50 protein-coding genes (1 of these 50 running past the window's edge) are annotated in these 57,671 nt (G+C 43.2%); 5 read left to right on the top strand and 45 right to left on the bottom strand.

All coding sequences use genetic code 11. The annotated features are described in order from the left end of the window. The 5 genes in view from CVU62_15050 to CVU62_15030 are tightly spaced (at most 43 nt apart) and all read right to left on the bottom strand, a layout consistent with a single transcriptional unit that may run on beyond the window. Positions 1-652, bottom strand: the 5' portion of a protein-coding gene (locus tag CVU62_15050) for an ABC transporter ATP-binding protein (protein ID PKN36469.1). It extends 446 nt beyond the left edge of the window; only the first 652 of its 1,098 coding nucleotides appear in the window; its start codon is at positions 650-652; the stop codon falls past the left edge of the window. Then, positions 649-1,347: a tungstate transporter permease gene (locus tag CVU62_15045; GenBank protein PKN36468.1), complete on the bottom strand. Its 699-nt coding sequence runs from the start codon at positions 1,345-1,347 to the stop codon at positions 649-651. The genes CVU62_15050 and CVU62_15045 overlap by 4 nt, the downstream gene beginning before the upstream one ends. 30 nt (positions 1,348-1,377) lie before the next feature. Beyond that, positions 1,378-2,247 (bottom strand): tungsten ABC transporter substrate-binding protein, encoded by an 870-nt coding sequence (locus tag CVU62_15040; GenBank protein PKN36474.1) that lies wholly within the window; start codon positions 2,245-2,247, stop codon positions 1,378-1,380. Between the two features lie 37 nt (positions 2,248-2,284). Next, positions 2,285-3,139 carry a tungsten ABC transporter permease gene (locus CVU62_15035; GenBank protein PKN36467.1) on the bottom strand — a complete coding sequence of 285 codons (855 nt, stop codon included), beginning with the start codon at positions 3,137-3,139 and terminating at the stop codon, positions 2,285-2,287. A 43-nt stretch (positions 3,140-3,182) separates the two neighbouring features. Then, positions 3,183-4,094 (bottom strand): DNA-binding protein, encoded by a 912-nt coding sequence (locus tag CVU62_15030; protein ID PKN36466.1) that lies wholly within the window; start codon positions 4,092-4,094, stop codon positions 3,183-3,185. A 229-nt stretch (positions 4,095-4,323) separates the two neighbouring features. Between CVU62_15030 and CVU62_15025 the strand changes: the two genes are divergently transcribed. Beyond that, positions 4,324-4,539 carry an acetyl-CoA carboxylase biotin carboxyl carrier protein subunit gene (locus CVU62_15025; protein PKN36465.1) on the top strand — a complete coding sequence of 72 codons (216 nt, stop codon included), beginning with the start codon at positions 4,324-4,326 and terminating at the stop codon, positions 4,537-4,539. 60 nt (positions 4,540-4,599) lie between these two features. Here CVU62_15025 and CVU62_15020 read toward each other — a convergent pair whose 3' ends face one another. Genes CVU62_15020 through CVU62_15010 form a run of 3 tightly spaced genes read right to left on the bottom strand, consistent with a single transcriptional unit; the run spans position 4,600 to position 7,767 of the window. After that, complete coding sequence (locus CVU62_15020) at positions 4,600-4,884, bottom strand: hypothetical protein (protein PKN36464.1); 285 nt, start codon at positions 4,882-4,884, stop codon at positions 4,600-4,602. 12 nt (positions 4,885-4,896) lie between these two features. Next, positions 4,897-5,667: a cytoplasmic protein gene (locus CVU62_15015; protein ID PKN36463.1), complete on the bottom strand. Its 771-nt coding sequence runs from the start codon at positions 5,665-5,667 to the stop codon at positions 4,897-4,899. Between the two features lie 12 nt (positions 5,668-5,679). After that, a complete protein-coding gene (locus CVU62_15010; GenBank protein PKN36462.1) occupies positions 5,680-7,767 on the bottom strand; it encodes an elongation factor G in 2,088 nt (695 codons plus the stop codon). A gap of 616 nt (positions 7,768-8,383) precedes the next feature. Here CVU62_15010 and CVU62_15005 point away from each other — a divergent pair. After that, on the top strand, positions 8,384-10,516 hold the full coding sequence (locus CVU62_15005) for a hypothetical protein (GenBank protein PKN36461.1): 2,133 nt from the start codon (positions 8,384-8,386) through the stop codon (positions 10,514-10,516). A 159-nt stretch (positions 10,517-10,675) separates the two neighbouring features. Here the strand turns inward: CVU62_15005 and CVU62_15000 are convergent, their stop codons facing one another. The 10 genes from CVU62_15000 to CVU62_14955 form a co-directional block, all read right to left on the bottom strand. Beyond that, a complete protein-coding gene (locus CVU62_15000; GenBank protein PKN36460.1) occupies positions 10,676-10,876 on the bottom strand; it encodes a cold-shock protein in 201 nt (66 codons plus the stop codon). Between the two features lie 226 nt (positions 10,877-11,102). Then, positions 11,103-12,317: an SAM-dependent methyltransferase gene (locus CVU62_14995; protein PKN36459.1), complete on the bottom strand. Its 1,215-nt coding sequence runs from the start codon at positions 12,315-12,317 to the stop codon at positions 11,103-11,105. 203 nt (positions 12,318-12,520) lie between these two features. Beyond that, a complete protein-coding gene (locus tag CVU62_14990) occupies positions 12,521-13,450 on the bottom strand; it encodes an alpha/beta hydrolase (GenBank protein PKN36458.1) in 930 nt (309 codons plus the stop codon). 52 nt (positions 13,451-13,502) lie between these two features. After that, positions 13,503-15,308, bottom strand: coding sequence for a hypothetical protein (locus CVU62_14985; protein PKN36457.1), 1,806 nt, complete (start codon positions 15,306-15,308; stop codon positions 13,503-13,505). 166 nt (positions 15,309-15,474) lie between these two features. Further along, positions 15,475-16,203: a hypothetical protein gene (locus tag CVU62_14980; protein ID PKN36456.1), complete on the bottom strand. Its 729-nt coding sequence runs from the start codon at positions 16,201-16,203 to the stop codon at positions 15,475-15,477. A 774-nt stretch (positions 16,204-16,977) separates the two neighbouring features. Next, entirely contained in the window at positions 16,978-17,769 is a 792-nt protein-coding gene (locus CVU62_14975; GenBank protein ID PKN36455.1) for a hypothetical protein, read from the bottom strand. Between the two features lie 274 nt (positions 17,770-18,043). Beyond that, a complete protein-coding gene (locus CVU62_14970; protein ID PKN36454.1) occupies positions 18,044-19,624 on the bottom strand; it encodes an ATP-dependent acyl-CoA ligase in 1,581 nt (526 codons plus the stop codon). 219 nt (positions 19,625-19,843) lie between these two features. Continuing rightward, a complete protein-coding gene (locus CVU62_14965) occupies positions 19,844-21,088 on the bottom strand; it encodes a thiolase (protein PKN36453.1) in 1,245 nt (414 codons plus the stop codon). Positions 21,089-21,196: 108 nt separating this feature from the next. Continuing rightward, complete coding sequence (locus CVU62_14960; protein PKN36452.1) at positions 21,197-22,525, bottom strand: acyl-CoA dehydrogenase; 1,329 nt, start codon at positions 22,523-22,525, stop codon at positions 21,197-21,199. Beyond that, entirely contained in the window at positions 22,522-23,703 is a 1,182-nt protein-coding gene (locus CVU62_14955; protein ID PKN36451.1) for a hypothetical protein, read from the bottom strand. The genes CVU62_14960 and CVU62_14955 overlap by 4 nt, the downstream gene beginning before the upstream one ends. A gap of 302 nt (positions 23,704-24,005) precedes the next feature. On the opposite strand from CVU62_14955, the gene CVU62_14950 reads away from it, so the two are divergent. Then, positions 24,006-24,677 carry a hypothetical protein gene (locus CVU62_14950; protein ID PKN36450.1) on the top strand — a complete coding sequence of 224 codons (672 nt, stop codon included), beginning with the start codon at positions 24,006-24,008 and terminating at the stop codon, positions 24,675-24,677. 230 nt (positions 24,678-24,907) lie between these two features. On the opposite strand, the gene CVU62_14945 is transcribed toward CVU62_14950, so the two are convergent. Continuing rightward, positions 24,908-25,696 carry a hypothetical protein gene (locus tag CVU62_14945; protein ID PKN36449.1) on the bottom strand — a complete coding sequence of 263 codons (789 nt, stop codon included), beginning with the start codon at positions 25,694-25,696 and terminating at the stop codon, positions 24,908-24,910. A gap of 341 nt (positions 25,697-26,037) precedes the next feature. On the opposite strand from CVU62_14945, the gene CVU62_14940 reads away from it, so the two are divergent. After that, positions 26,038-26,673, top strand: a complete 636-nt coding sequence (locus tag CVU62_14940; GenBank protein PKN36448.1) for a hypothetical protein — start codon at positions 26,038-26,040, stop codon at positions 26,671-26,673. A 115-nt stretch (positions 26,674-26,788) separates the two neighbouring features. Here the strand turns inward: CVU62_14940 and CVU62_14935 are convergent, their stop codons facing one another. From CVU62_14935 to CVU62_14885, 11 genes are all read right to left on the bottom strand, one after another. After that, positions 26,789-28,285 carry an amidase gene (locus tag CVU62_14935; protein ID PKN36447.1) on the bottom strand — a complete coding sequence of 499 codons (1,497 nt, stop codon included), beginning with the start codon at positions 28,283-28,285 and terminating at the stop codon, positions 26,789-26,791. A 91-nt stretch (positions 28,286-28,376) separates the two neighbouring features. Then, a complete protein-coding gene (locus CVU62_14930; protein PKN36446.1) occupies positions 28,377-29,705 on the bottom strand; it encodes an FAD-dependent oxidoreductase in 1,329 nt (442 codons plus the stop codon). 78 nt (positions 29,706-29,783) lie between these two features. Continuing rightward, entirely contained in the window at positions 29,784-32,243 is a 2,460-nt protein-coding gene (gene lon, locus CVU62_14925) for an endopeptidase La (protein PKN36445.1), read from the bottom strand. Between the two features lie 47 nt (positions 32,244-32,290). Next, positions 32,291-32,731 (bottom strand): hypothetical protein, encoded by a 441-nt coding sequence (locus tag CVU62_14920; protein PKN36444.1) that lies wholly within the window; start codon positions 32,729-32,731, stop codon positions 32,291-32,293. A 147-nt stretch (positions 32,732-32,878) separates the two neighbouring features. Then, a complete protein-coding gene (locus CVU62_14915) occupies positions 32,879-36,190 on the bottom strand; it encodes a hypothetical protein (protein ID PKN36443.1) in 3,312 nt (1,103 codons plus the stop codon). Continuing rightward, positions 36,187-36,558, bottom strand: a complete 372-nt coding sequence (locus CVU62_14910) for a hypothetical protein (GenBank protein ID PKN36442.1) — start codon at positions 36,556-36,558, stop codon at positions 36,187-36,189. The genes CVU62_14915 and CVU62_14910 overlap by 4 nt, the downstream gene beginning before the upstream one ends. Further along, the gene (locus CVU62_14905; protein PKN36441.1) at positions 36,551-36,880 is read right to left on the bottom strand and encodes a hypothetical protein; all 330 of its coding nucleotides are present in this window, start codon (positions 36,878-36,880) and stop codon (positions 36,551-36,553) included. The genes CVU62_14910 and CVU62_14905 overlap by 8 nt, the downstream gene beginning before the upstream one ends. Positions 36,881-37,323: 443 nt before the next feature. Next, positions 37,324-38,520, bottom strand: a complete 1,197-nt coding sequence (locus CVU62_14900) for a hypothetical protein (protein PKN36440.1) — start codon at positions 38,518-38,520, stop codon at positions 37,324-37,326. Positions 38,521-38,632: 112 nt separating this feature from the next. Beyond that, positions 38,633-39,481: a MoxR family ATPase gene (locus CVU62_14895; protein PKN36439.1), complete on the bottom strand. Its 849-nt coding sequence runs from the start codon at positions 39,479-39,481 to the stop codon at positions 38,633-38,635. A 379-nt stretch (positions 39,482-39,860) separates the two neighbouring features. Next, positions 39,861-41,762, bottom strand: a complete 1,902-nt coding sequence (locus CVU62_14890; protein ID PKN36438.1) for a hypothetical protein — start codon at positions 41,760-41,762, stop codon at positions 39,861-39,863. Between the two features lie 60 nt (positions 41,763-41,822). Next, entirely contained in the window at positions 41,823-42,020 is a 198-nt protein-coding gene (locus tag CVU62_14885) for a hypothetical protein (GenBank protein PKN36437.1), read from the bottom strand. Positions 42,021-42,114: 94 nt separating this feature from the next. On the opposite strand from CVU62_14885, the gene CVU62_14880 reads away from it, so the two are divergent. Next, positions 42,115-42,846 carry a glycosyl transferase gene (locus CVU62_14880; GenBank protein PKN36436.1) on the top strand — a complete coding sequence of 244 codons (732 nt, stop codon included), beginning with the start codon at positions 42,115-42,117 and terminating at the stop codon, positions 42,844-42,846. 87 nt (positions 42,847-42,933) lie between these two features. Here the strand turns inward: CVU62_14880 and CVU62_14875 are convergent, their stop codons facing one another. The 15 genes from CVU62_14875 to CVU62_14805 form a co-directional block, all read right to left on the bottom strand. Beyond that, a complete protein-coding gene (locus CVU62_14875) occupies positions 42,934-43,461 on the bottom strand; it encodes a hypothetical protein (GenBank protein PKN36435.1) in 528 nt (175 codons plus the stop codon). A gap of 133 nt (positions 43,462-43,594) precedes the next feature. Next, positions 43,595-44,635, bottom strand: a complete 1,041-nt coding sequence (locus CVU62_14870; GenBank protein ID PKN36434.1) for a hypothetical protein — start codon at positions 44,633-44,635, stop codon at positions 43,595-43,597. 133 nt (positions 44,636-44,768) lie between these two features. Continuing rightward, positions 44,769-45,035, bottom strand: coding sequence for a hypothetical protein (locus tag CVU62_14865; protein ID PKN36433.1), 267 nt, complete (start codon positions 45,033-45,035; stop codon positions 44,769-44,771). Between the two features lie 227 nt (positions 45,036-45,262). Beyond that, a complete protein-coding gene (locus tag CVU62_14860; protein PKN36473.1) occupies positions 45,263-45,976 on the bottom strand; it encodes a hypothetical protein in 714 nt (237 codons plus the stop codon). An 11-nt stretch (positions 45,977-45,987) separates the two neighbouring features. Continuing rightward, positions 45,988-47,256, bottom strand: coding sequence for an acyl-CoA dehydrogenase (locus CVU62_14855; GenBank protein PKN36432.1), 1,269 nt, complete (start codon positions 47,254-47,256; stop codon positions 45,988-45,990). Positions 47,257-47,485: 229 nt separating this feature from the next. Then, the gene (locus CVU62_14850; GenBank protein PKN36431.1) at positions 47,486-47,935 is read right to left on the bottom strand and encodes a hypothetical protein; all 450 of its coding nucleotides are present in this window, start codon (positions 47,933-47,935) and stop codon (positions 47,486-47,488) included. Between the two features lie 367 nt (positions 47,936-48,302). Then, positions 48,303-48,830: a hypothetical protein gene (locus CVU62_14845; protein ID PKN36430.1), complete on the bottom strand. Its 528-nt coding sequence runs from the start codon at positions 48,828-48,830 to the stop codon at positions 48,303-48,305. A gap of 144 nt (positions 48,831-48,974) precedes the next feature. Beyond that, positions 48,975-49,586 carry a hypothetical protein gene (locus CVU62_14840; GenBank protein PKN36429.1) on the bottom strand — a complete coding sequence of 204 codons (612 nt, stop codon included), beginning with the start codon at positions 49,584-49,586 and terminating at the stop codon, positions 48,975-48,977. Further along, positions 49,583-50,425, bottom strand: a complete 843-nt coding sequence (locus CVU62_14835; GenBank protein ID PKN36428.1) for a hypothetical protein — start codon at positions 50,423-50,425, stop codon at positions 49,583-49,585. The genes CVU62_14840 and CVU62_14835 overlap by 4 nt, the downstream gene beginning before the upstream one ends. 39 nt (positions 50,426-50,464) lie before the next feature. Next, a complete protein-coding gene (locus CVU62_14830; protein ID PKN36427.1) occupies positions 50,465-51,496 on the bottom strand; it encodes an enoyl-CoA hydratase/isomerase family protein in 1,032 nt (343 codons plus the stop codon). Between the two features lie 74 nt (positions 51,497-51,570). Next, on the bottom strand, positions 51,571-52,761 hold the full coding sequence (locus tag CVU62_14825; GenBank protein ID PKN36426.1) for an NADH:flavin oxidoreductase: 1,191 nt from the start codon (positions 52,759-52,761) through the stop codon (positions 51,571-51,573). A 4-nt stretch (positions 52,762-52,765) separates the two neighbouring features. Beyond that, positions 52,766-54,079: a hypothetical protein gene (locus tag CVU62_14820; GenBank protein PKN36425.1), complete on the bottom strand. Its 1,314-nt coding sequence runs from the start codon at positions 54,077-54,079 to the stop codon at positions 52,766-52,768. Positions 54,080-54,095: 16 nt separating this feature from the next. Further along, on the bottom strand, positions 54,096-55,136 hold the full coding sequence (locus CVU62_14815; GenBank protein PKN36424.1) for a hypothetical protein: 1,041 nt from the start codon (positions 55,134-55,136) through the stop codon (positions 54,096-54,098). A 139-nt stretch (positions 55,137-55,275) separates the two neighbouring features. Further along, positions 55,276-56,043: a 2-hydroxyglutaryl-CoA dehydratase gene (locus CVU62_14810; protein ID PKN36423.1), complete on the bottom strand. Its 768-nt coding sequence runs from the start codon at positions 56,041-56,043 to the stop codon at positions 55,276-55,278. Between the two features lie 317 nt (positions 56,044-56,360). Beyond that, positions 56,361-57,398, bottom strand: coding sequence for a hypothetical protein (locus CVU62_14805; protein ID PKN36422.1), 1,038 nt, complete (start codon positions 57,396-57,398; stop codon positions 56,361-56,363). Positions 57,399-57,671 lie beyond the last annotated feature (273 nt).

Raw genomic sequence — 57,671 nt, 5'->3', positions numbered from 1 at the left:
CGATTTTACCGCTGTTCATGACACTGACATCCTGCGCCAGACGCAACGTTTCTTCCCTGTCGTGCAGAGCCAGCACCGCCGTGATTTTCGTTTCTTCCAATATCCGCTTTAAATCGTCAATAATGGTTTCTCTGGATGGCGGATCAAGCGAGTTGAATGCTTCGTCAAGCAATATGATTTGAGGTTTGATGGCAAACGCCCTGGCCAGCGAAACCCTTTTTGCTTCTCCTCCGGAAAGTGCCCGAGCCGATCTTTTTTCCAACTGGCTTATTCCGAAATAATCCAAAGCACTTTGAACCCTGGTTTTTATTTCCTCATTTTTTATTTTGCGAAACTTCAAGCCCAGCGCCACATTTTCAAAAACGGAATTATTCAAAAGCAATGGCTCCTGAAAAACGACAGACACATGACGGCGCAGCATTGCCAGATCCGCTCTCGTTTCCAGGGGCAAACCCTGAAAATAAATCTTCCCCTGCTGAGGTTTTAATAAACCGGCCATCATTAAAAGCAGTGTCGATTTCCCTGCGCCGTTGGGACCGATCAGCGCCAGAATCCTGCCCTGTCGCACATGCAATTCAGGAATATCCAACACGGTCACGCCGCCGCGCTTTAAAATTATATTTTCCGCCTTCATCAGAACTTCGGATTTCATCGGGGATGCTGCCTTTGCTGTAGTTGTGTAAGCAGAGCGTTGATAATAAAGGCGAGGATTAAAAGAATAATGCCCAACGCGATGGCAATATCAAAATTTCCCTTGCCGGTTTCCATAACCGTGGCTGTGGTAAGCACCCGCGAATATCCTTTAATGTTACCACCGACCATGATGGAAGCGCCGACTTCGGAAATAACGCCACCGAAACCCGCCATGACCGCCGCCAGAAGTGGCAGTTTCGCTTCTTTAATCAATATCCACACCATCTGCAAACGGCTTGCGCCCAGAGACAAAATTTGCAGACGCAGATTCGGCGGCAGGTTTTGAATGGAGGCCAGAGATATCCCCATGACAATCGGTGTGGCGATAATCGCCTGCGCAATAATCATGGCATAGGGAGTATAGAGGATTTCCAGAAATCCGAAAGGGCCACTGCGCCAGATCAGCATCGTAACGAAAAGACCGACAACCACCGGCGGCAGACCCATACCAGTATTGATTAGACTGATAACAAATCTTTTTCCGAAAAAATTGTTTAAAGCGACGGCCGTGCCAATGGAAACCCCGATAAAAAGGCTGATAAACGTGGCTGTCCCTGATATTTTCAAAGACAGCCACGTTATTCCCAATACTTCAGGATCAAAAGTAATAATTAACTCAAAAGCTTTTATGATTCCCTGAACAATTAAATCCACTTTATAAAACCTGCAATACTTTTACTAAAATTATTTACCCAAATCTTCAACTTTCTTTCCGGCATCGGAGAAGAATAACGGAGAGCCGTATTTATCAACACCGAAGGTCTTAATGATCTTCTGAGTATTTTGGGAAACCATGAAATCGGCAAATGCTTTGGCTCCGGCGGCATTGGCTTTGGGCCATTTGGCGCTGTTGACTTCAATCACATGATAAATGTTAAGAAGAGCAGCATCACCTTCTACCAGTATATCCAATCCCAGATTTTTCTTCAAAGACAAATAAGTTCCGCGATCAGTCAGCGTATAACCTTTTTTCTCCGCGGCAACATTTAAAGTCTGTCCCATTCCCAATCCGGTTTCCTGATACCATTTTTGTCCGGCAGGAGTTACTTCTGCTTTTTTCCATAAAACTTTTTCTTTGGCGTGTGTTCCCGAGTTATCTCCGCGCGATAAAAACAAACCTTCCGCTTTAGCGACCATTTTAAGAGCTTCAGCCGAAGACTTCACGCCCTTGATCTTGGCCGGATCTGTGCCTGGTCCGACGATAATGAAATCATTATGCATAACCAGTTGTCTGTTTATACCAAAACCATCAGCAACAAATTTCTTTTCAGCATCCGGTGAATGAACCAGCATTACATCCGCCTCGCCTTTTTCCCCCATCTTCATGGCCTGACCGGAGCCCACGGCAATCGTCTTTACAAAGTAACCTGTCTTCTTTTCAAAAATGGGAATCAAAACATCGAGCAGACCCGTGTCCTGAGTACTTGTTGTGGTCGCCAGAATGATATTCTTTTGTTTGGGCGCGGCTTTCGCTGCAAAAACGTTTGACGTTCCGAACGCGAAAAGCAACGCGGCTAACATCAACGTTATTATAACTTTACTACTTCTGAACATTTTCATTATTTTTCTCCTTTATATTAAATTTATTCTTTTATTTCTTTTGTACTTTCTGCCATTCTATAGAATTGGGAAAGAAAAGAGCCGCGCCGAACTTATCCTTGCCGAAATCACGGATAATCAGTTGGCCTTTCTTGGGAGAGGTCAGCCATTTTACAAATGTCTTTGTGTCTTTCATGTTGACCTTGGGACATTTTGCCTTATTGACTGGTATTAATGAAATAAAATTTAAAAGAGCCTCATCACCTTCGACCAATACTGCCAGCGTGATCTGGTCTTTTATGGATAGATAAGTCGCTCGATCAATCACCGTGTAAGCTTCTTTTTGATCGGTATATTTAAGCGTGGGAACATTGCCTTCAGCTCCCTTTGCGTAAACGGCATACCATGAACCTGAAGGTTTAATTCCGGCCTTTCCCCAGAGTTCCATTTCCGCGACATGTGTGCCTGATTTGTCACCGCGGCTGATAAACAGAGAGTTGCTATCCATAATTTTCTTTAATGCTTCCGCTGCTGTTTTCGTTCCCTTGATTGCCGCCGGATCGGAAACCGGTCCGACAATAACAAAATCATTATACATCAAGGGAATTCTTTCTGTGCCGAAACTATCAGCGATAAATTTTTCTTCCAAAGATTTGGCATGAACCATAACCAGATCAATTTCGCATTTGCGCGCAATATCCAAAGCAGCTCCCGTTCCCGCGCCCACATGACGCACACGGATGCCTGTGTCTTTTTCAAACTGATCTTCAAGAGCGCTGACAATTCCGGCATCAATCGGACCGATTGTGCTGGACAAAAATACAAATTTATCCCCATTGACGGCCAACGCCAGAGACGACCATACTAAAATAAGCAACACCGTCAATTTTCCGATAAATAATTTCATTCTTAATCCTCCTTACCTCAATTTATTTTCATTAATAATTTTTCTAAGAATGGAAAATACGCCCCGCATCTTTAAAATCATAATTACCGATACGTCCCACATGGTTTTTAAATTGTTCGGATTTGAGTGTCTCAATAAAAGTCTGAATGGCCGGTTGGAAAAAAGTATTCTTATCCAGAATCATATCGAAACGCTCACTGATTAATGGTTGAAAATTCAAGTCGAGTATTTTCGCCACAGCGGCAGAGGCAACGCCCACATCTGCTTCGCCTGAAATGAGCGCGAGGCCAACTTCAAAATGCGTATAAACTTCATTTTCATAACCTTTGATGCTGTCACCAGAGATGTCTCTTTCTCGCAGTTCATGATTCAGCAGAATTCTTATCCCTGATCCTTTCTGCCGATTCACAAAGCGAATCTTTTTGCTAGTCAGACTTTCCCATCCTTTAAATACATTGATTCTTGATTTTACGATGATAAATCCCACCTGACGATAAAACATATTCACGACAACCGGATGATTATCAGGACAGTACTGTTTTAAATAAGGAATATTGTAATCGCCTGTTTCGGGATCAAGAAGATGAGAAAACGCAATGTCCGTCAGACCCGTATTGAGCGCTTCCAGACCACCTACACTACCTGTGTTGGCTGAAAAAATATTAAAGTCAGGGTGATCCTTTTTGATTGCAGTCAGAAGCATATCCAGAACCGGATCATTGCTCCCCGCTGCCAGAAGCGCTCCTTCGATTTGATTTATTTTCTTTCTGGCCTGCTGGAGAGAATCCTGTGCGCTGTTTCTTATCCACTCATCAATAAGTCTGACGGGGAAAATCCACTTGCCGGTGACTCTTGTGCAGGGAATTTTTCCGGCTTTGATCAGCAGATAAACCTGCTTTTCGTGAATATCAAGATATCTGGCAACTTCTTTGGTGTTCATTAGTTCACCGGACATAATCCCTCCTTATAAAGACGATAAGACTGCATAAACAATATAACGCAATATTTCAAGAAAATTTTCCTAAAATATTACTAATTATTACTAATTATTCTAATTTAAAAAACATTTATAATTTTATTGACCTTACTTTGTAATTTGGGTATTGATACAAAATCAATTTATCAATAAAAGTATTAAACGTTTTCCCGATGAAAAGTAAGGGACTAAAAAGGAGATGTGCAAAATGAGTATGGAAATAAAAGCACCCATGACCGGAAAAGTCATCAGTATTGTTGTTAATGTAGGCGACAAGGTTAATACTGATGATGAGGTCGTTATTATGGATGCCATGAAAATGGAAATCCCTATATATGCTCCTGCTGATGGCACAGTTAAGAAAATAAATATTAAAGAAGGTGATTCCGTAAAAACGGATCAGGTTTTGGTGATACTTGATTAGCAGATATTCTGTGACTTCGACGGCGGGAACCGGCAGCAATTATTTTCCCCGGGGTAATAATTACCCGAGCTGCCACCAGGGTTTGGGTTTTTTTCGGTACACTGCAAAATATACTGTTTCGTAAATTAATTGTAATTTGTCCAGATCATTAGAGTCTATATTGATAGAATGACTCTTCTGTACACATTCAATGGACTCCAGGAACGTAGCCCAACCATCAGTTAACCCATTGATTGATTGAAATCCTCTCTTTAATTCCAAGGCTGACGAATTAAAACCACTTTTTTCCAAATTGGCAATTAATTCGTTCACTGCTTGAAAAAGTTCTTCATTGGACTCAAACATCGCGAACCTCTATTACTTAGCGTCCTTAATCAACATCGTAGCCGGATCAAGAACCAAATCGTTTTGCTTTGCTTCGACTGATCTTCCTTTAAGGGATTTAATATATACTTCATCGCCTTTTGCGGCCAGTTGAACGATAACGTCAAATAAATCTGCCACATGTAAAAAAGAAAGAGGCAAACCATTTTCCTGCGGCGGCTCATGGCGATGCGTATGCACAGTAAACCAGATACGCATTGAATATTTATGAGCCAGTTCTTTCAATTGCACAAGCTGTCCGCGACCCGCCTCATCAAATTTAAATCCGTCAATGATTACAGTATGCGGTTTGAAAATATTTTGCTGCATTAAGTCGGTTAAACGCTCTTCCAGCCTCGGCGCGCTGAAACCTTCTACTTTGAAAGTCATGATAAAACGGTAAGGCTGAATGTTGTCCCAGTAATCCTGAATTTCAGCAGCATCAAATTTCGCGGCAATATCATGAAACAACTCCTGATACCAGACATCAACTTTGCTCACCGCATCGTTCAGGCTTACGTGCAGTACAGGCTGTTCGCGTAACATCGCGTTTAAAGCAATCTGAACAAGCAAGGCTGTCTTGCCTACTCCGGCATGAGCAAGCACCGCTCCAAACCCTCCGCTCGGCAAAATATCTTCATTTTCATAACCAAGATTAATCAGCGGATTGCGGAAAATCATTTCTTTTTTTATCATGATAATATCCTTATAAGTTAAATGGATAACATTTTCTTCCCTTTTCAGGGCACTGTTGTTTGTCAACATCTTTTTAATTTATTAAGCGGCTGATTTTTTATTTTCAGCTGCTTCCAGTGTGATCTTCTCCGCGATTGACTGCGGCACTTGCCGGTAAATGGAAAATTCCATTGTGAACTGTGCTTTGCCCTGTGTGGCTGAACGCAGGATAGTCGAAAATCCAAACATTTCCGCCAGCGGCACTTGTGATTCAATCACGCACATGACATCTTCATCCTGAGATCCGATAATCATGCCGCGGCGTTGATTTAAAAGTCCCATGACGGCACCTTGAAATTCAGTTGGAGTTTCCACGACCACTTTCATTATCGGTTCATGAATGACCGGCTTTGCCCGCAGATATGCGTCCTTGAATGCTCCACGAGCACATGCCTGGAAAGCCATATCCGAAGAATCCACCGCATGGGAAGCGCCGTCATTGATGAGCACCTTCACGCCGGTAATCGGAAATTCCAATTTCGGCCCTTTGGCCATGCTTTGTTTAAATCCTTTTTCGCAAGCAGAAATAAATTGTGTGGGAATAGCGCCGCCGAAAATTTTATTTTCAAAAACAAACTCGGCATCGCTGATCGGTTCAATAAAACCGGCAATGCGAGCGAATTGGCCGGAGCCACCGGTTTGTTTTTTGTGGGTATAATTGAAATCGGCATGCTGTGTGATTGTCTCGCGGTAAGCAACGCGGGGATTACCTGTCGTGACGTCGGCGCCATATTCCCGCCTCATTCTTTCCACATAAATGTCCAGATGCAGTTCACCCATGCCTTCGATAATTGTTTCATTGGTTTCGGGATCAACAAAAGATTTAAAAGTCGGATCTTCCTTACAAAATCTATTCAGCGCCTTGGCCATAGCCATTTGCGATTTGTTATCTTTGGTCGTTATAGCCGCAGATATGACCGGTTTGGGCACATACATGGAAATCATCGTTACATTTGTTCCCGGGGAAGTAAAAGTATCGCCGGAAGAACATTCAATTCCGAATAACGCGCCGATGTACCCGGATTTCAGATATTCGACATCTTCCATTTGATCGGCATGCATCCGCACAACGCGGCCTACCTTCACCTTTTTTCCGTTGCGGATATTGACAATAATCGATCCCTTGGCCACTGTTCCCTGATAAACGCGAACATACGTTAATTGCCCATATTTGCCATCTTCCAATTTAAAGGCCAAAGCGACAATTGGTTTTTCTGGATCATTTTCCAGCACAACGAGTTCTTCATTATTATCCATATCCATCGCCACATTTTCCACATCGGAAGGGCAAGGCAAAAGATAACTAACACCATCAAGCATTGGCTGTATGGCTTTATTCTTATATGCTGATCCCATATAAACAGGGGTTATTTTTCTTTGCAATGTACCTATGCGCATAGCTGCATAAATCAATTCGGAAGATATTTCACTTTCATTCAGAATTGCTTCCGTCAATTCATCGGAAAACACCGAAGCGGCATCAATTAACTCTTCTCTTTTTGTCTTGGCTTCTTCCTGGAGATTCTGCGGAATTTCCGCCTCGCGGACAATCTCGCCGTTTTCGCCGTCAAAATAAAGCGCTTTCATACTGACTAAATCAACAACGCCTTCGGCTTCATTTTCCAGACCAATGGGAATCTGCATGGCTACGGCATTGTGGCCTAGCTTTGATTTTAACTGGCTGATTACACGGAAAGGATTAGCGCCGCTACGGTCGCATTTATTAATAAAGGCAATGCTCGGAACTTTATATCTTTTCATCTGCCGATCAACCGTAATGGATTGCGACTGAACGCCGCCGACCGCACACAGAACCAGAATGGCGCCATCCAAAACACGGAGCGATCTTTCCACTTCCATGGTAAAGTCGACATGTCCCGGTGTGTCTATAATATTTATCTCGTGGCCTTTCCATTCGCAATAAGTGGCTGCCGAAGCGATAGTGATGCCGCGTTCCTTTTCCAGTTCCATGGAATCCATCGTGGCGCCGACTCCGTCTTTTCCTTTGACATCATGGATGGCATGAATTCTTTTCGTATAATAAAGAATCCTCTCGGTAAGCGTGGTTTTTCCGGAATCAATATGTGCGCTTATACCGATATTACGAATTTTCTGATCTTCAATCTTCATTATTTTTGTACCTTTTACCTTTTTTTACCTTCTAAATTATTGCTAATGTGTAACTAATCCCATTCACTTCGTTCAGGGATATTTCGATTTACCAATTCCGATGCGCTTCGCTTTCGGAGAAAGGTGTCATCAATCCCACTCCGCTTCGCTGCGGGGATTGTTCGACTTACTCTTCAAACTTCACTTCGCTCGTCGGGATTCGTTTTCAGCGATCCTCAAATCCCTCGTCGCTAAGCTCCTGGGATAATTCGACTTACGCTTCAAACTTCGCTACGCTTGTTTTCAGCGAGTCTCATTAATAAAAAAACCCCACACTTGGAAGAGAGTTCTGCCAGATGGGGATCCGTCATAAACAAGCGTTTTTGTGAATGTGGGTAAATACATGTTGCGGCACAATATGTCAAGCTAATCTTTTTTATATGAAAAAACGCGAGAGAACTTGTTTCTTACAGTTAAACGTGTTAATCACATATTCACATTAAATGATTGAATTATAAGTTAATATTACCTTGACAATAAAAAACAGAGTTATATATTTAAGCCCTTCTAAAGACGTCTTATCAAAATTATAATTGTTTCATACACAACCAACCAATAAATATAAAAAGGAGGATTTATGCCGGAATATATTACGATTGGCGAACTTTTAAGCAGTGGAACACTGGTGGGAACAAGATATCAAGATCCTTTTGTTAGAGCCGATGCTCAAAACACCATAACCATCAATAGAGACAAAATTGCGGATGATATATATCTGGTAGTACCGGTCAGACACATAGAAGCTACCGCATTGCGAGATAATGCTTCTTTTTCAATGGTAGTATACGATAGTAACAACAATGTTTTGGATACAATTACACAGACATTTGATGATAGATGGGGTTGGGGAACCCGAAGTTGGAGTTCAATGGCTTACAGAATAAGCTCTAGTCTATTCCAAAACGGTCCCTTTCCGATGACTAAAACTTATCGCTGTCATATTGAAGTTAAGCTCGATGTATCATCCTGGTCAGGATCAGGCAGTTCGGCCGGTATTCATTATGTGCTACAGGATTCTAAAGATGTTAATATAATAATTACAGCGCAAAAGCCTAATATTTTATCAATATATATGCATTGCAACCCGAATGGCACAAGCATTAACTGGAAAGATAACTTTATATTAGTATTACAGTGTTCAAACGTAGGTAATAAAAGAATTACAAATATAGGCACCGATTTACGTGAAGATGATCTTTCCGTATCAGGCAATGAAAATAATAACATCGTGATAGAATCTTATACCGGAGGCGCTCTTGATCCTTCTGAATCAACGGAAATGTGCTCAATATCTATTTGTAAGGATTGGACATGGTGGACAGAAGCTTATTTAGAATTTTCCCGACAAGAGCCTTACGAAAAATCATTTAAATATTCAGCCGAAATAGAGGTTACATGTGCGGATGGATTCAATGATACATATGCCCGCGATTTAACCGTCAAGGTGACCGTTGAAGAAGAAAAAAAAGAGTATGCTGACTTGGCTCAGGATTTTTATTATGAAGTTATCGCAGGTTATGCCGTCTTAGCGATTTCGATAGGTTGTACTCTGGCATTTGGTGTTGGAGCTCCGGCGGCAGCAATTGCAGCTGCTGCTATCGGCATTGCTTATTATTCTGCGGGAGAATCAAAACGCTTGGCCAAGGATCCGCCCGAATACGATAGAAATTATAAGAAATTACATGATTATACAAAACTGGTAAAACCTTTAACAATTAATGTTCCAGTGCCCTATGAACTTAAAACTTTAGCCGGTTCTCTCAATAACATATATGCAATTAATCAGTCATCGGGAATATCGCTTTCCCGATATTTGAGCGCACAAAAGCACGGAAATACTACCGCAAAGAACCTGCAGAAAAAACATAGCAAGGAACTCCTAAAAAAAGCCCAGGAAGAAGCATTTATTTTACAGCAGAATTTTCCAACGGTGCAACGTATTATCAAACAGGAAAATATAGGAGTTATAAAACTTTCCGATCCCGAATATGCAGGTGAAGTTGAAAAGATAAAGAATAATGGATTCTCTGATAGTTACAAAACAATTTTGAATAATTTTGGATTTGAATCTGAAACAATAACAGAGGTTGAAGAATCCATAAAGAAAACAGACATCGCATCGATATCATTTGATCCGGAGAAAACCTTCAGCAATTTAAAAAACGTTGCTTTTAACTCATATTTAAATATTGCCAGAAATAAAAAGATTATCGATGAGTTCGAAACCAAGCCAAAGGACACATTGTACAGGGAATTGCTAAGAGATAAGATGATTTCTGTACGTGATTTTAGAAATAAGATGAAGACGGTAATTAAAGGAGATATAAGCCTGATTTCCGAAATTAAAACGATAGGAGAATATTTTGAGAAAAAACTGGCGCTTGTAAAAATTAAAACAACTTTTGATTTACTGCAGAAATGCAGTAAATCTGCCGGCCTTAAAAGAATTGCCTGCTCAACCGGCATCAGCGATAAGCTTCTTAAAGAGTGGGTGAGCATTGCAGACTTGATGCGTCTAAGAGGAATTGGCGATGATTATGCATATATTCTGGTCAAGCTTGGGGTTGATTCGGTTGTAAAACTTGCAAAAGCAAATGGCGAAGATCTTTGGGGTAAAATTAAAAAGTATGTAGCAGATAAACCGGAACTAAAAAATAAAGTCCCTTCAAAAACACAGATTAATAATTGGATAAATAAAGCAAAATCATAATAATCGGCATAATAAAAAGCACTCCATCATGATTTCTCACACACGAAGTGCTTATTTATTAGTTTCTCATTTCCTACGTCGCTACGCTCCTAGGATAATTCCACTTGCGCTTCGAATCCCGACTTGTCGGGACTCGTTATTAGCGAGTGTCATTAAAAACTAGACAGGTTTGACGTTTGTCGCTTCCAAGCCTTTTTTGCCCTGGACAACATCAAAACTTACAGATTGGCCCTCTTTTAACGTCTTAAAACCGCTGGCCTGAATTGCACTGAAATGTACAAACACATCTGCGCCATCTTCTTGCGAAATGAATCCAAAGCCTTTGCTTTCGTTAAACCACTTTACTTTACCTTCTGGCATAGTTCTAATCCTCCTTTCTTAATATTTCGAAAAGTCGAATCAACACGATGACAGAACTAAAAAGCCACCAAGACTCTAAAGTACCGGTGGCTAACCTATGTGCTTCAATACGTCTGAATTCAACTCTTTCCTTCAAATTTTTACTTATAAATACCTGAAGTTGGCGAGACATTATGGCAATTTCAAAGAATAGTCAAGCCTTATTTGTAAAAAAATAATAGGCCGATCACACCGGCTTGCGAAAGACAACCTGTATATCACCCAAAACGCGTTCGGCAAAGCCAGCCTCGCATATGGCCAGATAATATTCCCACTTTCTGCGGAAAACATTATTAAATCCCATTGCGGATATAGATTCAATATTGCTAAGATATTTTTCCCGCCAGTCTTTAAGTGTCACAGCATAGTGGGTACCTATATCCTTCAGATTCTCCATAATAAAACTTGAATATTTTGTCGCTGCCTGACTGAGAACCGTTACAGAGGGCAGAACTCCTCCCGGGAAAATATATTTCTTAATCCAATCCGTTTTCCAGCGATAGTCGTCATAGCGCTGATCGGGTATGGTGATTACCTGAATCACGAACAAGCCGCCCGGTTTAAGAAGACGGTCACAACACTGGAAAAATTTGCCGAAATACCGATGGCCGACTGCTTCGAGCATTTCGATGGAAACAATTTTATCATAGAGACCTTTAATTTCCCTGTAATCCTGAAGACGAATTTCAATATTTTTTTCCAACCCCTCTTTTTTTACACGATCCAACGCAAGCTCATATTGAGCCCGCGAGACGGTAATACCTGTAAGGCGGCATTGTGTTTGTTTAACGGCCTCTACAGCAAAACCGCACCAGCCACAGCCAATCTCCAGAACGTGATCGGTTGCCTTTATTTGAGCCTTTTCAATGATGCTGTTTATCTTGTTTTTTTGAGCTGCCTCGCAGGAATCTTTTTCCGAAGAATAAATTCCACAGGAATAGAGCATGGACGGGTCAAGAAATTTCTGGAAAAATTCATTGCTCAAATCGTAGTGTTGTTGAATATTTCCCCTGCTGCCGATCGGTGTATTTTTTCGTGGATTGTATAGCAAACGATTTTTCTGACTGCACAACCATTCTGCCGCGGGATATCCTTCTTGCAATGCCTGGCGGTTCTTAATGAACAAACGGAACAGACCGGGAATGTCTTTAGTGTCCCACGCACCCTGCATAAAAGATTCACCAAGGCCTACATCCCCACGCAAAACAACGTCAGAAAAAAACCGGTAATCGGAAATTGTCATATCCGCGGTCAGAGGTGAACCCCTGTCGCCGAAATGTTCTTCCCTTCCATCGGGAAGCAGCACTGTTAAATGACCAACATGGATTTTATGTAAAAGTCGAAGAACAATAGCCTTGCAAATATTTTGTGTAACAGTAGGTGATATTTCACGGATTGTCATAACAGCGCCCTCCTAAAAATTATCACAAAGTCAGGTCGTCGATGCTATGAAATTCTGCGTCATGAAAATTTGTAGTCAGCACAACATATGATCCTGTATTATTTTATTATACATGTAATTATGCCGTCAAGAAAAAGATAAGTGGGATATTTTTTTATAAAGTTATAGCATGTACTCAATATTTTTATCTCTGAGCACCAATATCAGATGTGTTTATTCAGCCAGGCGATTACGTCACTGAAGACTTCATCACGGTTAATCTCGTTGAGCATCTCATGGCGGCCGTCGGCATAAAATTTTAGAGTCACGTCATTTATGCCGATACCCCTTAGTGTATTATAAACCTGAATTACGCCTTTGGTATTAGCTCCGACGGGATCTTTCGCGCCGGAGAAAAGATAAATGGGCAGATGATTCGGAATCTTCGCTATATTTTCTTTTTTATTGATATAGCCAATGCCAACCAGCATGTCGCAAAAAAAACCCGCCGTAAAGACCGCACCGCACCAGGGATCATTTATATATTTGTCCACTTCTGTGTTATTTCTGGAGAGCCAGTCATAGTCCGTCCTGTTGGGCTTGAACGCACCGTTGAAAGCGCCAAAGGAAAGCTTGTTCATAATTTCGCTTTTTGCTTTTTTCCCGTGAATCCTCGCATCCATCTTAGCGATGAGCATCCCGATTTTGCCAATTATGCCGGGATCGCCGCCTGTGCCGGAAAGTACAAGGCCGGAAAGTTCATTGCCGTAAAGCATTGCGTAATGGCGGGAGAGGAACGAACCCATACTGTGGCCAAAGAGGAAAAACGATTTCTTCGGCCAATCATTTTTTATGATCCCGGTCAGAGTGTGCATGTCCTCCACGACCTTGTCCCAGCCATTTTCATCGGCAAAATAGCCGATCTCTTCCTGCGAACCGGCGGTCTTCCCGTGACCCCGATGATCGTTTGCGTACACGGCATATCCCGCTTTTGTCAGAGTTTCGGCAAAGCGTTCATAACGGGCCGCATGTTCTGCCATTCCGTGAGCTATCTGAACAGCGCCCTTAACAAATGAAGCTTCATCCGGCATCCATTTGTAAGTGAATATCTGCATTCCGTCCGATGTCTTAAAAGTAAAAGTGTCGCTTTTCATATATGCCCCCGTTATTAATTGTCCGATTTAATAAAAATTACTGCAAATCAATTTATCTTACGTCTTTGCTTAAATCTTTCCCGATAGTATTGCTGTTTAGCTTCAAACCTAGCAGAGCGGCCGCTGTGACACCAAGGTCCGCAATCCGAACAGGCTTATTGCTTATACCTTTTTTCCTGCCGGGAACTGAAATCGCCGCGACAATTGGCAACGTATCAACCGATCCATGGCCACCATTGTAAACACGCCAAGGTGGCGTCCATTTCGGCACATTGATACCAACATTGGGAATCTGTCCATTATAAACAGGAATCTGCCAGCCATTTTTTGCCAGAATAATGAGATCGGGCCATATTAATGTTTTCTCTTTATCAATATCGACATAATAGGAGTGATAAAGTTCACCCGGCTGACACACCCCTTCGATACCTTTCTTCATATCATTACGGTCAAGCACCCACCATGGACACTCCTTGATACCTGTCTGAGAATTCAATGCCCGGTGAGCCAGCAACAAACTCTTTGCTTCAGGTACTTTTTCCTTATTATCCCGCCAATACAAAACGCCGTAACTGCTCACGCTGAAGGCATAAATATTCCTTTGTTTAAATATCCCCCCTTTTTTCATTATACCAGCGTTCTCCAGAAGCCCCATGCAATCCGTGGACGAGAAATCTTCGGTATAAAGATGATTTGTTGCGGAGTGGTCACTCAAGAGAATGACATTGGCATTATCGATCACGTTTTGTTTTTGCAAACCCTCTATAAGACGTCCGAATTGAATATCAACATCTCGAATAACATCAAGTATCGCCTCTTTGAAAAGGAGTTTGTTCCTTTTACTGACCAGTTGATATTCGGGTTTATTTTCACATCCATCGGGCGGTTCATACGGCGGATCAACATTTATAAACTCCGATGGATCCCAGGCATTGCCGATAGCGTGCCCCGCGTCGTCGCACTGGGCAAGGAGAATGTAAGCCATGTCTGGTTTTTCGCGTTTAAAAATTTCCAGAGTTGAATCCACTATCCAACTATCATGCGGGAAATGATTAGCAAAGTGTTCCATTTGCCATGTCAGGAAACTACCCTGGCCTGTATAGAGCCGCGTCATGAAGTTGCTTGAAATAGATTTTCCGAAAAATCCGAGCCTTCCCGATTCGGGGTCACAAGCGGAATCTTTATCCGTATGAGGGTCCGCAAGACTTTCCTTTTGTGGTGGATTCAAATAAGCAGGATGATTAGGCCCCGTAACCAAAATATCGATACCGGATGATGTTCCCTCGGCTCCACGAAACATCTCACCCACCCATTCTTTACCTGTAATGAGCATCGTTTTGGATTCCGGCCAGCATCGCTTCCATGCATGAAAAAGCGTCTCCACCGGTCTGCCCTTGTCATCCCTGGCAAATGACATATTTGTGCTTTTGATAACAATTTCACCTTTCTTATTCCATCCGGTTGGTTGTGCCCACACACTGATAATACCGGTTTGCGCGGAAGATGTTCCGGCCAGAGCGTTCAAATGATTCATGTCCGTGGCCGCGGGCAGATAACACCGGGCGTTTTTGTACCACAACGATTTTTTCAAGAAGGCGCGAATATTGGGCATCAGCCAATTTCCTTCGCGCCCTCCCGGCATACCCTGGGCATCGAGCTCAAAATATTTAGGATGAAGACCATCTATGGCAATGAAGATGAGTTTTTCTTTATTACTTTTATTTGCTCCAAGTATTGAAGCCCATGCGCTTTTGAGGGGAGACAAGACCGCGTTCATCATGGTCATGCTGCCCAATAGCGCGGTACCTTTTTTTATAAACAATCTCCGGTTTATTTTTTCTATTTCACTCGTCATCATCTACCATCCACTATTTAGTGACACTCGTTGAAAACGAGCACAGCGAAGTTTGAAGCGTTAGTGAAACTATCCCCGAAGCGGAGTGGGATTTGACACTCGCTAAGAACAAGTTGTAGGGCGCATTTCCCAAACGCGCCGTTGTTTTTGTCGGTGCGTCACCAAAAGTTTAACTCTTCGCTCGGCGCTTGGGCTTTTCGAGCGCAAAGAGGCTGGTGTATTTCTGGTAGAGTTCAAATAAAAATGCTACACGCTGGGCTTCAGTTGTAAAATTGGTTTTACCGTAAGCGGCATCCACGGCTTTATTCAGTTGCTGATGAGCTTTGAGAAGAACGGGCGGCATCGTCAGCGGATCGTAAAGGTCGACCAGCGTTGATTCGGGAAATTGCGCGCGGGCATCGAGAACCGCTTGCGCGGCGGCTTTGATGTTGACGGGGTCCTGCTCCTGAATTTTGTGGGTCTGGTAACCGGCGATAAAACCGAACAGACGGACGTTTTTGTGCAAATCTTTGAGGTCGAATTCGTGCTCTTCTTTTTCTTCCAGATCACAAAGTCTTATGCGGGCGAAATCGGAAACGATTACATATTTAGGCAGGTCGCGATTGCTGAGACCCGGAAAATAATCCAGCGCCTGTGAGTAGGCCGAATCCAAACTTTTGCCGCGTGATTTGTGCTCAACAATCAGGACGCTTTTCCGATACAGATCAATATAGCCGTATTTTTCACTGAGTTTTTTGACCGGTTCTTCAAAAGTGGCGACTCGTCGGCGGGGAACGCCATGAATATTGAAAAAACCATCCCGGAAGGTTTTGGCCTCGGCATCCTCGGAAGTTTCGTCCTGCCATTCCTTGGAAAATGCGAGTGCGCGTGTTTTAATTTCGTTCCAGCTAAGCGGCATTGGTTCCCTTATTCTGCATCAGTTTAAAGTAAGGCTTCTTTTGAGGGTTGTTAATGCTGGCTAAGTAGATAACTCTTTTAGTTAAATTTGTAAATAATAAAAAAGTGTGGAATGGAGCCTCTGGAGTAAGCGGACTAATATTGATGCCTCTATTGACATTAAAAAAGGCATCCATATATTAAAGGTGTCAAGGTGCTGCAATGCGAAAGGCTTGAATTATTTCTCTGAGATATGAAAAAAGTTCAATCATTTCACCGGGAGGTAAGAAGAAAAGCGTTTCGACATATTTGTTGCAATCATGAACTGCCCGAAAGGACAGTATTTAATAGGCTGATTACAGCCTAAGAAGAAGCAAGCATTGCAGCGCTCTTTGATATTGTTCAATTTTTTTTGAAAGATATGCATATAAGAGATTATGCAATCGAGATTCTGCGATGTTCGTATTGAGTCTATTCTACTGGAAGTTAACGAAAATGAAAACACAGAGTCTTTGTGGTGATTATCACCCTTAAAAGACCAAGAATTCAAATGATGGACTCCAGTAAAAGACAAGACGGCATAGGCGGATCTCGTTAGCCCCTCGATAGAGATATACTTCTTCGGGGGGCTTTTAATGAGTCCCAAATTTCAGAAGTGGAGCGCACTGAAATTTGCTGGACGAATTATCCCGATAACGGAGTTTATCGGGATTAGTGACACCGATATCCGAAAGCGAAGTGTATCGGAATTGGCTAGCCGAACTATCCCCGAAGCGAAGCGGAAGTTCACCCATTTTTACGAACTCATCAATGATGAAAGAATATTTTTAAAAACATCAGGCCTGATACTGATATCTCCCGTAAACGGATAATCCATGGCGATAACTGTAAAAAGGGTAATGGCAATCATTGCCGCCAGTAAGGACACCATGATCAAATGCGGAATAATATTTTCCGTACCAAACAACATGGTAAAAGCGATGGTAATAAAACTGCCAGCGATAAGCGCAAAATAGAGTAGCGGATTAATTCCTGCGCTGGCATAGATAATACGCTGTCGTCTCATTTCAGCCGCCTGATTCATTTTATCCACGGATTCCGCAAAAAATATTTTCTGCGTTTCATTTTCCGGTTGATAACCGCTGTAGAGTTTCCATAATTCTTCCTGCATCTTCTGCGCGCTGGAACTCCTCTGGCCTTTGACCATCGTTTGCCACTCTTCATTGATAATAGCCTTGACATAATTGGTCAGATTATTTTTCAGTTCGGCGCGAAATTCGGCCGGAAATGGTGTCGCGTCCCGATACAACGCTGCGATGCAGTTGGCTTCACTAATCGTAATATTCTCTGCCTTGTCAAAATCCTGCCACACAATGATGACCGTAAAAGCAAGAAGAACAGCGTAAATAACGCCAAGAGTGGCAAATATAAAACCGGCAATATCGTTATGAAGCTTGCACTTATAATGTGGATAAATTTTCCGGATAATGAGCAGGCTTATTACCGATATGCCAACATAGAGAACAACCATAATAAAGCAGAGTAGCCACGCCGGTATGTTTACAAGTAATATCTGGACAAAGGGCATAATTTTCTCCTGATAACATTATGTGTTCAAGGTATAACCATCCATGATGAAAATGTTTTTTTGAAATTACGGGCAAATCTTAAATAACAATTCCCTCCGTTCTTTTATTGCCCCGATGACTGTAACCATAATGAATTCAATTGGTAAAACATTTATTCTTATTGTGGGAAGTATAGGAAAGAACGGCCTTGTGTGTCAAGAAAATATTGACTCAATTATGCCGCAGATTCCAAACGGTCTCGTCAGAAAAAAATGGAAATATTTTTTTACTATACTATTTGGATTTCCCGGATATCAATTTTTGAACATTCACAACATTGGGCGCGTCCGGCCGAAATTGCTCCCTAAGAATCCTGTCCAAAGCTTTTTCCGTAATCGTTTTCGGAATGTCATCGACTATCTGAAAATATGATGGAACGGAATTGCGTTCAAGTTTCTTCACGCAAAGAGCGCTCAATGAATCCACGTCAATCTTTTTACCGGAAAAAGGCGCAACTGCAGCCACCAGATCGCTCTCACCGGGCGCTCCCGATGATGCCGGAACTCCGTATACACAGACCTCGGAAACACTTTCATGCTCTCCGATTATTTTCTCGACATAATCAGGGAAATCGAAGAAAAGAAAACCTTTATCGTCTTTGTGACAAATGTCGCCGCTGCGCAGCCATCCGCCTTTTGTTTTCTCATCGGACTCTTTTTTCTTTCCGAAGTAATCCACTTTTGTCGGACGGAATGTCATTTTGCTGATGAGTTCTCCCTTGACGAACGATCCGACTTCCTTATCGTTTTCATCAACTATTTTCATACGATACATCAGGAAATTCGGCTTGCCGAATGAGCCCACAGGCCCCTTCCCCGGCGGATTATGCGCCAGGCCTCCTTCTACCGCCGCGTACCATTCGTGTATTTTAACATTAAAGCGTTTCTCAAAATCCTCCCAGATGGCCGCCGGTGTTCCCGCGCTTATAACTACGCGCACCGGATTATCCGCGTCATTGGGTTTGGGCGGCTCATTATAAATACCGGCCATCATGCCGCCAAGAGATGAAAAAGAAGTGCAACCGTATTTGCGGCAGATATCCCAGATTCGGCTTTTGGTAAATTTCTCTCCGATGACGGCGGTTATTCCTTTGGACAAGGCCGGAAACAGAGTGACGGATTGACAATTGCCATGCGTCATGGAAAGGCCGTTGTATAGAATGTCATCATTCTTGTATTTGTAAATTATCTTCCCCAACAAAGCGGAATCCCTCAAGCGCTGGCCCCGGAGCATAACGCCTTTGGGATCGCCGGTTGTGCCCGATGTATGAATGATCTGCACCGGACGCTTTAAATTCATCGGCAAGGCTTTGTCCGGCAATGAACCGCTTTCTTTCTCCAATATTTCATTCAATACCGGATACGCGGAATTCACGGGAATTCCATGATGCTTTTTATAGGCAACTCCGATGACGGGAACATCCCGAATATCGTTTTCAATTTCTTTGATACTGCCGATGAATTCATCGGAGACGATAATTCCCTTGCACTTGGTATTCTTTATCTGGAAAGAAAGCTTCGCACCCTTGGAACGAGGATCAATGGGCACAACCATCGCGCCCAGCGACAGCGCCGCGGAGAGACTGTAGAGAAATTCCGGATGATTTCTCATCACGATGGCAAACGTGTCGCCCTCACCGATTCCGGCTTTGATGAGAGATCGCGAAATCCTGTTGGTATTTTCAAAAAGCCCTGCATAGGTTATGCGCTCGTCGCTTCCATCGTCGTTGACAATAATCAATGCTGTCTTATCCGGTTCCTTAATCTTTAACCACAGTGATTTAAACAAAGGAAAATCTTTCAACTCATCTGACATGTTTCTCTCCTTTTTTTACCATTTCTAAATCAAAGATGATATCGAAGCGGCCAAGGATATTGGATTGTGTCACAACCAGAAAAAGTACCATCAACATCGTCATACAGGCGTAGGCCGGCGGTGTGCCCCTTAGGGTATATCCAGTACTATAAAGCATTCTCTGGATTCCGGCCTTCGCCGGAATGACAGATAGATAAGTTTTTCAAAGGCCTTATCCCTTCATTTTGCCGGTGCCTCCAGTATGTGAATGCACATAGCCGCTTCTTCAACTCCGATATTGCCTCCGCCATTTTCGGCCAATCCCATACGCGCACCTTGCACCTGTCTTTTTCCCGCATCACCCCGCAACTGGGTTACGATTTCATGGATTTGCGAAAGTCCGGAAGCTCCAATGGGATGGCCTTTACACTCCAAACCTCCGCTGGTGTTAATAGGTTTTTCACCTCCTAACTTTGTCGCTCCGGATTCAGCATAGGGGCCTCCCTCTCCCATCGGACAAAATCCCATGGATTCTGTCTGATGCAACTCTCCCCATGCCGTGGCATCATGAACCTCGGCCAGGCTGATGTCTTTCGGACCAACACCTGCCATATCATAAGCCTTTTTTGCCAGGCGTTCGCCGATATCCGGATCATCCATATCTCTGTCTCTGCCCGTTCCCATTACAGAGGCCAGGATTTTAACCGGCCTGGCGTTTTTTAATTTCTTCAAATAACTCTCCGAACAAACAATGACTGCTGCGGCACCATCTCCAACCGGGGCACACATCGCTCTGGTTAAAGGATAGGAAATCGGTCTGTCTGCTAAAACTTCTTCAACCGTCATGTTTGTCTGGTACTGGGCAAGAGGATTGAGAGACGCGTGCCAGTGGTTTTTAGCGCAAACCACGGCCATTTGACGCTGTGTAGAACCGAAACGGGTCATATGCCACCGGGCACCCATTGCATAGGCATCCATAAAGACGCTGTGTCCCTCCCCAGGCGCGGGCTGTCCTGCGGGTATTTCGATCTTCACGCGACGGGTAAGTTCTTCATACAACTTTATTTGATCTTCATATCCCTCCGTATCCATACAATACGCGTAAGCTCCCAGCGACAAGGCTTTATTCGGATTGGATATTTTTTCTGAACCAATAGCCAGCGCCACATCATACATTCCTGCACAAACACCGGTATACGCCAGATGCAGCGCAGTAGAGCCGCCGGCACATGCATTTTCAACATTGGTTACAGGAATGTTTCCAATTCCCATACTCCTTAAAGCTACTTCCCCTCTGATGGAGTGCTGGTTGGAAAAAAGTCCCCAGAAGGTATTGGAAAAATAAGCGGTTTCTAGATCTTCTTTGACTAACCCGGCATCTTTCAAAACCAGATCTATAGCTTCATGGGCCATGCCCCTGACTGTTTTATCAGGATATTTATTAAATCTGATCATTCCGACACCAATGACATATACGTTATCCATTTTTATGACTCCTAAATCATCTTTTTAATTTCAACTAATAACATGACGGATTTATTTCGCCATGTTAACGATTTAAAACGCAAGATGTAAGATTTTTTTCCAAAATAATTATATTCTAAAATCCGTGTCCAAATGATGCTCAAAAAGCGCCAGCCGGTTAATCTGGTTTGTGCCTTCGTATATCTGCGTCAGACGCGAGTCGCGCCAGGCGCGCTCGACCCCATTAACATGCAGATATCCCTGGTCACCCATCAGTTCCATCGCCTGATTACAGACTTTAAACGCCGTGTCGGAAGCAAACACCTTGGCGGAAGCTGATGCCGATTGATAAGCGCGAAACTGTCTACAGCTATGCCAGATCATGGAACGAGCCGCCCAGAGGCTTATCGCCATATCCGCCAGCTCCAATTGAACATCCTGATATTGGATGAGTCGCTTCGGACCCAGATTAGTTTTTCTGCAGAATTCCAGACAACGTTCAAAAGCGCCGCGTCCGTGTCCCAGGGCCATCGCTCCGACAACAGGTCGCGAATAATTAAGCACGTTGCGATTAATGGCCCAACCCGATCGAAGTTTTCCGACAACATTTTTCTTTGGAATAAACACATTATCAAAAATAAGCTCTGAAGCGTCCGACGCCCGTTGTCCCATTTTACGTTCACTTCTTCCTACAGAAAATCCCTTCATCCCTCTTTCCACCAGAAAGCATGTCCATGATTCGATGCCTTCATTCTCCAGTTTTGCGAATACGGTTGCCTTATCTGCTATCGCTCCATCTGAAATAAAGCATTTGCGGCCGTTGAGAATGTATCCACCCTGATCGGGCGCTAATTTCGCAGTAGTGACCAGTTTGGCTAATGCTCCACCTTCAGTTTCTTCAACATCGGAACCGGCGCCAGGTTCGGTTATGGCAAAGGCCATGCATTCCGGCCTGCCCAGTATGTAAGATTTCAGATAAAAAGGAATCATTTGCCCCAGTATGTTTCTTAGACTTCCGGAAAGTAGAAGCGGAGCGATACCCAGGTTATGCGCCAGAAGAAGAAGCGTCAATCCTCCACACTCAGTTGCAAATTCTTCGCCCACAATAGCTACCTGAAACACCGTATTTCTGTAATATGGAAGTGTGCTGGCTGTGCCTAAAGGCGGGACAAGAAGTAGTGTTTGAAATCCCTGTCGCGCAGCGGCAGATAATATCGGTTTGGGATCATAATCATGAGGATGAAGATCAGCCTCCGGGGCCAGTGGTCGAATATATTCGCGGGCGAATTTCAGTGCTTTTCGCCGCCATCTGCGCACACCCCAGCTAAGGGTCTTCGTATCATGTTCCCAGATAGACATTTCCCTGTTATCAACCAGAAGGCGTCCGAAAATGTTCATCTTCTGAGTGGCGTTTTTCAGTTTGAGTTGATCTATACGTTCTTCAAGAGAGTTGTTCATAGTACGCCCTCCTTCTCAATATCGAAAATTAATTGCTTAAGGTAAGCGGAAGAACCGGACGCTAACTTCAGAACAGTTACATCTCTTAGCCGTTTCTCCATACCATAATCTTCCATGTAACCATATCCGCCGAAGGTCTGAAGACAATCGGTCACGGCACGGGAACAGAGATCCATAATCGTTAGTTTGACGGCCGCTGATTTCTTCAGTCCGGGAAATGATGTAAGAACGGCATTCTGCAAGGAATAGAGCGCTGCCTCTGCCACGTCAATCGAGGCTTCCGCGCCGGCAATAAGCATTTTCACCGCCGGATGTTCTTCAATCTGCATTCCACCCTGATATCTTTCTGCGGCGTATCTTCGAGCCGCGACAGCCGCTCCTTTGGCAACACCGGCAGCAATTGCCGACATCCCCATCCAGTTCAGGATCATGGCCCGAATAACCAACGAACGGGCGTCGCCGTCGTCCACGCGCGCTTCGAGTGGAATTTCCACATTGTTGAATTTAACATGTTCAACACAACAAGCTCTAAGGCCTGTTCTTACTCCCATATCTGTTCTTTCAATACCCTTTTCTTTCGTGCTCACCAAAAAGCATCCCCATTTTTCGCTTACACGTGCAAAAACAACATAGGCGTCAACACCCCTTAGCGAGTAAACAAAAGATTTAGAACCGTTAATTATGTAATTATTCGCTTTCTGCTCAGCGGTCGTTATGCTTTTGGCGGGGTTGTCTTTATCCGGTGAGATTATTGTCCCCAAAAAAGGAGGACAAAATCCTTCCTGAAGGCCCACTGCCACTTTAACCGGTGTAAAATTCAATTTTCTTTTTGTCTGAAGAAGCAGATTGGAAGCCACACCCTGCGCATGAAGGCTCATGGCAACTCCACCACAGGTTTCGGCAATTACGGATAAAATAAGCAAAGAAGGGATTACTCCCGTCTCTTCTATGGCGCTGCCCCAAATTCCATATTGGCAGCCGGAAAGGGACTCATCGGGAGAGGCAGCAATTCCTATCTCAAAAGCGGTTTTCAGTTTTTCCGGCAAAAGCTCTAAATTACCGTCGGAATACTCTCCTTGAAAAATAGGCAACAGCGACTTTTTGGCATACTGACTGGCCAGGTCCTGATAATGTGCAATATCTTCGGCACAGAGTTCTGCGACAGGTTCTTTCTCCATTTTCCCCCTCCCTTTTTTTATAGTAAGAGTTCTTACATTATAAAACAGGCTTATGAAAAGCTTAAGCCTGGCGTATGCCGGGCCGAAACCAGTGAAGGTTTGCGGTGCTAGCGCAACTTAATAGAGCCGTCCTTAATATTTTCTGATGATGCGGAATTAAAAGCCTGATGAATTTATATCAGTCACTTTTAATATTGTCAACATAAATGTGACCTAAGGGTCATAATTTATCCGCCTGTAAAAAATCGTTGAACTTCAGCCCATTATTCATATATAAGAACAAAAACTGATACAACCATCTTATTCCGGAGGGTGTCATAAAAGTGAAAAAAGCTACTGTCTTTCTCCCCAATAAAGCCCGCATACCGAAACAAACACGGGGAATTGAAACAAAAGAGAAAATAGTCAAATCCGCAACAAAATTATTCACCGAAAAGGGATACCATCAAACCAACGCACGGCAAATTGCCGCCAGGGCCAAAGTTGCCAAAGGCACCTTCTACAGTTATTTCAACAATAAAAAGGAAGTCTTTGCAGAAATAATCGAATGTATTTTTCGAAATACTTCTGAAAAAATTTTACTCAATCTTGAACTCAAAACTTATAAAAACCCCGCGGACACATACAAAGAAGCAAAAAAGATGGCACATCTGATAATTAATCAGGTTCTTTCCGAATACAAAGTTAACCATAAACTTCTCAAACAAATACTGGCCATGGCGTTACTGGATAAGGAAATAGAGAAAATACGCTGCACAGAAGAAAAAAAAATAATAAACTTGCTGATTTTATATATGCGGACATATAAAGAAAATATTCGCGTATCCGATTTTGAGGCGGCGGCCATAATGTTACTTAAATGCGCTGAAGAAATGATGCATCAAATTAAATTTAACAGCACCGGCGTAGAAAAAGAAAGACTTATAAATGAGATGGAAGATATAGTTTTGAGATATCTGCTGCCCGAAAATTGATACCCTTTCCAGATACACCGCCTCTAAATCTCATCTAAGATAGACTTCCCTACTTGTGTCCAATTCTCTGTTTAATATCCAAGCGCCGGCTTTTCGTGGAACGTTGCCAATCCCGTGCGTGTAGTTATGGTGTTCGGAGATGAATAAACTACCGTTTTGTTATCCCTACTACAGCCTTTTCAGGGGTAATTGTGAAACATATCGTATATATTCTAACTACTTTTTATACATTATTTTTGCTGTTTTCTGCGAGGGAAGTGTGGACAAACCAGCAGACACTCCATACACCTGATTCCGTAGTTCTCAAACATGCTTGTCGTGAAATATTCCATAAAAGACTTCATCCAATCGACTTTTCCAGCCATCCATCTCAGTATCGACTGAATCGGGTAAGGAGGCAGAAGAGTGTGTCCGATACAATTGGTCATGCATTTGGTGATATTTATTTCTCCGTCACTAAGAGCTCCGACCGGGCAGGCCTTTTCACACAAATTACATGAGGGGGGACAGATATTTTTATATTCTTTTGGCCTGCCGGTCGGAAGTTCTGCAGTGGTGATAAAACCACCTAACCGGAGTATGTTTCCGTATTCAGGATGAACGAATATTGTGTTTTTGCCGAGTTTACCGATACCTGCTTCGGCAGCAGCATGTTTGAAGCTGATCATCCCACACGGCTCTCCCCGATAGAATTTAAGCGGGCTATAAGCCGGAACAGCCAGTGAGGGGAATCCTTCGCTTTCGAGCATTGTTGCCATGACGCAGGCAGCATCATTCATGCGCCGGTAATTGTCGGCAAATGCCCTGGTATAAAACATATAGTGAGGATCATTGTCGGACACAAAAACCGACTTTGGTAGTTGCCTGCCCAGGATAACAACGCTTCGCGCATCGGAAAGATAATCACCAGGTCTGAAACCGTCAGGTGCGGCAAGATTCAATCGCCCTGCATCAGCAACGGCAACGACCGGAATATCGAATTCACCGGCTTTTTTGATAATTTCGTCCATGTAATTCATAGACTTAATTGTACATCCTTAGAGGAATACATATCTTTTTTGAATAACAAACCGGACATCCATCCCCTCCAGCTACAAATATTTTGACTATTTCATATGACTACATGTATTAAGGTATCCGGTTAAAAATATATTTAAAAAGCATATCTCGCTTGCATTTAGACAATCTTTATGCTATTCATATGAAAGAACTTTCATATTGTCAAGCTCAATTTTTTTACTCACTTCATTTCTAATGAAGAAATGATAAAAATTAAGACATGGCAATAAATAATGTTTTTCTTTATTTTTTTATCGATTAATGTTATGAATAAATAATTTTTATTTTAAGGAAGAAAGTTTTGGCAAAATCACTCAAGGCACGCATACCTGTTCAGCAACGGGGAATTGAAACAAAAGAAAAAATTGTCACCGCTGCAATGGAGTTATTTGCTGAAAAGGGATATCATAAAACAAATGCTATGGAAATTGCCGCCAAAGCTGAAACCGCAACGGGCACATTCTACAGCTATTTCAATAATAAAAAAGAAGTTTTTATCGAAATAATAATACGGGTATTTAAAAGTATCGCTGAAAATGTGTTACTTAAAATCGAGCTCAAAACACACAAAAACCAGGCAGATAATTATAACGAGCTGAGAGATATATTGCATTTCATTGTAACAAATATTCTGCAGGCATACAGAATTAACAATCGACTTTTTAAAGAAATCCTTGCCATGGTATTACTGGACAATGAAATAGAAAAAATACGTGTCAAGGAAGAAAAAAAAGTAATCAATCTGATCGTCTTGGTACTGCAAACTTACAAAAATTCATTGCGTACATCCGATATTGAAGCAGCCGCAGTAATACTTCTTAAATTCATGGAAGAAATGGTGCACCTAATAAAATTTGGCAGTACCGATATTAAAGAAAAAAGGCTTCTAAAAGAAATAGAAGACCTGATGTGCAGGTACCTGCTGATCGAAAATTGACGCTGATTCCACAACTATCATAATTCCCTGTTTACAACCTAGACATTCCCGCAATATAAAATCTTGCCTGGCTGGAATAACCATTAGAAAACTTATTATGTTCTTCAGTCATAAATCAGACTTTCAACTCAGGACGTTTGTCAAACCACGGTTTTACTTTTTCCAGCTGAGAAGCTAACCTGAACAGTGTGGCTTCATCACCAAACGGCGCGATGAATTGGACACCGCAGGGCATGCCTTTTTTATCCCACTGCAAAGGCACATTCATCGCCGGCTGGCCGGTAAAATTGGCTAATTGGGTGAAAGGAGTTTTGGCGAGAGTTTGTATAGCTATTTGATTTACCATCCCGGAGGCCTTGGCCAGAAAGCCAAGATTAAGCACACTTAATATTTTCATGGCAACTTTTTCATAAGATTTCGGCAAAAGCTCTCCTATCTTTGCCGGCGGAGCAGCTACAGTCGGGGTTAGAAATAAATCATACTTGAGGTGGAACTGCCCCATTACCCTTGCAGCGATATCCCATTCTCTCATAGCTCGGACAAAATCAAACGCGGTGTAATGATGGCCGAGTTGGCCGAAAAACCATGTGGCTATTTCAAAATCACTTCGGCTAACTTTTTTCTTCAAAACTGATCGGGCAAGTTCGATGTCGGCGGCAATTTCCCCAAAATAAAGGGTAAAATAAGAATTGGCCAGTCTGATGCCATCGAGTTCCGGTCTCGCCTCTTCCACATTGTGGCCCAAATCCTGGAGCAATTTGGCAGTTTGTAGAACGGCCTCTTTGCAATACTCATGTGTTCCGGTACCTAAAGGAGATTCGGTATTAAAGGCTATTTTCAAGGAACCGGTCTCACAATTAATTTCATCGGTATACGGCCGTTCCGGCGGCTTGATTATATAAGGGGCACCAACATCCGCACCACAAATGGCATCCAACATAGCAGCGTTATCCCGCACCGACCGCGTCAGCACATGTTCTATCGCTGCGCCTTGCCATAACTCGCCATATTTAGGACCTGTTGGTGTACGGCCACGGGTAGGCTTTAATCCGAACAATGCGCAAAAAGCCGACGGGATGCGAATCGAACCTCCCCCATCTCCCCCGGAAGCCATCGGTACCATGCCGGAAGCCACCGCTGCAGCGGAACCTCCGCTTGATCCGCCGGGAGTGTGCTCAATATTCCACGGGTTACGTGTGGGTCCGTACAATTCCGGTTCGGTTATGCCCATCAAACCGAATTCAGGGGTGTTGGTTTTGCCCAGCGCAATCAACCCTGATTTTTTAAAACGCTTCACCAGTTCACTGTCGTAGTCGGGAATATAATCTTTATAAGCCCGGCAGCCGCTTGTCAATTTTACTCCCGAGTAGGCACTGATTAAATCCTTTAAGAGAAAAGGAACTCCGGTGAAAGGTCCGTCAGGAAGAGACTTTTTCACGGTTTCGCGCCCCATGTCAAACATGGGATTTATCACAGCGTTGAGTATGGGGTTCAACTTTTCAATGCGGTTTATCGCTTCTTCGCAAAGTTCGGCCGGAGAAATTTTCTTTTCACGGACAAGTTTCGCCAATCCCACCGCGTCATATTGATCGTACTCAACAAAACCGGCCATGTTTTATCCCTCCTCCCTGATAATTGATGAATCCCTTGTTTAATCTCAATATTTTGATATTTATTTTTTACTGCATAATCAAATCACTTTATCATTTTCCAGAAGAATTAATCTCCTTCCTGATACCTCGGATACAGGAAGAGCTTTGAGCCTTAGAAGGTATATTCGACGGAAATACATAACGCACGGCGCGTTCATAGAGAAGGTAATCCCATGCCCAGTTGATTAGAACCATAACCCTGTTGCGAAAACCAATTAGATTAAAAAGATGGATGACCAGCCACATTACCCAGGCAAAAAATCCGGTAAAAGTACGGGAGCCGATGGCAACCCCGGCAGCTTTACGGCCTATAGTGATCATCGACCCGCGATCTTTGTATACAAAAGGTTGCGGCGGCGAACCTCTGATTTGTCTTAAAATGTTTTGCGCAGATGTAACGCCGGATTGAATGGCTACCTGTGCAACCATCGGAAGTACACGATGACTTTCGCTGATCGACGCCAGATCGCCAATCACATAAATATTCTGCTGATCTTGAATCTGCAGTGTCTTGCTAACTGTTACACGACCATCGCGCGTAACCGGAATATTGGAAGCAGCGGCAAGTCCTTCTCCCTTAACGCCTGCCGTCCAGACAACAGTGTTCGTCTCAATATTATCCGCGCCTTTTAAAACGACTCTGTCCGGAAAGACTTCGGCGACCACGGACTTCAGGCGTACATCCACGCCCATTTCCCGCAGTTGTCTGGCCGCGTAGTCCCTGATGTTCGCAGGCATGGCCGAAACCAGTTGTTCTGCCGCTTCCAGCAGAATGATTCGTGTTTCGGAAAAATCAATGCCGTGATAATCTTTGATCAGCGGACCATGAATAAGTTCCGTGAGTGCTCCTGAATATTCCACGCCGGTTGCGCCGCCGCCGACAATAACGAACGTCAGCAAACTCTTTCTTCTTTCCGCGTCCGGTTCTCTCGCCGCCGTCTCAAAGCAGCAGATGATATGATTTTTCAACGCCACGGCTTCTTCCAGCGTTTTGAGAAAATACGCATTTTCTTCGACACCAGAAACACCAAAGGTTGAAGTGACGCTGCCACTGGCCAGAATCAGATAATCATAAGGTATGGATTCACCATCCGTTTCTATTTGACGATTTTGCAAATCAATCCGCCGCGCATGCGCCAGAATAAAATCGAGGTTCGGCGTTTTTGTAAATATGCTGCGCACAGGATAGGCAATATCTTCGGCAGTGAGTTCAGCTGCTGCCACCTGATAAAGAAGAGCTAGAAAGGTGTGATAATTGTTGTGGTCGATCAATAGCACATTCACAGGCTGGTCGGCCAGCGTACGCGCCGCCCACAAACCGCCAAAGCCCCCGCCGATAATGACGACTCGTGGTCTTTTACCTTCAGTTGAATTTCCCAATAACTCACCTTTGGAATGATTTAGTTATTCCCGTGAATAAATTGTTCCATTTAAAATAATGGTCGCGACCGTTATCTGTTATTTTTTTGCTTTTGCAACCTTTTTGCGAATGCTGGCTGATTTTTTCTTTTTTACCGACATCACCGGTTTACGCTTTTTAGCCGGCACGACGGGCAGTTTTTTCTCCTTTACAGGTTCCAGCGCCAGCTTTACCACGTCCATCATATCGTTGATAAAGTGAAATGAAATCTGTTTTTTCACATTGGCCGGGATATCTTCAAGATCTTTACGGTTCCATGCGGGCAGCAGGATGGTTTTAATGCCGGCACGGTAAGCCGCGAGCACTTTTTCCTTGATGCCGCCCACCGGCAGTACGGCACCGCGCAGTGTAATTTCACCGGTCATAGCCAAATGCTTTTTTACCTTGCGGTTGGTCAATAAAGATGTGAGCACTGTGAGCATCGTCACGCCCGCCGACGGACCGTCTTTGGGGATCGCTCCTGCCGGCACATGAATATGGATATCCATATTGTCAAAAAACTCTGAATCCACACCTAGTTCCTCGGCGTTCGTGCGGATAAAGCTTAATGCCGCCGACGCTGATTCTTTCATCACGTCACCCAATTGTCCGGTAAGCGCAAGGCCTTTCTTACCTCTCATGGCCGTGGCTTCAATAAATAATATATCGCCGCCCACCGGTGTCCAGGCCAGGCCGATGGCTATGCCAGGCCTGGTAATCCGCGAATCAACGTCCGTTGGTACCCGCACAGGTCCTAAATAATTGGGGATATCCTTATCCGTAACTGTTTTGGACGTAATGCTTCCTTCGGCTATCTGGGCCGCCACGCCGCGACAGGCGTTGGCAATTTCCCTCTCCAGATTACGCACGCCCGCTTCACGCGTATAACCGGTAATAATGAAATTAAGCGCTTTTTCATTTAATCGAAACTGATCAGCAGTCAGGCCGTTTTCCTTCAATTGCCGAGGAATTAAATACCGCTCGGCAATCTTTACTTTTTCTTCCTGCGTGTAGCCTGTCAGCTCAATAACTTCCAGCCTGTCGAGCAGCGCCGGAGGAATCGTGTCCAGCATATTGGCTGTCGTAATGAACATGACATGCGATAAATCGAATGCGACATCCAGATAGTGATCGGAAAACGAATTGTTCTGCTGCGGATCCAAAACCTCCAGCAGAGCCGATGAAGGATCACCGCGGAAATCGCTACCGACTTTATCTATTTCGTCGAGCATAAACACGGGGTTATTCGACTCCGCGCGTCTCAGTCCCTGAATAATACGTCCGGGTAAAGCGCCAATGTAAGTGCGGCGATGACCTCTAATTTCAGCTTCATCGCGCACACCGCCCAGTGATATACGCACAAACTTGCGCTCCAGCGCCCGGGCGATGGAATGTCCCAGCGATGTCTTGCCGGTTCCCGGAGGTCCCACAAAACAAAGAATGGGCCCCTTGGAATCCGGCTTGAGCTTGCGTACCGCCAGATATTCAATGATGCGCTTCTTGGGTTTAGCAAGACCGTAGTGATCTTCATCCAGAACCTGGCGAGCTTTCGCTATATCAAGATTATCGACTGTCGAATCGTTCCAGGGAAGTACCGTTATCCAATCAAGATAGGTCGAAGAAACTGTATATTCCGCTGATGACGGATGCATGCGGGACAAGCGTTCCAATTCCCTTAAAGCTTCTTTCTTTGCTTCTTCGGGAAGATTTTTTTCTTCAATTTTTTTACGGTATTCTTCCGTCTCTACCGTATTTTCATCTGTTTCACCCAATTCCTGCTTGATAGCCTTCATTTGCTGGCGCAGATAATATTCTCTCTGGCTTTTATCAATGTCATCCTTGACTTTGGTTTGAATTTTATTGCCCAGTTCCAGAACTTCCATCTGATGATTAACCATGCTGGTCACTGCTTTAAGGCGCTCCTTCACATCGGCAATATCCAGTATTTTTTGTTTTTCCTCTATCGGCGCGTTGATAATCGAAGCAATCAAATCAGCCAGAATGCCCGCCTCAGTAATGGACTTGGCCATCGGACCGAACTCCGGAGGAAGAAAAGGCGAGAGCCTTAATATCTGGTCAAATAATGACAGCAGATTGGACATCAGTGCTTCGGTTTCCAGATCTTTAACTCCCGTTTCTTCAATCAATTTAATGCGCGCTTGCTTATAAAGCTTGCCTTCAATAAGTTCTACAATTGAAAAACGGCTGATACCCTGTAAAAGCATTTGCGTATGGTTTTCTGCAGTCTTGACCATCTTCATAATCATAGCGCATGTACCGACTTCATGAAGATCGTCCATGCTATATTGATTCGGATTGTCCGGCTCTTTTTTATGCATAATCAGACCTATAATGCGGTCTTTCGTCATAGCTTCATCAACCAGCAATGACAGGTTGCCCGTGACCTCCAGGGGAATCACGGTTTTTGGAAACACCAGCACCTTATGCAGGGGAATAAGGGGAATCAATTCAGGAATATTGAAGCTATTTTTATTTTCTGTGACGTTTTGTTCCGTCATGTTAACCTCCAGATGTTGTTTTCGAGAAAAAAATCGGCGTTTATTTGCTATTTCGTTGCAATAACCGAAATGCGATGTGTCTTGCCGGGCAAAAGCTTGTTCATTCGCACCACCAAAATGCCGTCGGCGTAAGAAGCTACTGCGGATTGCACATCTACCAACGCGGGCAATACAACGTTTCTTTCAAAATAGCCGTGTGGAATTTCTGCCTGACAGTAACGTGCGTTACTCAAAAGCTGAATCGCCTTGCGACTGCCGGCGATTTTGATTTTTTTACGGTCAACTTCTATATTCAAATCTTCCTTATTAAGTCCCGCCACATCCACGAGCACAATGATCTCCTCTATTGATTCGTACACATCAATATTAGGCTGCCATGTGCATTTGTAATTTTTGAAGGCCGGGCGGACGAGATGAAATACCTCATCAACCGCTTTTTGAAATTCGTCTTCAAAACTACCGCCGAAATTAATTTTTATGTAAGTCATTTCCGCCGCCTCTTGGATCAGTTTTTTAATATTTTTTAAAGTATAGTCATTCGATAACGATTTGTAAAGGCTGCATTTTAAAATCTGTTATCATGTAGAATTTCTTCCATTTTACTTTCTTCCATCCTTATAAGGCTTCATCCGGTTTTATAACGCCTTCTTTAGTTTCAGCCAACGGCTTAAGGTTAGATAGAGAGTCGAGGCATCGATAGGTTTGGCAATGTAATCATTCATTCCCGCGGCAAGACATTTTTCCTTATCTCCGCTCATGGCTTGAGCGGTCATGGCAATGATGGGAATCGTCTCGAATCTTTGATCTTGTCTGATGATCTCTGTCGCTTTGTATCCATCCATTTCAGGCATTTGTATATCCATAAGAACAAGATCAAAGAGTTCCTGATTTATTTTATTAAGGGCATCTTTTCCGTTTTTAGCAACGACTACTTTTATGTTTGCCTTCTCCAGAATCTCACGGGCAATCTGCTGGTTGATAAAATTATCATCTACAAGAAGCACGCAATTCCCGCCCAGTTGCGCCATTAAAGATTTTTTGTCGGTATCATGAACATCTCTGGCGGTTATTTCAATTTTCTTATCAGTTGTCGCAGTGGAATCAAACTTTTCTGTCTTTTCCCCGATCCCCAAAGGAATCAAAAAGGTGAATGTGCTCCCTTTTCCGATTTCACTCGACACATCTATTTCTCCTCCCATGAGCTGAACCAGTCGCTTGGAAATGGCAAGTCCGAGGCCTGTTCCACCATATCGTCGCGTGATAGAACCGTCTGCTTGCGTGAATAATTGGAATAAATTTTTTATCTGCTCTGGTGTCAGACCAATGCCCGTATCTCTTATAGAAAACCTCAACCGGGTATAATCCTTTTCTCCGCTCTTGAACTTATCGTATAGTTCTACCCTGATAACTACTTCTCCCTTGTCTGTAAATTTAACTGCGTTACTGATCAGATTCATGAGAATCTGCTGAAGACGCAGAGGATCTCCTTCCAGAGAAAGAGGAACATGATCATCGATATGGGCAAAAAGTGCGAGTCCTTTTTTTTCGGCACCGGGATATGTTATATCGTAAACATTAGTCATCACATCTTCAAGATTAAACTTGAGGATATCCAGATTCATTTTATCTGCCTCGATCTTGGAAAAATCGAGGATATCGTTGATTATCGTCAAAAGATTCTGTGCAGAGGTCTCGATCTTAGTCAGATAATCCCGCTGTTTTTCCGTCAGGTCAGTTTGGATGGCGAGGTTAACAAGGCCGATAATGCCGTTCATAGGAGTACGAATCTCGTGGCTCATAGTGGCAAGAAATTCACTTTTGGCCTTTGTTGCCGCCTCAGCTACTTCTTTGCTCCTCAAACTTTCCTTCAGGGAAGCTTCCTTGGCCTTGATATCCGTTACATCTCTTATCACCTCGATGGATCCGAAACGCATCCCGTCCCTGTCAAAAAGGGGAGCCGCTACATGCCACAGGTGTGCTCCCTTGCCGCCATAGAGGGTAGGGATATATGATTCGGCATAGATTTTATTGCCTCGTTCGACATACTTGTATAAGGCATAAATTTCATTGTCGGATTTATCCAATTCGGACTTATCCAAAAGGTCGATAAGGACAGGTCGCCTCCGCCCGTAGAAGGGCAGCGCATATTCATAATCGTCCTTGCCCAGCATAACTTCCTTTTTTACTCCCGTCATTTCTTCGATAGCACGATTCCAGGCAGTGATCTTCTTTTCCTGATTGATAACGAAAGTTGCGTCAGGGATGAATTCTATAATATCGTTCAGTCTCCGGGTAAGGAAAAGGAGTTCTTTCTCTGCCTGTCTGCGTTCGGTGGTATCCCTGGCGATAGCCTGGATCGCTATAGGTTTTCCGTTGGATATAACGGCTGATCCTTGAGATTCCACGTATACATCAGTGCCGTCTTTGTGCCGCAACTTGATCTCCGCCACGTCCTTTTGAACACCGGTTTCCCGAATCTCCCGTACTATTTCTAACGCAAGCGGAATTTGATCTTCGTCCATTAGCGAGACAATGTTGAGGGAAGGAATCTCCTCCCTCTTATAGCCCAGCCTGTTCAGGGCCGCATCGTTGGCATCGATGACGCGACCTTCGAAATCAATAATATAAACAAGGTCGAGCGAATGGTCGAAAAGCGCCTTATATCGTTCCTCGCTCTCGCGTGATTTTTCCAGCGCAGCCTCCCTTTGAGACTCCGCCTTCTTGCGGTCCGTGATCTCACGGGTTAAGCCTATAATGCCCACTGGTCTCTGATCTTCATCTCTGATAAAGGAAAAATTAACCTCTGTCCACACAGTGGTCCCATCTTTTCGCCTCATTTCCAACTGAAGCGTATGGGATTCAGTAATATCTCCATATTTGATTTTTTCCAGTTCCATGACATCAGAAAAGGTCTTCATGGCAAGATCCATGGAGGATGGTGTCAATGTCTGCTCAATGGACTGTTGTTTCAACACTTCTTCCTGTTCGTATCCCCTTAGGATTTTCACGGAAGGGCTGATATAGGTGTACTTAAGATTCATATCTAAGGCAAAAATGACATCATGAATATTATCAGCCAACAGGCGATATTTTTTTTCACTTTCCCTCAACTCCTCCTCCGCCCTCTTTCGCTCGGTGACATCGTGGATAATTCCTCTAAATCCTGCTATTTTACCTAATGAATCTTTTTTTAACGATATTGATAATTCCACGTACATTTTAGTTCCATCTTTTCTTACAGCCTGCCAATTAAATTCTTTGATGGGTTTACCTGTTTTATAAACTTTATTATAAGCCTGAAAAACCTTTTTTGCGGTCTCTTTATCTGTATACTGCCGGTAATTCATACCCATCAATTCTTCTTTGGAATAGCCATAGAGTCGGCACAATGAATCGTTGAAAAAGGTGAGGTTACCGGCGAGATCCACTTCGTAATAGCCATCTTCGATATTTTCAAGAATATTTCGATATTTTTCTTCACTTTGACGCAGCGCTTCAAGCGCAGCCTCTCTTTGGGCCTCCGCCTGCTTTTGCTTGTTTCTAACTTCTGATTCTTCTAATTCTCTGGCTATGGCTGAACAAAGACGGGACAAGTTAGCCTTCATAAAATAATCATGAGCGCCCAGACGCATGCACTCTACGGCTGTTTCTTCACCGATAGTTCCGGATATTATGATAAGAGGAATATCTATATTTTTTTCTTTTAAAAGGGCTATGGCTGAGGGAGCATCGAATTTCGGCATTTTATAATCGCAAAGGATGACGTCCCATTGCTTTTCTAGGAGGGATTTTTTCATTGCGGCGGCGGTTTCCACCCTTTCATAAACAGGATTGTATCCGCCTTTCTTCAGTTTACGAATTATAAGCAACACATCGTCTTCCGAATCATCGACCATTAACACCCGGAGTATTGGCGGATTGCCGATATCAGATTTGAGGTTGCTCATATGTATTTATGTATTTCTTTCAGTAATGCCTTTAAATCATAAGGTTTGGCTATAAAATAATGCCCGTGGATCATATTCTTACGCTTTTCCTCTTCCCCTTTAGTTAATAACGCCGTCAGAAAGATTATGGGAATATTTTGTGTCTGGGGGTATTCCTTCAATGCATCAGCCACTTCTCCTCCGCTAATATCCGGCATATTAATATCGAGCAATATTAGATCTGGATTTTGTGTTCTTGCTAATGAAATAGCCTGCTTACCACTCTGACCGATGATAACAGTAAATCCTTCTTTCGTTAAATCATTTTCTGCGAGTTTGATAAATACCTTGTCGTCATCGACCACAAGAATTTTCTTGGATTCAGCCATCGGATACCTCCTTTTTAACTTCCTCAAAAAAAACTCTTAGTTTACCTATATTATTTTTGATAACGATAATATCCTGTTGCTCAATAGCTCCCCGTTCTATCTCTTTTGCCATCCCTTGAATCCCGTCTATGCGCAGATTTCCGGCCGAACCTTTGATAAAATGCGCGTTCTTTCTGATTTCTTCATAATCTTTATTATATACAGTTTCTTCAAATATTTTTAAAGCAGACTCGGTCTGCTCGATAAATATTTCCAAAAGTTCATTGAACAGTTTTTCGGAAATTCCGAGTTCTTGCAATGCCCGCGCTCTGTCTATCTGCATGACCAGCTACTCCGTACATTTACAATGGCTACCAGATTTAAGAATTGCCCTGATCCTTGCCCTACGGAATGATGGAAAGAGTGCTATAAAGACTGCCAGATTTAGAATTATCATAATCGCTGATAACTGAAGGCTGATAGCCAATAAACCTGTATGTTAATTATACACTAAGCTTATTGTATAGTCATTCTTTAATTTCGACTCGCAGTAAATCTTGTATGTCAAGGAAATTGACTTCAAATGAGGAATCTATAGCACAGAGGAAGGAGGTTTCTTATACCAAGTCGCCATCAAATAATAACAGTAGTACGGGTCTTCAGACCCTTTAAACACGCGAACCTAAAGGTTCGGACTACATTGATTCGTTATCTTTTGAATGCGACTTGGTATTATAATGACGATTATTCGCCATCATAATTTTTCAGGCAAAATATTTTTCGCCACTACTTCTTTGTTGATGTAAGATATTGTACCGCTTTTTCCAGTCCATCGAGGGTCAGTTCGAACATGGGAAAAATCTTCCCGATCATGTCCGTTGTTCTGGAAAACTCCCATTCCCTAGGTGTCATGGGATTTAACCAGACACAACGGTGGAATGTCCTGGCCAGAAATCGCAGACGCTCTATGCTGGAGCCGGTTGGTCTGGCATCCACGTAAATAGCACCATTGGGATGCTCCAGTTCATAAGGGGCCATGTTGGCATCTCCCACAATGATCAGACGGGTTTCCGGGTCCCGGCGAACGAAATCGTCAACCTGTTCCGGTTTAGATTGACGCTGAGGGTCGGCCCAGACACGGCTGTAGATGGTGTTGTGGAAAAAGTAAATTTTCAGATCTTTGAATTGGGAACTGGCATAGTGAAAAAGAGTCTGGACAACATCGATGTATGGATCCATGGACCAGCCTCCGTTATCAATCATGAGAATGACCTTCAGGCGATCCGCCAGACGGCGATCGAAGATGATCTCGATTTCACCGGCATTACGCATGGTTTCATAAACGGTTTTATCAATATTAACAATATCACGGGGACCAGTTGGAGCCATCCGCCGCAGTCTTTTCATGGCTTCGCCCATTTGAAACTGAGTCAATGGGCCCTCCTGGGAGTAATCCCGGTAACGCCGCTCGAGTGCGACCTTGATGGCCGAATGGTTCTTCGATTCTCCGCCAACACGCATCCCTCCGGGATGAATTCCTGAGTGCCCCGTAGGCGACGTGCCCCCTGTTCCAATCCATTTGCTGCCGCCATGATGAGCTTCGGTTTGTTCCTGGAGACGATCCAGAAAATACTTAATCAGTTCTTCCGGCGTCATATTCTTCAGAGTCTCTTTATCTATACCCAGAGCGTCAGCAATTTCTTGCGGATTTTTCAGCCACTCATCGAGCAGAGATCTGGCGATTTCCGTTAACTCGACTGCCGTCGGCTCTTCGAAAGAAACTCCCTGAAAATGGTTAGCAAATGTCCGGTCGTAAATATCAAAATATTTCTCGCTTTTTACAAGAATAGTCCGGGCCGCCGTATAAAAATCATCGAGCGAATGCACAAGCCCCAAATTCATGGCCTTTTGCAAACGCAGGAAAGACGTTGGTGTAACGGGAATGCCCCGCTCTTTCAAGGTATAAAAAAAATCGACAAACACAACTTATATCCATTAACTATCAAACATTAAATAGTTGATTGACCTGGTATAATTCTAAGTAAGCTTTTAATAATTTATATTCTAATGTTGGAAAGCAACTTAGCATAAAACCTCAACCGCGAGTTCTGACCTGCTGGTTTGCCTGATAAAGGTCGGCGCTTTTTTTGAAGAGAATTCCCATAAAGGGAACCCTTCCCTGCTTGAGCGTTCTGGGCTTAAAATCCGGATCGTTTTTCAAGGCGCGAATCCAGTTAATTAATTCCCGCGTGGCCGGTTTCTTTTCAATTCCCCGCACTTCCCGGAGACGGTAAAATGTATTGATGCAGATGTCCACCATTTCTTCGTCTAAGTTTGGGAAATGAACATCCACGATCAGGCGCATCATGTCGGGATGAGGAAAGGCTATGTGATGAAAATTGCAGCGTCCGAGGAATGGGTCGGATAGATCCTTCTTGGCATTGGAAGTAATGATAATAACTGGACGGTGCTTGGCTTTGACGGTTTTGTCAATCTCAATAATATCGAACTGCATCTGATCGAGGACATCCAGCATATCATCCTGAAAATCAGTATCGGCCTTGTCGATTTCGTCGATCAGAAGGATAGTCTTATTATCCGCCGTAAAAGCCTGACCGATCTTACCCATTTTAATATAGGCCTCAATATCGCTCACATCCCGCTTGGAATCGCCGAAACGGCTGTCATTGAGACGCGTCAGAGTATCATACTGATAAAGGGCTTCGATAAGCTTCATGCTGGATTTGACATTTAAAATAATGAGGGGCATTTGCAGGCTCTCTGCAATGGCATGGGCCAGCATGGTTTTTCCTGTGCCCGGTTCTCCCTTAAGCAGAAGAGGCATTTCCAAAACCATGGAAACATTTACGATTTCAGCCAGTTCATCATCTAAAACATATTTGGATGCACCGCGGAAATGAGAATTTTTCTTTTCTGAAGACATAATCAACTCCTTTTGTTTTTCAAGCACATAAGCGTCTGGCAGAGATTAATTAGAGGCCTTTGCAAAATTGCATAAAACAGTAATTATGTTATATTGGCGCAGGCCGGTATCCAGTATTATTAATTACTTCCTAGATTCCGGTCTTCGCCGGAATGACGAATAAAGAAGTTTTGCAAATGTATTAAATTTATAAATTCAAGCAGGGTAATTCCTATCCGATCATACCGGAAAATGCCAGTCATTTTTACGCTGAACATTTCTCTTTGAACATCACAACCGATGCGCTGTCATCTTTTTCCCTGCAGTTTCTTCCCTCAGATCATTGCCTACGGAAGGCTCCGGAAAAACAATTAATTGAGGTCCAGTTTTCACCATTGTTTTATCGAGGAATCGGAGAATTATCTTCATCATAAAATGATTCGATATATATTAAAGTCTGCAATTCTTCCTGCGCCTTCTTTTGATCTTTTATTCTATAAAGATCAACAAGTCTTTTCCTCGGCAATATCTCACCGGAGTTGATGGAGAGTGATTTTTCATAGGCGGTAATCGCGGCGTCCGGATTTTTCCTGTCTGTGAAAAAATCGCCCAATAATTGATACTTCTGAGCGGCGGCAAAGGAATCATCTTGAATTTTTTCAAGATAGGCATTCCCCTCCTGAATTAATCCTTTGCGATAGTACCGGCCGGCTAAAGACAGATTTGCAAAAGCAGAGAAAGGCTTATTCATTTCGGAAGACTTTTTCCAATATAATATTGCCTCGTTATTGTATCCTTTTGAGGATAGTATAATAGCATGTGTATTATAATATGCCGTCATATCATCTGTTGCTCTGACGGGCAGAAACGCAACTATCAGGAAAATGACGCAAAACGCTGCGTGTTTTGCTAACAATTTATATAATTTTTTGTTAAAGTTATCATAAAGTTGCGCAATCCCTAACGCGGCAAAAGGAATCAACACAGCCATCATCGGCAGGCGATACCGGCCATTGGTAAAAAATATAATAAGAGTTGCGCCATAGATTAACAATACCGTGATTAGCGCTCTTGCACGTTTATTTTTCCAACTGGTCAGCATACCTAACATGGACAGAGGGAAAATAATCCAGAAACCCGGAAATGGTATTTTAAAGAATTTCGCGAAATTGCTTACAAATTCTATATCGTAATGATCACAGGCTTCAAAACTGTTGACGAGGACGAGAATTTTTTGCCCTACCTTGCCCGCAAAGACCGCAGGATTGGAAACGGCTTGCTTTATCGTTTCCGCCGTCCAATAATCCGATGCTTCCTTAGACGTCAACTTCTTTCCAACTCTCTTACTGGCCTCAATTGTAAACTGGATTCCTTGTTCAAAAGGCGAAGAGTAAGCAAAAGGAACAGGACGGTAATAAGGATCGGGATTGTTAATATTGTTGCCGAGGAAAAGATTAAAACCGGACTGGGTGGTGGTGAGTGAAAATTTTCCGGCAACCGCATAATTTCTAATCACAAAAGGAGAGACGGCAACAGATATACCGACCACATAAGCGGCTGCAAATATAGAAAGATGCTTCCATGATAGTTTATCCCTGTAATCATACCATAGAATAAGAAGGATGATGACAGGAACGAGCAAGACTGCGTTAGGCCTTACATTTAATAACATCCCGACAACTAAACCGAGGAATCCAATTCTTATAATATTGCCGGTTCCCTTTGTATTTTTTTCTTTCTGAGCGGAATTGTCCTGACTTATAACTTTTATGAGCAGGTAACACATCAAGGCAAATAATAACAGCGCCAGAGATTCTTTAAGCGGTACAATGCTATAGAAAATAAAAGGTTTGTATATACAGGCAATGACGCAGGCAAGAATGGCCACCCTTCTGTTGATCAATTCCTTGCTTATAAGATAAACAATAAAGCAGGTAATAGTTCCACATACGATGTTCAATATTCGAATATAAAATACATCCGGCGAAAATATCCGGTAAATTAAAGCCATGATATAAGCCGGCAGAGGAGCAAATTCATATACGGATTTCGAATGAAAGGTGCCCGCGGCGATTTTTCCCGCCCAATTATGATATATCCGCTCATCCCAGAGGAGAAAATCGGTATAGATTGTCGTTGAAAGATTCATCAAGGCGAAAATTCGAATTATGAGACCGCAAGCTATAATGGTGAATAAGAAAAATTCGAGACCTGCTATTTTATTGTCAAAGAAATGCTTTTCAGATGAGTCGCTTTTCTGACCGGACATTTTTTTATTTTTGTCTTTTTTCATCTTTGCCATATATTTTCTTCCTAATCATGTAAGAAATAGAAAAGTGGTTTTTGTTTGTCAAGATATATCTCATAAAAGTATATTTAAAATTGTATTTTTCGTGGTTGATTTTTTGCTGCTTTTATCATTAAAGATTATTTGACTGATCTCAAAAAATATTAAGTCACGGGTATGAAACCCCAAAGCAAGCTTCGGGGTTTCATATCCTCCGCTTTGCGGGATTGTTCCCAATCCAGATTTATCGAGATTGGATAATTCGACTAACAAACTTTAATACGCTTCGCTTATAAAGTTTGAGTCTCATTACAACTTACCAATTCCGCGGTGCTTCGCTTTCGAAATTGTAGTTTCACGAATAAATATGATAAAAAATAATTATAAAAAATTATCTATCTTGATTCCTGCATATGACGAGCAGGCAACTGTGGTTCAGTTATTGGACAAAGTAAAATCTGCTGAAACATTTCTGGAAAAGGAAATCATTGTCATAGACAACAATTCCAAGGATAACACAAACAGGTTAGTGTCCGATTGGATAGTCAGGAATAAAGATGTCAGCACAAAACTGCTGGTCGAGAAAATTCCGGGTAAAGGTGCTGCAATAAGATCAGGTCTTAAAGCTGCGCAAGGAGATATTTTAATAATACAAGACGCCGATCTTGAGTACGATCCAATTGATTACAATGAGTTATTAAAACCGATTATTGAAGGTAAAACCAAGGTGGTTTATGGCAACCGCCTAGGTTTGAAAGGAAATAAGACAGCCCATTTATCTTTTTACATCGGTGGCCGGACGATGACCATCATGGGAACTTTCATATTGGGGAAAAATGTAAAAGACATCAATACCTGTTACAAGGTGTGGGCCGCGGAGTTAACCAGAGATGTAGAGTTCAAAGAGAATGGATTTGCGTTTGACTTTGCCGAAATAACTCCATTTTTCATTAAAACGCTAAAAAAAGACAAAATGGAAATAATGACTGTACCCATTCACTATTACCCGAGAACCATTAACCAAGGCAAAAAGGTACAGTGGATGGATGGGGTCTACGGCATCTGGGCCATGTTGAAGTATAAATTCAAAAATTTTTAATTTGTCGATTGTTTGTCTGATTAGGCAAATAAAAAAGCCCCGATTTTTTGGCCCGGGACTTTTTATGTGTTTAAATCTTACCGGTAATTATTTCTGCGAATCGTAAATTTTAATGACCTTATCGGTTATGTCCAAACCGTCTTTGCCGGCCAGAACGGCTTTTTTGTCCAGAATGAGCGAATAATTTTCACTCTTCATGAGTTTATTCAGAATCTGCTGAATGTTGGTAAAAATCTTATTGGAAAGATCGATATCTTTCTTTTGTAATTCCTTATTCATTTCGTTTTCCATGACCTTCATTTCTTTGAATTCCCTGGCCAGGCTGTCGCGTTTATCCTTCCAGGCGGATGATTTCTGGTCCAGTTTATTTAATTCCTTATCCAGAGCGGCAACTTTATCGCTTTTAACTTTTAAGGTAGCTTTTTTAGCATCGAGTTCCTTAGTGAAAATCGCCCGAGCGCTTTTTGCAGCCTTGGAGTCTTTCATTATTTTACTAATATCGACAATACCGATTTTAAGAGCTGGCTCTGCCGCTAAACTGACAACACTCATGTCAAACATTAAAGCAACGACAAAAACCAACGATACTACAAACCATTTATTTTTTCTTTTCATGAAACATCCCCCTTATTAATTGTGGAATAGCAGTTTATTCTGCGGCAATGCGCATAACGTTCCCTGTTTTTTTACGTTGTAGTTTGATTAAAATAAAAAAAAGCTTTTTGCCAAGAATATACTGGTAAAAATTTTATTTTTCTTTCACCCTTTCCGTAACTTCCAGCAGGCCTTTTACTATATTTAAAGAAATTTTCCCCTCTCTTTGCAGAATCTGAATATTCGTATAAACTTCAGAAATGGAAAGAAATATCTCCAGCGGAAGCTTTGTGCCCCCAATTTCCGGGAAAAGACTTCTGGCTATTCTGTATACATTTTTTTCTCCGGACCGGATTATTGACATTATTTTCCCCTGTCTTTCAGCAAAAGCCTTCTCGTAACCATCGATGATTTTGTCAATATCGGAGACAGCCTTTCCATGAGCGGAATATATCATCGCCGGCGAAAGTTTTCTTATCCTGGCAAGTGATTCATAAAATTCAGCCTGACTCAGCCTTACCGGCAGCCTTTTGTGTTCATCAAGCATCATAAAAGCGTTCGGTGTAACGTGTTCAATAATCGTATCTCCGCAAAAAAGGACTTTCTCCTTTTCCAGAAAAACGCAAACAGAACCTTTGGAATGGCCGGGGGTTTCTATAATTTTCCCGCGATATTTCCCGAGCTCGATTTCGTCTCCATCGCGCATGACAATATCAACCTTGCAATTGTCAGACATGGTTCTGAACATTAAGAAAAAAAATCCCAGCATAATTCCGATAGGCAGGGGAACACCCGTCAGTTTGAGAAAATTCGTATATCTGCCAAGGGAAACTTCCATGCCTTTTTCAATAGCAAGAATGTCTTCCGCGTGTGCGGTCACTTTTGCTCCGCCGGCTTTGACGATTTTCTTTGCGGCACCGTAGTGATCAAGATGACCGTGCGTAACTATTATACTTTCGATATCCGAAAAGCGGATACCGTGTTCGCCCAGTGCCTTTTTAAGAAGATCGGCCGTTTGCTTCATACCCGTGTCTATTAATGTAATTTTCCCACCTTTAAAAAGATAAGCGTTAACAGGTCCCGGCTTATAGCCTGAAAGGGGAAGCTTTATGCTGTAAACATCCGGCAGGATTTCCGTGCTGTACTTGTATTCTTTTTTCAACTTCTCTACTTCTCCAAAACAACTTCCGCGGATTTAACAGTTCCGACGAATTCAATATTCTGTAAACTTGATTTTTGATATTAAATAAAATATTGCTTCTTAGAAAGGCGGTCGCTCCCACCTTATTGGATCAAGAGCGCCGCCTAATTGCTCGTGAAAAATATTATTATTTCTTTTTGGCTTCCTTTGCTTCAACCGTTACCGCTTTCATCGTGTATTCAATGGTGACTTTGGAACCGACTTTCAGATCGCCTGTTACCTTGGTTGCTGCATCACGGCCCATCTGCCATTTGTCCTTGCCCTTCTGAATAACAATCATATCCGAACTGACCTCCAGAACCGGCCCTGTTACCTGATAAGTTTTTGGTCCAGCGGCAAATGCAACCACCGCCACAAAAAGGAATGCACATGCAAAAATCAAAATCTTTTTCATAAAAAAGTCTCCTTCATTTTTAAGTTAGAATCAAATAACGATTATTTAACAATAATATAATCCTGCGATTGAAAGTTGATTTCTACCAGAGTCATCAAAGCTTGTCAAAGCTAATTCCAAGGTAAAAAACGGTTCATCAACAAAACATTACATGGTTAATTTGTTGATTTCATTGCAATAATAAAAATATTGGGTGCCAGTTACATCCACTCCCATATGCGGAGGGTTTAATACCCGTGGTTGTAGTGCTGCAAAACCGCTTTCAACAATGAGGTGCTGTGCCGTAATTGAATGTATGCCTCCTGCTTCGTCATATCTCTTTTTTCCGCACGTAGTTTATAGCCCAGTTTGCGGCTGATGTTGGCAATTCGCGCAATTTCGCGGGCAAGATCGGCTTCAATATTTTTATCACTTAAGGTTATGGGATATATGTATCTGGAAATTTTTTCGGTATCATTCAAAATAGTATTTTCTACTATGCCGTCATTGGCGTTATGGTGTTCCCGATTGAAGTCGTCGTAAGCGATGTTATGCAGAGGCATCGAAAGATCGCTGATGTAATGAGCGCAATAAACAAGATGATACAAGGCGTATTCACCAGCCTGAAGATCTTTTTCGTACGCTCTCAACGATGCAATTATCGCCCCCAAAATATGTCCATCCGTATCAAACAATTTACTTCTTTTGTTATAATGCCCAATTTGATCGAAAACCATTTGCGGCGTGACCTCGGCTTCAGCAGAATTGTTAAACCAGTGATTGTAGGCTTCCATATTGCCCGCCTTGATTTTGGCAATATCCGGTCCCGCGCAGTGATACCACATATCAGACCCCGTCGCTTTACAGATTGCAAGGTGAGTATGATCATGCCAGGCAAACACCTGCGTTGCAAACGACAAAGCAAATAAAACTAATGTTATTTTAAACTTTATTTGTTTCATTTCGAAAAAATTTACCACCCTTTATTCCACATATCATCATCGTCATAGATTTTCTCTTCTTCGCAGGCTTCCTGTGCGTCTTGTTCGAAATCGCGGGTATCTTGCTTTGCTTTTTGCATCAAATATTCACGGTACCATTCATGAGCGGTGATCATGGACATGACTTCGCTGGTGCCTGTCCAGATGGAAGCCAGACGAACATCACGATAGATTCGTTCTATGGGAAAAACATTGGTATAGGCGATTCCGCCCATCACCTGCATGGAATTATGAACAACTTTCTGACACGATTCGGTAATAAACTTTTTGCTCTGCGATACCATGCGCCGTATCCGGTGCATATCCGCGCCATCATCCACTGCCCGCGCTGTAACATAAGCCATGGCACGTGCAGCATCCAGCAGCATCGCGGCTTCGGCAATCTGAAAGCTCACGCCTTCGAATTGCGCAATTACCTGGCCAAACGCTTTTCGTCTGGATGTATAATTAGTGGCAATTTCCAGAGCGGGACGGGCAGCGCCGATGGTCATGGAGGCTGTTCCCAAACGCTCCGGTATCATCATAGTATTAAAAACAGCGTAGGCACCCTGAACCTTTCCCACCACATTCTCTTTGGGAACTTTCACATTGCGAAATATAATACGACCGGTTCCGCCACCACGACATCCCATCAAACCATATAAATATTTAACTTCTATGCCTTCGGTTCGATCAACAATAAAGCAGGTAATAGCTTCCTGCGGTTTGGCTTCGGGATGAGTTTTGGCATAGACGAGAAAAAAGTCCGCTCCTTCGGCACCGACAATAAACCGTTTTTGACCGTTTAAAAGATAATGATCGCCTTTATCCTCAGCTTTGGTTGTCGCACCGAAGAAATCAGAACCGCCGCGCGGTTCGGTCAGACACTCCGCCGCAAAAATTTCTCCCTTCAAGAGAGGCTTTACATATTTTTCTTTTTGCTGATCAGTACCGTGCTGTATAATCGCGTCACAGACGAGTTCCGCGCCTACTCCGAAAACACAAGCCATTTCATAACCCAGAGTTCCCACCTCTTCCATCAGCATACACGTGGTCACCCAATCCATATCACGGCCGCCCCATTTTTTCGGATAACGGCACCCCAGTAAATTTCGCCTGCCGGCTTCCTGCAAAAATTCCTTCGGAAATTTGATCTTATCCGTATCCATATCCAGAATCATCTGACGGGGCACCCATTTAACCAGATCCCTTGCCTCATCCCTTATCTTGATTTGCTCTTTGGTCATCATGTAATCGAACATAACTTTCTCCTTCTATGTTTTATCTTTTAATTTTAAGAATTATACAAAACAGCAACCGAACAAGAAGAAACATCTGGGAATACGAATTTGAAGCTTTTTGACAGTTGTGACATTGTTTTTTATTATCCCGCCGGACAGGGCAATTGATCATCTTTAATTATGTATTATGTTTTTTTAACTAGTAAGTCAGCCAAGAAGAGACTTAACTCTTTATCTCTTCGAATTCTTCCTACTTTCCTTTTTTAATTTTATCAAAGCATTCCTTTAGTTTGGTCTTTGCTTTATTTTGTTCTTCGATTCTTTTGCGTTTTATCTGTTCAAACTCATTCATTGCTTTTGTGCGCTTTTCCAATGCTTCCTGAGTTGCTTTGCCGTGAATAGCCAATTTAGATGATTCTAATTTTTCTATCTGGGTAGTGTATCTTTGGATTTCTGTTTTTTTGTCAGCAAGGAGCGGCCCATATTTATCGTTTATACAATCAATCTCCTTATTATAATCTTGTTGGCATTTCCATTTCTCGGCAGAAATTGCCGGATTCGCAATCGAACCACCATCATCAAAAGGATTATTCGCCCCGTAAACCGATGTCCCCGAAAAAATCATCACACAGCATGCTAATAATAAAGTCAAGATAACACCACTGGTTCCCATAAGTTTTTTAATCAGATTCAAACACATTTTGATTCTCCTTCTCAGTACAATGTACATTTTCCCCTCCAATATTCGTTATTCATTTTGATTCATATATCTGCAGGAAGATCATGGAATCAAATCTCCTCTTGGCTTATAAAAAAATACAAGTGCAGAGGCAGTTTTAGTTATTCAAATCGGTAACAGGTATGAATACCCCCGCCAGGCGGGATCGTTCCCAATCCCGACACATCGGGATTGGATAATTCGACTAACAAACTTTAATGCGCCTATAGTGACCTTTAGGTTATTCGCTTTTAAAGTTTGAGTTTCATTACAACTTACCAATTCCACTGCGCTGTGCTTGCGTAATTGGAGTCTCACAATAATACATAAAGGAAATTGAGTAAAGCAGTTATGTGTGTTCCAGTTCTACACGCGTTGATTCCAGAAACCGGCTCAAGAAATTAAAATAGCTGACGCAGAGAATAAGTTCCGTCGCCCCCTGCGCTCCATAGCGCTCGAGCACTTTTGCAAGGGCATCGTCACTGAGCCGGACATCCCGGCTGATTTCATCCGCTACACGACAGAGGAGATTGCCTTCTTCATCAAGAGATGTAACCGGTTCCTCGGTACGAATGATTTCTATTTCTTCATCGCTTATTTTGAAGTGCTTACCAACCGCTACGTGATGTGTCCATTCGTAAACGGAGTGCGTCATCTGCGCGACTCTGAGCACGGCAATCTCGCGTTTGCGGGGATCGAACGAGCTATAAAACAAAACGGATTGCGCAAAATCAACCAGAGCTTTGGTGCTGGCGGGAGCATTGGCCGCCATGCGCATGACATTCATGGGAAATGCTTCCACTACTGCTCTGACTTCTGGAGCCAGACTATCCATTTCCGGCAGGGGAATACGGGGATTCATATAATTTTCTTTCATTCAATATAATCTCCTTTTATTTCATTTTGCATTCAAGATGATCCCGAGAAGGCAGTAAAGGGGGCAACGCAGGTGTACTTTTTATGTACTCCGAGGAGTACCCCGACGCTGCCGACAAAGGTAGCGCTTGAATGAAAATTGAAATCAGAATGATAAACTCCTTTTGCCAATGATCTTTTCCAATCGCCCTAGAGGATGAACAATACCAGCCGACAACTTTATGGGAAACCCCATCAATTTCATATCGATAAATTCAAAGATTATACCTGCTTCTGCTCGCGTGTCCATATACGCAAAATCCGTAACCAGCGAAAACGATTTTATTCTTCCTCTCACCCACGTCGGGCAACCGATTTCTTCAAGACTTCGAGCCTGCTTGTCAACATCAGATGAATGAAAGCCCAGATGCTGTATTACCATTCTTCCTCGATTATCCACACATGATTTATAGAAATCGGAGCCGATGCCCGACTCCAGCAGTTCGAGTTCGAATCCTTTATAATAGGCTATACCTACCTTGCCCTGAAATTTTTCTGATTTCCCGTGTTCGCGCCATAAATCAAGCGTGTCCGAGGCAATGAAAAAAGGACCGAACCCCTTGCCTTCAAGTTCGGCTGCGGCATCCTCGACATCCGGCACGACAATGCCAAGTTGAAAAATATCAGGAATTTTATATTTATCGCGGAAATCTTTCGCGATCGCGTTAACGGCCTGGGCAAAATCGCCAGCCTTTAGTAGATCGTCTAAATATATCATGCTTTCATCCCGGCATATTTCTTTGCCATACGTTTGGCTACAATCGCAGTAATGTTAACCGATGTTTGAGGAAAGAACCTCATAAACAGATCCAGAATCTTCGCATCGTATCCAATCATTACCCTTTGCTGATTTCGTTTGATTCCGTTGATGATAACTCTCGCGGCTTGTTCCGCGGTGGTGCGAAACACCTCTTTGTCATACAGCTCGGCTGCCTGTTTACTGGAAATCGAGTAATATGTTTTATTGACCTTGGTATTTTTAGCGATATTCGTTTTAATCCCTCCCGGATGAACACAACTGACGCCTATGTTGGTTCCCTTCATCTCCTGAATCAGAGTTTCAGTGTATCCCCTGACCGCGTATTTTGATGCTGAATAGGGTCCGTTATTCGGATTCGACACTATTCCGTTGATGCTCGATATATTAACTATGTGGCCTTCGGGCCTTTTGCGCAGATACGGAAGAAACGCCATTGTGCCGTATACGACCCCCCAGAAATTTATGCCCATGAGCCATTCAAAGTCCTCAATCGGCACAGTCTCCAGAAAATCGCCGAGAGCTACTCCGGCATTGTTAATTATGATATCGATTCCGCCGTGACGCTCTTCGGCCTCTTTCGCGAATCTGATTACCTGATCCTGCCTGGACACATCCACAATATGAGTTGAAATCTTAACACCTTTGCCAATTAATTTTTCCGTTTCTTTAAGACCAGCCGCATTGACATCTGATATAGCCAAATGGCAGGACTCGTCAGCCAGTCCCAGAGCCAACATTCTGCCAATGCCGGAGCCCGCTCCTGTTATTGCTGCAACTTTGTTTTTTAAATTTTTCATTATGTGCCCCTGAATTTAAATTTTTATAAAATCTCCACCTCAATGTTTGAAGGTGTAGAGTTTTCCCTCTTCCAAATGCTTCACCGTTTCCTGCACAATTCTATTGATATCCCCGGTTGTGGTATTTTTACCGACAGCGGGAATAACATTTCTATCCAGATAGTTGATATAGGCCTGCATGGCTTCGATTGTTTCCTTATTATCCAGGCAGCGGAGGCTTTGTTCCATCTCAATGCTCAATCCGTGCCTTAAGGTTGTTTCCATACCGTCATGGACACATTTTTTAATCGCGTCCACGGCCGTCATGGGGCGCTTGCTCATCAGGTCGGCAAATTCCTGCACGCGTTTTTTAAACTCTGCCTTATCGAAAAATCCCGTGATTAAACCGATGCGCTGGGCTTCCCCGGCATTCATCTGATTGCCACGCAGCATGAACTCGAGCGCCTTGGCTCTGCCGATCAGCCGCGGAAGTCTCTGCGAAGAGCCGCCGCCGGGCACTATGTTTATCAGCACCTCCGGTTGTCCGAGTGTGAATCCCTGGTCACCCACCATCAAGCGGAAATCGAAACATGCAGAAAGTTCGGTGCCACCACCGTTGCAATTACCGTTGATAGCCGCAATTGTAATTTTGTTGAGCCGCTCAATCGCAAAGTAAACTCTCTGCATGATAAACCACAGATAAAGACTTGAAGAATAACCGCTCATGAATTTGGCTAATTTCAGCATCAACGTTTCGTACCATCCGAAACAATCCATCAGCCAGTTGGTGGATGTAGTTACATATTTAAAAATGGCGCCTGTTATTTTTGATTTTACGAAAAGATTGAGAAGTAATTTTTTATTATCTGTTGATAAAGTGAGTAATTCGGGAATCGAGAAGTGCATGATGTAAATATCTTCCAAGCCGCCGGTCAGAATGAAAACTCTGACGGAATCATCCCGGGATACCTGCTTGACCAGATCAAACAGTTCTTCAAGCATGGCCACGGTCAAAAAATTTACCGGCGGATTTTTTATTTCAACCCAAAGAGTTGATTTTTCACGCCGTGTTTTCAAGTATTTATATTCCATTCTTCCCCTCCCCATACAAAGTTATAGAATGCTTTGATTTAATGTGTGATAATCAACCTCTGACTCCGGACTTCTTACGCCGGCAGTTTACCATAATAACATCGGAGAGGATTATTCACCACCCCGAACATACAGTAGCAGCAGTCGATGCATTTTGAATTGTCCTGTTTTCCTTCTTTGAATTTTTTCACCAGATTAGGTTCAATGATAAAAGGCCTGCACATGGCAACGTAGTCAGCTTTATTTTTGTTGATGATGGAATTGATGTCGTTGATGTTTCTTATCCCTCCGACAGCAATAACCGGAATGTCTACTTTCTTTTTGATTTTTTCAGCCGCAGCAACGTTGTAATTATAAATCGGGTCATATCTTTTTACAAAAAGAGGCATTATTCTTCTCAGCACTCTTTTCATTATTTCAGAGTTTATTTTTATTGGAAGCATATTGGCTATTATCGAGTCAGACGGTAATTTTTCTGCCCTGATAGTGTTCAGTCCGTCGTTTGCTCCGCTCGATACTTCCAGTGCGTCAATTCCGGCTTTTTGAAACATAACCGCGATGCGCAATGCTTCATCCATGCTGATGCCATTTTTTAAATAATCATAGGCACTGAACTTGGCCAGTATCGGATAGTTGCCGACACGCTGCCTTGCGCCTTTCATTATCTCGGCGATTATCCTGAAGCTGTTTTCCGTTGAGCCTCCCCATTTGTCTTTTCTCCTGTTCAGCCCGCCTGATAAAAATTCAGAAAGAAGGTATCCGTGAGCCGCATGGAGTTGCACTCCCGAGAATCCTGCCTTTTTCGCTCTTTCAATAGCGCTTATGAAGCAATCGATTACGTCAATAATATTTTCTTCTGAAAGAACCTGTGAAAATTTATTTGTCAGAGAATAAAATTTTATCGATGGCGCAAGGTTAAAGCCGCCGGACGCAATTTTATCGCATTGTCCGCCTCCGTGCGCAAGCTGGGCGATAACCGGTACGCCATATTCTTTTAGCTTATCATTTATTTGTTTATAATCATCAATTAAATCATCCCTGTCGAGCATACACATTCGGGAAGTGGTTCTTCCCTTTTTCTGAACACCGATTAGCCCCGTTATTATCGCGCCGACCTCACCTTTGGCCAGTTTTAAATACAGATCTGACAGCTTCTTAGTGGGCCTTCCTTCCTGATCGGAAAGACCTTCAAATGTTGCAGAACGGAATATTTTATTATTAAATTCGATGCCGGCGATTGTGCTTTTTGTAAAGACTTCTGTCATTTATTTACCCTTTTTTCTTCTTCTTATACTCCTCCATCAACTCCACAAATCCGTCGATGCGCGTATTCATCGGCCCTTCGGAGTAGGCGCGCGGGTCACAGTGATCGGTATTCATCATCAGCACGGGAATGCCCCAGCGTTTCTGGAGCGCGTCCTGCAAATCATACAGGCCCGTACTGCTCGGCCGGCAGCTCTGATTGGCATGCATGATTATTCCATCGAGGTCATATTCCATGATGAGGTTGCTAAAATATTCGATCCTTCTATCGAGATTCAAGGTGAAGGGAATAATGATATGGTCCCTGGCCATAGCCCGTAAGGTTTCCTTCAACGTGTGCTTCGGCTTGCTGCGTCCGGCGAATGAATATGTATAAGGATCCATAACAACACGGGCGCCTTTATCCGCCAGCACCTTCTTATACAGATCAACATTGTACCAGAGGGTAATACCTTCCCAAAGAACACGGTACTTTTCCCTGCCGGATTCAATCACCTTCTTTTCGCCATAGCGTTTCTGCGCCACGCGCAACTGTTTTGAGTAATACCTTATGGCGTCCTTCTGATTCCATTGAGTAACCATCGGCAGCATAAAACAGCGCACCCATTCGAAATAATGGTTGGCAGGGAATCTTTTTCTGTATTCATAAAGTTCCTTGAATATCCTGCATATCTCGTGCGAGTTGTTTACGTATTCAAAGAACTTCTTCTCATTGAATTTCTTGCCGGTTTGTTCTTCGAGGAATTTAATCAAATCCCATAATTGTTGTTCGATGTAATCGATGTACTCCTCGATTCGCGCTTCGCTCTCGCCAGCCACAAGATTCGGAACATCCAGCGCAAAATGAGGCTTCCCGTGAATCCGGGCCTCACTTTCAAACCATTTCAGGTGAGTGTCGCAAACCATGTTGGCCGAGAAATAGGCATCCGCCGGTCTGTGTCCGCCGAAGTCTTCGGGCCAATCCATGCGCGAGGCGCCGATGCTGGTCTTCATATAACTGCACAGATCGCGGTTGTAGCCCAGGCTCTCGGCATATTCAATGGGTCGTACAGTGCATCCGGCCGCGCCGGTGAGCGCTGCGTAAGCTTCCGGGTAACCGGGGAAATATCCCATGGCTGCCGGAATTTCGCTGGGAAAACCTGCGCTGGATACACCGAACCTCGTAAACTTCCATGGTCTGAGTTTCCACATCTTTGTATGATTGATATACTGCATCATGATCTGAAACATGCGTGGTGTCAGGGGCTGATTGAGATATCCCTTGATGCCCTGCGCGAATAGTTTCGGGTTTTGAGCGATGAAACGGGCCAATCTTATCATAACAGTCCTCCCGATCTCATTGGGTTACTATTTCTCTGAAGCTCTCCAGACGGCTCACGAGCTGCTGATCGATGTTGGGAGTATAGTCCCTTTCGATGACGATCAGTCTGTGGCCATCCTTTTTGAGCTCGCCGGAAATATACGGCAGATCAAGACCGTGCGGTTCGCAGAATTTCAGTATCTGATAGACGATCCCCTGGACCTTTGTTTCCGCAAGGCACTTACGCAGGTGGTTCAGCCTTGCTTCAAAGGGAATCTTTGTGGGAGGCTGAGGTATGCGTGAATTATATTCAGTCAGAGCCTTGACTGGATCACCGGATTCCGAAATCGTTTCGGTGAAATATCTCTCGCCCAACGACATGTCGTCGCGCACAGCTCTCAATCCGGCCGCCTCGAATACCTGCATAATTTCGGGATAAGTGATGTCTGAGCCGGTCAGTAGCACCGGTACTTTATCGGCTGGAAAAGCGGGCAGTTCCTTCCACGCCTTAAGTGTTGCCTCCAAATCTTTTATCAGTTCGTCCTTATCAATCTGCACGCATTTGCGGGTGATTGCATGGTAATCCGCGTTCGGTATGTCCTTCACGCACCGCAGAGATGCCAGTTGCCGCATCAGGCTTTTTACTTTGTTCGATTTTTTTATGGCTTCTTTCAGATTATCGTCGGTGATTTTAAGTGAGAATTTTTTTTCGAGGTTGTCGATGAAACGCCGTAATTCATGCTCATGATAGACTCTGGACGTTTTGTCATTTTTTGCCGGTGTATTGATCCAGTAGAGAAAATCAGTTTTTACATGGTACTTCCAGATATCATACTGATTATTGGTGGTGTCGCATCCGTGACAGAAAGCAATACCCACCCACTCCTGCGAGTGCTCCATGCCGTAGGTAAGGCAGGAGCGCGAAAACGGGCAGATGTAATTATGAATATAACGGTCGGCCGGGTCGGTGGGCACGCTCACATCGCCCAGAATCTTATACGGTGTGAACCCGGCAGCCATGACGATTTCTTCCGGGAATTCATGTCCGGTATCGTAATACGCGAACTTCTTCATCATTTACCCCCAAAATTGATTCTCTAGAAATCAATAATAATACTAAAAAAGTTTGTCGTTCCTGCAAAAAAAACTGTGTCATAATGTCCCCTGCTGGCGGAGGACAGGGAATGACAGTTTCTTGTTCTACGTAATTGGCCATCTATTTTTTATCGCCCAGTATCGCCGCACCGATAGCTCCGCAAATCTGCGCATGTTCCGGAACATCGATATTCATTCCGATTTTTTTCTCCAGAGCCTGTCTCATGCCGATATTCTTCGACACCCCGCCGGTCATAACAATCGGATTGACTACTCCAGAGCGGTTCATCATGGACATCATCCTGGAGGCTATGGAGTCATGAATGCCCGAAATGATGTTCTCTCTGCTTTCGCCCTTGGCAATCAGCGAGATGACTTCCGATTCCGCAAATACCGTGCACATGCTGCTGATGGTAACCGAATTTTTCGCCTTCTTCGACATGTCGGCAAAATCTTTGATTTCCACATGCAGAGCGCGCGCCATCACCTCGAGGAATCGTCCTGTCCCGGCGGCACACTTGTCGTTCATCACAAAATCGGCAACACTGCCATTATCGTCCATCTTAATGAACTTGCTGTCCTGCCCGCCGATGTCAATGACGGATTTAACTTTGGGATAAAAATACTTTGCTCCAGCCGCGTGGCAGGTGATTTCGGTAATTTTCTTCTGAGCGGCATCAACAATATTCCTGCCATATCCGGTGGAAATAATACAGCCTATGTCTTTTTCCTTTTTACCGGTACTTTGGAGCATCTTGGCGTAAATGTCGCGCCAGGCCTTGTCCATGTCGTAGCCGCTTAAAGCCACGTCCGTGTGCAAAAGCTTGCCGCTATCCATCATGGCTATCTTCGTGGTTATGGAACCGATATCTATTCCAACAGTCAGCATGCGGCATCCTCCTGGTTTTCCCGAAGCAACACTACAACTAAAGAAAATCGTGGGGAATAATTTTGATGATGCAAGGTACATTAGAGAGGCAAAAGTGTCAATGAGATGAACGGACATTTATATTGATAAAAACGGCCACCGATTATTGATTATTCTTATTTAACAATGACATATATGAATAATGAAAAGCAAAAGGTAAAGGGTGCCCCTCTCCGTTTCACTTCGGGGATAGTTCGCCTCACGCTTCAATCATCGTTTCACTCGATTTCAGCTTGGCTCACTAAATGGTGAAAAGTAAAAAAATCAAAACGGCTGTATCAAGATGCTTTTTTGCGGTAATTCGCAGGCGTTTTGCCTGTCCATGTTTTGAAGGCGTGATAAAAACTGGCCACATCGCTATAGCCAAGCATGGATGCGATTTTTTCCATGGAACAATCGCTCGCTGCAATCAGCTCCAGCGCCTTTTGTTTGCGGATTTCCGAGAGGATATCCTTGTACGAAGTTCCCTCCGCCGTTAGTTTGCGACGGATAGTACGTTCCGGCATGTTGATGCGATGAGCCAGTTGATCGAGAGTCGGGAAATTGCCTTCCACAAATAAAAGCTCATGCCGGATTTTATCTTTGACTGTCGCGTTCTCGTTGAGACGTTCACACAATTGGCGACATTCCTGTTCCAGAACTTTTTTAGTCAGGGAATTGGCATGTCTGAGTGGTTTTTTAAGAAGCGTGGCATCGAACATCATCAAATGTTCGGGAGCGTTAAAAACTACAGGGCAATGAAATATTTCTTTATACCTGGCAGCATAATCCGGCGCGGGAAATGCCACACGTATTTCGTTAAAAATATGCACATCATCAGTAATCATGGAACACATGGTATAAAGTGAAACAATTTCGGTCTCAAAAATATAAAGGCGAAAATCGTTCAGACTCGCCAACTCTTTCATGCGGACGCAACCCTTTTTACCATCAACCGTTAAATCGTACTGAAAATATGAAGATGTCAGGTCAATGTATGTGATCATCATTTTAAGGGCATCAAGCGCCGTTTCACAGCACATCGCCGCCATACCCAGCTTACCTTTGGAAATCAAATGGTGATGAGGCCCTAAATCCAGACCGCTTATATGAGCGGGAGCAAGTTGCGCCAGCTTGCGGCCAATCATAATTTCCTGTGCCGTCGTGATAATGCGATGGGGATCATCCAGATCGCTCATTTTTATGCCGCTTCCGGCAAGAATATCTTTGGGATTAATCCCATATTCACAAGCCGCGTGCACAAACACAGCTATGTTATTGATCGGACGCCAAACACTCAAAGAGCCTTTGGATCTTATGTGGAGTTTTTCACTCATTCATCGTCATACCGGTGTAGGCCGGTACCCAGTATTATTTAATAAATCTATCTTACAATGTTTTTCGGATTTAGGGAATAGTAATCAGACTCGACGACTATCGGTAGCGTTAGACGAATTAGTGAGTGCCAAGTTTCAGAAGAGTAGCGCACTGAAATTTGTTGGACGTAATGAGACTCAAAATTCAGGAACAATTGGAATTCCTTTGTTCCTTCACAAGCCGCTAACATGAGCTAAGTAAAGACTTAGCACTGGCTTATCAGGGCAGAATAT

The sequence above is a fragment of the Deltaproteobacteria bacterium HGW-Deltaproteobacteria-2 genome (assembly GCA_002840505.1).
GTDB lineage: Bacteria > Desulfobacterota > Syntrophia > Syntrophales > Smithellaceae > Smithella.
Note: the sequence above shows the minus strand (reverse complement) of the source record. Positions and strands in the feature narration are given on the sequence as shown.

Coding starts and splice junctions, on each gene's coding strand:
- CVU62_15040 (PKN36474.1), bottom strand. CDS start 2,247: ATGTTCAGAAGTAGTAAAGTTATAATAACGTTGATGTTAGCCGCGTTG.
- CVU62_15035 (PKN36467.1), bottom strand. CDS start 3,139: ATGAAATTATTTATCGGAAAATTGACGGTGTTGCTTATTTTAGTATGG.
- CVU62_15030 (PKN36466.1), bottom strand. CDS start 4,094: ATGTCCGGTGAACTAATGAACACCAAAGAAGTTGCCAGATATCTTGAT.
- CVU62_15025 (PKN36465.1), top strand. CDS start 4,324: ATGAGTATGGAAATAAAAGCACCCATGACCGGAAAAGTCATCAGTATT.
- CVU62_15020 (PKN36464.1), bottom strand. CDS start 4,884: ATGTTTGAGTCCAATGAAGAACTTTTTCAAGCAGTGAACGAATTAATT.
- CVU62_15015 (PKN36463.1), bottom strand. CDS start 5,667: ATGTTGACAAACAACAGTGCCCTGAAAAGGGAAGAAAATGTTATCCAT.
- CVU62_15010 (PKN36462.1), bottom strand. CDS start 7,767: ATGAAGATTGAAGATCAGAAAATTCGTAATATCGGTATAAGCGCACAT.
- CVU62_15005 (PKN36461.1), top strand. CDS start 8,384: ATGCCGGAATATATTACGATTGGCGAACTTTTAAGCAGTGGAACACTG.
- CVU62_15000 (PKN36460.1), bottom strand. CDS start 10,876: ATGCCAGAAGGTAAAGTAAAGTGGTTTAACGAAAGCAAAGGCTTTGGA.
- CVU62_14995 (PKN36459.1), bottom strand. CDS start 12,317: ATGACAATCCGTGAAATATCACCTACTGTTACACAAAATATTTGCAAG.
- CVU62_14990 (PKN36458.1), bottom strand. CDS start 13,450: ATGAAAAGCGACACTTTTACTTTTAAGACATCGGACGGAATGCAGATA.
- CVU62_14985 (PKN36457.1), bottom strand. CDS start 15,308: ATGATGACGAGTGAAATAGAAAAAATAAACCGGAGATTGTTTATAAAA.
- CVU62_14980 (PKN36456.1), bottom strand. CDS start 16,203: ATGCCGCTTAGCTGGAACGAAATTAAAACACGCGCACTCGCATTTTCC.
- CVU62_14975 (PKN36455.1), bottom strand. CDS start 17,769: ATGCCCTTTGTCCAGATATTACTTGTAAACATACCGGCGTGGCTACTC.
- CVU62_14970 (PKN36454.1), bottom strand. CDS start 19,624: ATGTCAGATGAGTTGAAAGATTTTCCTTTGTTTAAATCACTGTGGTTA.
- CVU62_14965 (PKN36453.1), bottom strand. CDS start 21,088: ATGGATAACGTATATGTCATTGGTGTCGGAATGATCAGATTTAATAAA.
- CVU62_14960 (PKN36452.1), bottom strand. CDS start 22,525: ATGAACAACTCTCTTGAAGAACGTATAGATCAACTCAAACTGAAAAAC.
- CVU62_14955 (PKN36451.1), bottom strand. CDS start 23,703: ATGGAGAAAGAACCTGTCGCAGAACTCTGTGCCGAAGATATTGCACAT.
- CVU62_14945 (PKN36449.1), bottom strand. CDS start 25,696: ATGAATTACATGGACGAAATTATCAAAAAAGCCGGTGAATTCGATATT.
- CVU62_14935 (PKN36447.1), bottom strand. CDS start 28,285: ATGGCCGGTTTTGTTGAGTACGATCAATATGACGCGGTGGGATTGGCG.
- lon (PKN36445.1), bottom strand. CDS start 32,243: ATGACGGAACAAAACGTCACAGAAAATAAAAATAGCTTCAATATTCCT.
- CVU62_14920 (PKN36444.1), bottom strand. CDS start 32,731: ATGACTTACATAAAAATTAATTTCGGCGGTAGTTTTGAAGACGAATTT.
- CVU62_14915 (PKN36443.1), bottom strand. CDS start 36,190: ATGAGCAACCTCAAATCTGATATCGGCAATCCGCCAATACTCCGGGTG.
- CVU62_14910 (PKN36442.1), bottom strand. CDS start 36,558: ATGGCTGAATCCAAGAAAATTCTTGTGGTCGATGACGACAAGGTATTT.
- CVU62_14905 (PKN36441.1), bottom strand. CDS start 36,880: ATGCAGATAGACAGAGCGCGGGCATTGCAAGAACTCGGAATTTCCGAA.
- CVU62_14895 (PKN36439.1), bottom strand. CDS start 39,481: ATGTCTTCAGAAAAGAAAAATTCTCATTTCCGCGGTGCATCCAAATAT.
- CVU62_14890 (PKN36438.1), bottom strand. CDS start 41,762: ATGGCAAAGATGAAAAAAGACAAAAATAAAAAAATGTCCGGTCAGAAA.
- CVU62_14880 (PKN36436.1), top strand. CDS start 42,115: ATGATAAAAAATAATTATAAAAAATTATCTATCTTGATTCCTGCATAT.
- CVU62_14875 (PKN36435.1), bottom strand. CDS start 43,461: ATGAAAAGAAAAAATAAATGGTTTGTAGTATCGTTGGTTTTTGTCGTT.
- CVU62_14865 (PKN36433.1), bottom strand. CDS start 45,035: ATGAAAAAGATTTTGATTTTTGCATGTGCATTCCTTTTTGTGGCGGTG.
- CVU62_14860 (PKN36473.1), bottom strand. CDS start 45,976: ATGAAACAAATAAAGTTTAAAATAACATTAGTTTTATTTGCTTTGTCG.
- CVU62_14855 (PKN36432.1), bottom strand. CDS start 47,256: ATGTTCGATTACATGATGACCAAAGAGCAAATCAAGATAAGGGATGAG.
- CVU62_14850 (PKN36431.1), bottom strand. CDS start 47,935: ATGTGTTTGAATCTGATTAAAAAACTTATGGGAACCAGTGGTGTTATC.
- CVU62_14845 (PKN36430.1), bottom strand. CDS start 48,830: ATGAAAGAAAATTATATGAATCCCCGTATTCCCCTGCCGGAAATGGAT.
- CVU62_14840 (PKN36429.1), bottom strand. CDS start 49,586: ATGATATATTTAGACGATCTACTAAAGGCTGGCGATTTTGCCCAGGCC.
- CVU62_14835 (PKN36428.1), bottom strand. CDS start 50,425: ATGAAAAATTTAAAAAACAAAGTTGCAGCAATAACAGGAGCGGGCTCC.
- CVU62_14830 (PKN36427.1), bottom strand. CDS start 51,496: ATGGAATATAAATACTTGAAAACACGGCGTGAAAAATCAACTCTTTGG.
- CVU62_14825 (PKN36426.1), bottom strand. CDS start 52,761: ATGACAGAAGTCTTTACAAAAAGCACAATCGCCGGCATCGAATTTAAT.
- CVU62_14820 (PKN36425.1), bottom strand. CDS start 54,079: ATGATAAGATTGGCCCGTTTCATCGCTCAAAACCCGAAACTATTCGCG.
- CVU62_14815 (PKN36424.1), bottom strand. CDS start 55,136: ATGATGAAGAAGTTCGCGTATTACGATACCGGACATGAATTCCCGGAA.
- CVU62_14810 (PKN36423.1), bottom strand. CDS start 56,043: ATGCTGACTGTTGGAATAGATATCGGTTCCATAACCACGAAGATAGCC.
- CVU62_14805 (PKN36422.1), bottom strand. CDS start 57,398: ATGAGTGAAAAACTCCACATAAGATCCAAAGGCTCTTTGAGTGTTTGG.